Origin of the sequence: Rhodopseudomonas sp., assembly GCF_036404135.1 — a bacterium.
Lineage (GTDB): Bacteria > Pseudomonadota > Alphaproteobacteria > Rhizobiales > Xanthobacteraceae > Rhodopseudomonas_A.
On record NZ_DASWPE010000093.1, the window covers coordinates 1 to 45,635 of the forward strand.

The window sequence follows — 45,635 nt, forward strand, 5'->3', positions numbered from 1 at the left end:
GATCAGGCCGATCTGGTGGCCGCGGTCGGCCTGGCCGTTGGCAAGGTCGAGGATGTGCCGGATGATGCCGCCGACCGGCGCACGCACGGCGTGCAGGATGCGAAGCGGTTGATCGGGAAGGGGCGGCATCGCGCTTAGAACCCGCCTTCGCGGCGAGCGGCGAGCACGCCGAAACCTTGCACGTCGCGGCCCGGCGCCGGCGTACAGGGCAAGCAGATGATCGGTGCGCGTCGGCGTTGCATCGAAGGTCCTGAACGATTTGCAGACCGATTAACCGCGTCGATGGTTAACAAAACATGATCGCTGCGGGTGAATCGCATATGCGGGCAGGGCTGGGCAAATTAACCGGGTAGCAACCTTAATGGAGTGTAATCGCGGGTGGTTGGGGCGGTGATCGCGTTAAGCGGGAGTGAGCAATGCGGTTTGTTTTCTGGCGCAAGACCGGCAAAGAGACTGCCAGGATCGCCCCCCGGGTCTCGTCGACTCCCAGGCGACCTGCGGCGGCCGTCGTCAGTGCGCCGCCGGTCGCGGCGCCGCTCGGTGACATCGACGGTCGCGCCATGCTGCGCGCGCTGGGACGCAGGAAACACCTGATCATCGCGCCGACGCTGCTGGCGTTGGTGGTGTCGCTGGCGATCGTCAACATGATCACGCCGCGCTACAAATCGGAAGCCCGCATCCTGATCGACGGCCGCGAGAACGTATTCCTGCGGCCGAGCGGCGAGCGCAACGAGGAGCGCAGCGCGCTCGATCCCGAAGCCGTCACCAGTCAGGTGCAGCTGTTGCTGTCGCGCGATCTGGCGCGCGAGATCATCAAGAAGAACAAGCTCGCCGAGCGGCCGGAATTCGATCCGGTGCTGCAGGGCCTGTCGCCGTTGAAGTCGCTGCTGGCGCTGATCGGAATCGGCCGCGATCCGTTCTCGATGACGCCGGAAGAGCGCGTGCTGGATTCCTATTTCGACCGGCTGACCGCTTACGCCGTCGACAAGTCGCGGGTGGTGGTGATCGAATTTCAGTCGCGCGATCCGGAACTCGCGGCCCGCGTCGCCAATTCGATCGCCGACGGCTATCTGGTGCTACAGCAGGGCGCGCGGCAGGAGCAGGCGAAGTCGGCCGGGCAGTGGCTGTCCGGCGAAATCGACAATCTGCGCAAGAAGGTCGCCGAGGCGGAATCCAAGGTCGAGGATTTCCGCTCGAAGTCCAGCCTGTTCATCGGCACCAACAACACCTCGCTGTCGAATCAGCAGATGGGCGAACTCAACACCCAGCTCAACAACGCCCGCGCGCTGAAGTCGGATGCGGAGTCGAAGGCGCGGCTGATCCGCGAGATGCTGCAGAGCGGCAAGCCGATCGAAGCCTCCGAGGTGTTGAACTCCGAATTGACGCGGCGATTATCCGAGCAACGCGTCACCTTGCGCGCGCAGCTCGCCGAGCAGTCCTCGACGCTGCTCGACGGCCATCCGCGGATCAAGGAATTGAAGGCGCAGCTCGGCGATCTCGATCGGCAGTTGCGCGAGGAGGCCAGCAAGATCTCGCGCTCGCTCGACAATGACGCCCGGATCGCCGGCGGCCGCGTCGACGGCCTGATCGCCAGTCTCGAGCAACTCAAGAAGCAGGCGTCGTCGTCGAACGGCCAGGACGTGCAGCTCCGCGCGCTGGAGCGTGAGGCCAAGGCGCAGCGCGACCTCTTGGAATCCTATCTGGCCAAATTCCGCGAAGCCACCACGCGCGAGAGCATCGACGCCGGGCCGGCCGACGGCCGGATCATTTCCCGCGCCATCGTTTCCAACACCCCGGCCTATCCGAAGAAACTGCCGATCGTGCTGATCGCCACGCTGGCGACGCTGCTGTTGACCGCCGGCGGCATCGTCACCGGCGAATTGCTGCGGGTTAGCGCGCCGCGGCCGGAATTCGCTGCGGTGGCACGACAACAGCCGCCGCTAGCTCCCTCGGAGCCGGCGCCGGCGGTGCGTATCGAGCCCGTGGCACCAATGCCGCCGCCGCCGCTGGCGTCGTCGCTGCCCGACACCCATCCCGAACTGTCGAGCCCGGTCGGCGAACTGGAAAAGGTCGCCGAGGAGCTGCGCGCCGCGGGTGACGCCGCGCGCAAGATCACCGTGCTGGGCTCCGGGCAGACCGCCAGCGTGACGCTGACCGCGCTGACCCTGGCGCGGTTGCTGGCGCGCAATGCCAAGGTGGTGCTGGTGGATCTGTCGGCGTCGTCGCCGGCGCTGGCAGCGGTGTCGGATCCCGACGCGCCGGGGCTTGCCGAGCTGATGCTCGGCGAGGCATCGTTCGGCGAGATCATCAGCAAGGACCGGCTGTCGCGGCTGCATCTGGTCAGCGCCGGCAAGCCGGGCTTCGATCGCGCGCTGTTGGCGTCGCCACGGCTCAATCTGGCGCTCGACGCGCTGCTGCGGGTCTATGACCACGTGCTGCTCGACGCCGGCACCGCCACCGATCTGCCGGCCGAATTGCTCACCGGGCAGGCCCGCGCCGTGCTGGTGCCGGAGCCGTCGATGAGCGCCGAGGCGCGGCTGGAGATGTGCCAGCAACTGGAGAGCGTCGGCTTTGCCAAGGTCACGCTGCTGCAGCGGGCCTCGCGGCAGGACGATCAGGACGAACCGTCGGGGACCGTGGCGGCGTGATTTTCCGCGCAATGCACTCCCGACGTCATCCTGAGGTGCCCCGTCGATGACGCACAGCGGCGTCGACGCGGCCTCGAAGGATGGGCCGCAAGCGCGCTCAACCGTCATCCTTCGAGACACCCTGCTTCGTCCTTCGCCGCGTTGCTCAGGATGACGAACTCTCGTCGACTGAACGATTGGAAAGCCGCCTACCTTCGCAGCGCGCCGCGCGCCAGTTGCAACGCGCGCATCAGGCCGGGGCTGTGCTTGACGACGTGCTTGGCGCGCGCCGCCGCCGACATCGCCATCGCGCCGAGCCGGCCGCGCGCGGTCAGCGCGACGAAACTGTCGAAAATCGGCTCGTCGGATTTGCAGAACAATCGCTTGTAGTCGTCCGAGCCGATGCCGAGATCGAGCGCGCTGTAGCCCAGTGCGGCGTAGTGATCGACGATGTTGCGCATCAGGATCAGGCCGGGGCTGTAGCGCGCGCTGTCCGACAGCGTGTAGGTGTTGAACATCATCGAGAAGCGCTGGCCGTCGGCGACGCCGGCGAAGATCGCGATCACCTCGTCGTCGCAGCGCAGCGCGTGGATGTCGATGGCGCGGCCGCCGCCGTCGCGCCGGGCGTGACAGGCCTCGCGGATGAAGCCGGCAACGCCGGGCTCCGCGAACACGTCGGGCAGGTTCTGCGCCGCCATCCGCAGCGGCTTGACGGCAAAGAACCAATCCAGCACCGCGTCGATCTCGGCGTCGCTCGAAGCGATGCCGTAGCGATAGCCCGCAAGCGGCTGCAGCTTCTTCTCTTTGCTCATCAGCCGGCGGCGGAACGAATTGCTGATCAGGCTGAGCGGTGCTGCGCCGGGCGCCATGGTCAGCACCGGACAGTCGTTGACCGAGGGCTGCTGCGGCAGCAGCGACAGCGGATTGACCACGCCGTTCCAGCTCAGCGGCTGCTGCTGCAGCGCCAGCACGTCGGCCTTGTCGGCGTGGCCGCGCAAGCCGGCGAGCAGGGCGGCGAGATCGGCGGCGCCGGCGCGCTGCGCGAATTCCTGCTGCCACAGCGCCATGTTGAACGTGGTGTGTTTGCCGCCGAGAAAGCGCGCGATGCGCAGGCCGAAGCCGCGCTCCAGCCCGAGCGGCAACAGCAGCAGCGGCTGGCGCTCGGCGTCGGAGGCGACCACGATGAACGGCGACACCTGCGCGGCGGCCCCGACATGGCGCTGCCAGGCCGCCAGCAGCTCGAAGCGCTGATACGGCGTCGACAGATGCGGCGGCTGTTGCAGCGCCCGCCAGATCGGTTCGGCGGCGTGCAGATCCTGCAGCACCTCGACATGGGCGATCCGGCTGATCGCGCCGGACGGCTGAGCCGGCGCGGCCGCGTCCTCGATCACCGCCGTCATCATCGCCATCGCAGCCCCCAAGACCGTTGGTACTCGATCGTTGATACTGAATCGTCGGCTTTTGCGGCGCGCAGCTTGGCAAACAAACGTCAACAAACCATGAGGACAAACGCCCGCGCCCGGCTGTCGCCGGCGCTTGGGAACCGGGGCTGCGGCGCCGCGTTCAGGCCAGATCGGGCCGCGACATCCAGCTCACGATCGGCATCGCCGGCAGCACCCAGCCCATGCCGACCACGACATAGAAGGCGCCTTGCAGCCATTTGGAGTTCTCGATCACCGGCAATTGCGCCAGCGCCATGCCGAACAGCGACCACACAATCGCCAGCACCAGCAGGCAGATGGTTCCAAGGAATTTTCGGGTGCGGATTTTCATGGCGATGCGGGTCCGGAACACAGTACCGCGCGGCTTGTGCGCGCAAGCCGCGCGACTATAAAGTTTGGCGCAATTCATTCAAGGTGCCGGATCCATGCAAGCTGTCCCCGCCGATCGCCCGCTGCGCGCCGTCCGGATCTGGCTGACGCTGATCGCCGGCCTGATCGTGCTGATGGTGCTGGTCGGCGGCGCCACCAGGCTCACCGAATCCGGACTGTCGATCGTGGAGTGGAAGCCGATCACCGGCACGCTGCCGCCACTCAGCCTGGAGCAGTGGACCCAGGCGTTCGAGGCCTACAAGACGATTCCGCAATATCGCGCGCTCAATGCCGGGATGAATCTATCCGAATTCAAGACCATCTTCTGGTGGGAATGGAGCCACCGGCTGCTCGGCCGGCTGATCGGCTTGGCGTTCCTGCTGCCGTTTCTCTGGTTCCTGGCGCGCGGCGCTCTGCGCGGCGCGTTGCAACGCCGGCTGTGGCTCATCTTCGGGCTCGGCGCGCTGCAGGGCGCGGTCGGCTGGTGGATGGTGGCCTCGGGGTTGTCGCAGCGCGTCGAGGTCTCGCAACTGCGGCTCGCCACGCATCTGGTGCTGGCGCTGTTGATCTATGCCGCGATCGTCTGGACGCTGCGCCAGCTCGTGCCGCGGCCGGCCATCGTGGCGCCGTTACGGCTGAAGCTCACCGCGATGGCGCTGCTCGGGCTGACCTTCGTGCAACTCTTTGCCGGCGCGCTGGTCGCCGGATTACGCGCCGGGCGGATCTACAACACCTGGCCGGAGATCGACGGCGCGCTGATTCCGTCCGCCGAGCGGCTGTGGTTCGAACAGCCATGGTGGACGAACCTGTTCGACAACCAGCTCACCGCGCAGTTCGACCATCGCATGCTGGCCTATGCGCTGTGGGCGCTGGCGATCGTGCACGCCATCGACGCCTGGCGGACGCGGGCGGCGGCCGGTGGCGCACTGGTGCTGGCTTTGGCGATCACCTTGCAGGCCGGGCTCGGCATCGCCACATTGCTCACCGCGGTGCCGATCGGGCTTGGCCTGACGCATCAGGCGATGGCGATCCTGGTGCTGACGCTGGCGGTGCGGCAGCTCGCCCGGTTCAGCCCCGGCGTCGTGCAGGCTGCGCAACACGCCGCAGCGCCGGCGGGGCTCGGTGCGCCGGCGCCGAGCTGAGCTTCGCGCTCAGGCTGGCCCCGACGCCGCCCGGCCGTATTGCAACACCTGCATCTTCTCCAGCGTCACCAGCCCGCTGGCAGCCGTCATCATGTCGTTGAGCAGCGGCAGGAAGCCGTTGATGGCGTCCTCGCTGTCGACGATCTCGATCACCAGCGGCAGGTCTTCCGACAGCCGCAGGATCTTCGAGGTGTGCAGCCGGCTGGAAGCGCCGAAGCCGACCGCGCCGCGCAGCACCGTGGCGCCGGCCAGATGCAGCTCGCGCGCCTTGCGCACGATCGCTTCGTGCAAGGGGCCGTGTTCGAAGCGTTCGTCCTCGCCGATGAAAATCCGCAGCAGCACCGCTTGTCTGGGAATCTGCATGATCACGTTCCTTTCAGACGATTGAGCCTTGTGGCCATGACATGGCCAAGCCACACCGCAACCAACCAGGACAGCGGCGAGACGCCGAGATTGATCAGCGCCGCCAGCGCGTGGCCGGTGCGCAGCAGTTGAAAGGTCTCGAAGCTGAAGCCGGAGAACGTCGTGTAGCCGCCGCAGATCCCGGTCATCACGAATTGTCGCTGCCGGCTGGAAGCGAACAGCCGGCCGTCGGGGCCGGCGATCGCGGCATAGAAGCCGATCACGAACGAGCCGGTGACGTTGACGAACAGCGTCGCCCAGGGAAAATTTACCCCGAGCCACGCCAGTTGCGCGACGTTCACCAGATAGCGCGCGCAGCCGCCGATCACGCTGCCGGCCGCGATCAGTGCATACAGCACCGCGCGGTTGCGCAGCTCGTCGGCCGACATCATGTCATCACCCGCGTCGCGGCAAAGCCCAGCGCCACCGCGATCAGGCAGAACACCAGCGAGAACATCACATTGCTGATCGCGCGAAAACCCTCGCCGTCGCGCGCCAGCGCCAGGGTCTGCAGCGCGAATGACGACACTGTGGTATAGCAGCCGAGAAAGCCGGTGACCGCGAACAGCCACGGCCCCGGCGTGGCGAACACGCCGTGGCCGGCGGCGGCCAGCGCGCCGAACACCCCGATCGCGAAGGCGCCCGAGACGTTGACGATCAGCGTGCCCCAGGGAAAGCTCTCGCCGATCCGCCGCGCCACCATGCCGGACAGCCAGAACCGCGCCATGCCGCCGAACACGCTGCCCAGCGCCACGAACCACAGCCCCTCGATGATCTCGCGCATCGCCACGGCGGGGCGCTGCGCGCTAGCCGAGCGCCTGCGCCAGATCGGCGATCAGATCGTCCTTGTCCTCGATGCCAATCGACAGCCGCACCACGTCGGGGCCGGCGCCCGCCGCGGTCTTCTGCGCGTCGTCGAGCTGGCTGTGGGTGGTGGAGGCCGGATGGATCACCAGCGAACGGGTGTCGCCGACATTGGCCAGATGCGAGAACAATTTCAGATTGCTGACCAGGCTGACGCCGGCGTCGTAGCCGCCCTTCAGGCTGAAGGTGAACACCGCGCCGGCGCCCTTCGGCGCGTATTTGCGGGCGAATTTGTGGTAGGGATCGGTCGGCAGCCCGGCGTAGTTCACCGTCGCCACCGCCGGATGGGTCGAGAGATAGTCGGCCACCGCCTTGGCGTTCTCGCAATGCTTCTGCATTCTGAGCGGCAACGTCTCGATGCCGGTGAGAATCATGAAGGCGTTGAACGGCGACAGCGCCGGACCGAGGTCGCGCAGGCCGAGCACCCGGCAGGCGATCGCGAAGGCGAAGTTGCCGAACGTCTCCTGGATCTTGATGCCGTGATATTCCGGACGCGGCTCGCTCAGCATCGGATATTTGCCGTCGCGCGACCAGTCGAAGGTGCCGGCGTCGACGATGATGCCGCCCAGCGAATTGCCGTGGCCGCCGAGAAATTTGGTCAGCGAATGCACCACGATGTCGGCGCCATGGTCGATCGGCCGGATCAGATAGGGCGTCGCCAGCGTATTGTCGACGATCAGCGGCACCCCGGCCTTGCGCGCCACCGCAGAGATCGCCTCGATGTCGGTGACGCTGCCCGACGGATTGGCGATCGATTCGATGAAGATCGCCTTGGTCTTCGCCGTCACCGCGCGCTCAAAACTGCCGACGTCGTCGGGATCGGCCCACACCACGTTCCAGCCGAAGCTTTGGAAGGCGTGCTTGAACTGGTTGATCGAGCCGCCATAGAGTTTGCGCGCCGCGATGAATTCGTCGCCGGGCTGCATCAATTGCTGCATCACCACGAGCTGCGCGGCGTGACCGGAGGCGGTCGCCAGTGCCGCGGTGCCGCCTTCGAGCGCGGCGACGCGCTCCTCGAGCACCGCCGTGGTCGGGTTGGTGATGCGGGTGTAGATGTTGCCGAACGCCTGCAGCCCGAACAGCGAGGCGGCGTGGTCGGCGTCGTTGAACACGAACGAGGTGGTCTGATAGATCGGGGTGGCGCGGGCGCCGGTGGTGGGATCGGGATGGGCGCCGGCATGGACGGCGAGCGTGGCGAACCCTGGCGTGCGATCGGTCATCGTGAATCCCTGAGATGCTTGTGAGACAGGCGTGGCGGGTATCTGAGCGCATCGGGCAGGGGCGTCAAGCCGCGCCGCGGTCGCTCACAGCGGATCGGTTTTGCGGCGCGATGCCGCGCCGAGCGACAGCTGCATGCCCTTGATCGGCGGCGCGGCGCGCTTCGAGTTCAGCACTCCCGAATTGACGCCGAGCCAGGAAATCTCCGCCGACAGCCGGCCGTATTCGATCTTCGGGCAGCGGTTCATCACCACCTTCAGCCCGGCGGCTTCGGCCAAGGCTGCGGCTTTGTCGTTGCGCACGCCGAGCTGCATCCAGATCACCTGCGGCCGCGGCGAGAGCGCCAGCGCTTCCTCGACCAGCGGCAGCACGTGTTCGGGGCTGCGGAAGATGTCGACCATGTCGATCGGCCGGCCGATCTCGGCGAGCGACGCCGCGAAGGGGATACCGAGCAGGCTCTTGCCGCGATGCGCCGGGTTCACCGGGATCATGTCGTAGCCGCGGCCGGCGAGATATTTGAACGCGAAGTAGCTCGGCCGCACATTGACCGGCGAGGCGCCTACCATGGCGATGGTCTTCACGCGGTTGAGAATCTCGCGGATGTCATCGTCGGCATAGGCGTCGTGGTTCATGGCTGCGGCGCGCTCTCACATCGATCGGTTTCGGCGAAATCCGCGCTCGACGCGTCATTGCGAGGAGCTCTTGCGACGAAGCAATCCAGGGCCGCACGTGATGCCCCTGGATTGCTTCGCTTCTCAGCCGGCGCTGCGCGCCGGCCTCGGCTCGCAATGACGACATGGCGGGTGATATCTCTCACCGATCTTTCCAGACCGGGTCGCGCTTGTCGATGAAGGCGCGGATGCCCTCGTCGGCGTCTTCCGACATCAGGTTCTCAGTCATCACTTCGGCGGCGAAGCGATAGGCCTCGGCGAGATCCATCTCGGCCTGGCGGTAGAACGCCGCCTTGCCGATCCTGACGGTGTGCGCCGATTTGCGGGCGATGCCGCGGCCGAGCGCGATCGCGGCGTCGCGCGCTTGCCCCGCCGCCACCACGCGGTTGATCAGACCGATGGCGCGCGCGGCTTCGGCGCCGACCGGCTCGCCGGTCAGCAGCATGTCCATGGCGTGCTTGGGCGCCACGTTGCGCAACAGCGCCACCATCGGCGTCGAACAGAACAGCCCGATGTCGACGCCGGGCGTCGCGAAGCTGGCGTCGTCGGAGGCCACCGCAAGGTCGCAACTGGCGACCAGTTGGCAGCCGGCGGCGGTGGCGACACCCTGCACCGCGGCGATCACCGGCTTCGGCAGCGCCACGATCGATTGCATCATCGCGCTGCAGGCGGTCATCAGCCGCGCGAAACAGGCGCGGCCCTGGTCGGGATCGTTGCGGTGCGCGGTGATTTCCTTGAGGTCGTGGCCGGCACAGAACGCCGGACCGTTGGCGGCGACCACCACCACGCGCACGCCGTCGTCATGCGCGATGGAGTCGAGCGCAGCCTGCAATTCGCCGATCAGGTCCTTCGAGAGGCTGTTGCGCTGGGCGGGCCGGTTCAGCGTCAGAACCGCCAATCCGCCGTCGATGGTTTCGCGCAGCAGAATCGGCGGATGCGGCGTCGCGACGTAAGCGGGCTGTGCTGTCATCGAAAATCCGGGGCTGGGAACGGGCGTCACGTTAATGTAACAGACCAGGAGAAGCGGGAGCAGGGCGGCAACGACATGGCTAAGGCGAAGATGAGCGTAACGGAACTCGAGAGTTTCTTGCACCTCGAATTTCCGCAAGCCTTCAACAATGACGACATCAGCATCGAAAGCGCCGACGGCGCAACCAGCCTCCTGCGGCAGCGCTACAGCGAGCGGATGCTGCGGCCCGGCGGAACCGTGTCGGGGCCGACCTTGATGGCGCTGGCGGATTTCGCGATGTACGTCGTGCTGCTGTCGGCGATCGGCCCGGTCGGGCTCGCCGTCACCACCAATCTCAACATCAATTTTCTGCGCAAGGGGCTGCCCGGCCAGGATGTGCTGGCGCAGGCGCGGCTGTTGAAGCTCGGCAAGCGGCTGGCGGTCGGCGAAGTGGTGCTGCTGTCGGGCACCTCGCCCGACCCGATCGCCCACGTGACATCCACCTATTCCATTCCGATTGTTGGCTGATTTAGAAGGTAATATCGCACCATAATTATAACGCCTTGTTTCCAAAGCACAATATGGCCCGCGCGGGGATTGACGGCGACGGGGCGGTTATCTAAAACCGCGGCCAGTCCGGTGCGCTGTCGCCGAATGTCCCCTTTTCACGGAATTTTTCACATGAAGACGTTTTCGGCAAAGCCCGCCGAGCTCACCAAGAAGTGGATCGTGATCGATGCCACCGGCTTGGTGGTTGGCCGGCTCGCGACGCTGGTGGCCAACCGGCTGCGCGGCAAGCACCTCCCGACCTACACTCCGCATGTCGATTGCGGCGACCATGTCATCATCGTCAACGCCGCCAAGGTGGTGCTGACCGGCCGCAAGCGCGAGAACAAGGTGTATTATCACCACACCGGCTTCATCGGCGGCATCAAGGAGCGCACCGCGAAGTCGATCCTCGAGGGTCGTTTCCCGGAGCGCGTCGTCGAGAAGGCGGTCGAACGCATGATCCCGCGCGGCCCGCTCGGCCGCATGCAGATGGGCAATCTGCGCGTCTATGGCGGCCCCGACCATCCGCACGAAGCCCAGCAACCCGAACCGCTCAACGTCGCCGTGATGAACCGCAAGAATATGAGGGCCGCATAAGATGTCCGATACCATGCAGTCTCTCGAAGAATTGGGTTCGCTGAAGGTCGCCGCACCCGACGCCCCGAAATACGAAAAGAAGGTCGACAAGTTCGGTCGCGCCTACGCCACCGGCAAGCGCAAGGACGCGGTCGCCCGGGTCTGGATCAAGCCCGGCGCCGGCAAGATCACCGTCAACGCCCGCGAGGTCGAAATCTATTTCGCCCGCCCGGTGCTGCGCATGATGATCCAGCAGCCGCTGTTGGCCGCGGCGCGTGCCGGCCAGTACGACGTGGTCTGCACCGTCGCCGGCGGCGGCCTGTCCGGCCAGGCCGGCGCGGTCCGTCACGGCATCTCCAAGGCGCTGACCTATTTCGAGCCGGATCTGCGCGGCGTGCTGAAGAAGGGCGGCTTCCTGACCCGCGACTCGCGCGTCGTCGAGCGCAAGAAGTACGGCCGGGCCAAGGCGCGTCGTTCGTTCCAGTTCTCGAAGCGCTGATCGCCTTCGACCTTATTCGCTCCGCGAACCATCGCTCTCAAAAGCCGCCTTCGGGCGGCTTTTTTGTTGGCGGAGTCCGCTTGCGAATGGTTGGCGCGCGTTGCCGACAAAACGTCGCCGAACTGCGGCGAATTTTCGTGAAACTTTGCACCGGCATCCAAACCCGATTTCAACGTCGGGTTTTTAACGTCGCCTGATCGTAATTCCGGTGCCCGCTATGTCTCCCGATATTTCAACGCTTTATCTGGTCGCAACGCTGCTCGCCGCGTTGCTCGGCGGGATGATGATGTACTTCGGCAAGCAGGAGCGCATCGCGGCGTTGGACTGGTGGGGCTACGCCTATCTGCTCGGCGCCACCGACGTGGCGTTGTGGGCGCTGGCCAGCCCGACGCTGCCGGAGCCGCTGGGGCAGGCGATCCACGCGCTCGGCTTCATCGCCTGCGGCATGGTTTGGAACGCGGCGCGCGTGTTCCACGGCCGCAAACCGAACTGGCCGGGCCTGGTGATCGGCGCGCTGGCCTGGGTGGCGGCGGTGGTCAGCATTGCGCCGGACGCGGTGGCGCTACGCATGACGCTGGGCGCCGGCATCGTCGCCGGCTACGCCGTACTGACCGCGGCGCAGCTCGGCGCCGAACGCCGCAAGTCGGTGCAGCGACGCTGGGTGGCGATCGTCGTGCCGCTGCTGCATGGCGGCGTGCTGATGCTGCCGATCCTGCTGGCCGATCTGTTGACGCCGTCGGACCGCACCGTCGCCGGCAACGTCTGGGTGACGATGTTCGCCGTCGAACTGGTGCTCTACGCGGTCGGTACGGTGTTCGTGATTTTCATGCTGGTGTCGGAGCGCACGGTGCGCGCGCACAAGACCGCCGCCGCGATCGATCCGTTGACCGGGATGTTCAACCGCCGCGGCTTTGCCGAGGCCACCGCGCGGATGATCGCGCGCGAAGCTGACGCCGGCCGGCCGGTAACGGTGATGATTTTCGACATCGACTTTTTCAAGTCGATCAACGACCGCTTCGGCCATCCCGCCGGCGACGAATTGCTGAAGCTGTTCGCCACCCTGGTCACCAACACGCTGCGGATCACCGACCTGTCGGGGCGGATCGGCGGCGAGGAATTCGCCGCGCTGTTGCCGTGCGCGATGGACGAAGCGCTGGTCGCCGCCGAGCGGGTGCGCGAGGCGTTTGCGAGCTGCGGCATCGTAGTCGACGACGCCCCGGTGGAGACCACGGTGAGCATCGGCGTCGCCGGCGGCCCGGCGCGCACCGAGCTCGACGTGCTGCTGGCCGCGGCCGATACCGCGCTGTATCAGGCCAAACGCAGCGGCCGTAACCGCGTCGAGGCGGCGATGGAAGAGCCGCTGTCGGTGGGCGCGGAGCGGCGCAAGGCGGCGTTAGCGATCGGCCAGGCGGCGCTGCCGCAACAGGTCGGGCTGGCCGGCGTCGCGTGAGGCTCCGCGCTGCGCTGTCGGCAGCATAGCCCGCGGCGGACTTCAACATGGCGCAAGGTTGCGATACAGAGAGGCAACCTCACCGTAGCGTTGGAGCCAAGATGATCACCGAAATCGCCCAGATCGAGATCAAGCCGGGTTCGGAAGCCGATTTCGAACAAGCCGTGGCCAAGGCGCGCGCCGCATTCGGCCGCTCCAAGGGCTTTCACGGTTTCGAGCTGCATCGCTCGATCGAGCATCCGCAGCGCTACCGGCTGATGGTGAAGTGGCAGACGCTGGAGAGCCACACCGTGGATTTCCGCGGCTCGGAGAACTTTTCCGAATGGCGCGGCCTGGTCGGGCCGTTCTTCGCTGCGCCGCCGCAAGTCGAACACACCGAGACGGTGCTGACCTCGGCCGCCTGATCAGCGAATCGCCAAGGGCTCGGCGGTCTCTTCGACCGGGAAGTGATCCATCACCACCTTGGCGATCGCCATCAGCGGCAGCGCCAGCGCCAGTCCCCACAGCCCGAACACGATGCCGAGCAGGATCTGCGTGGCGAACAGAGTGCCGGGCGGAATGTCGATCGCCTGCTGCTGGATCAACGGCGTCAGCACGTAGCTCTCCATGGCGTGGACCGCGAGGAACAGCGCGAACGCGCTGGCCACCGCGACCCAGCCGGAGCCCAGCGACGCCAGCACGATGATCAACCCGCCGAGCAGCGCGCCGATGGTCGGGATGAACGCCAACAGCCCGGCCTGAATGCCGAGGATGAAAGCGCCGGGGATGCCGATCAGGGTCAGCCCGATCGAGGTCACGGCAAACACCGCCGCCATGGTGATCATCTGCGCCAACAGCCAGCGCTTCAGCATCTCGCCGATGGCGTTGACGATCGCGGTCGCCTGCGGCCGATAGCGCGCCGGCACGCTGCGCAATAGACCCTTCCGATAGATCGCCGGCTGCGCGCCGAAACACAGCCCGAGGAAGATCACGATGAAGAAGTTGCCGACCGCGCCGATGGTGCCGAGAATGAGCTTCAGGGTCTGACTGACGATCGCGCCGCCGCCCGAGGCAAGGGCGCCGGCGCTCGGCAGGTTGCGCGGCTGCGCCGGGGTGCCGGCGGGCTCCGGGGTGCCGAGGTCGAGGAAGCCGGTGTCGACGCCGTGGTCGTCGAGGAAGCTCTTTACGTTGACGATCTGCGATTTGATGGTGTTGCTGAGCGAGGTGGCCTGCTCGGCGATGGTAGTGCCGCCCAGCACCAGCACGCCGGTGAACAGGCCGGCCAGCACCACGCAGACCAGCGCCAGCCGCAAGCCATGTCCGCCGCCGATCAGCCGGCCGAGCAATTCGGTGACCGCGTTGAGAAACACCCCGAACAGAATGCCGGCGAAGATCAGGAACAGGGTGGCGGCAAAATACCACGCCGCGAACAACAGGCCGGCGAACGCCACCGTGGCAGCGCCGCCGACAGCGATCGCCCAAGCCAGGTCATTGCGGGTCTGAACACGATCCTCAGTGGAAGTTGTCACGGGCCATCCTTGTTGAAACGCCGCGCGTCGCGGCGAAGCTTGCGATACTCTTTCGGCAATTTCGCGCCAGGGCAAGCCGCGCGGCGTCACCGCGCCGGCGCGGCGACTGGTGGCCGTCATAGGCCTTCGCCGCAGGCTGCGACCGGGACGCGGCGAGGGCGCCGCGACATCAGCTGTTAACCATTCGGTCACCACCCCGGGCTTCACCCCATTTTCGCCGTGATCGCGCTGCGGTATGCTCTCCGCGTGGTGCGATGTGGGTCGCATCATATTCGTGGCCGGAGGGGCGCCAGTGGGCGACCGGCCGCAGGAATGGTATTTGGGGACTATGGGGAATCGCGAGTCAGATTCGATCGGCCGCGCGGCGCGCGCCGTTGCCACCGTGAGCGCGTGCCTTCTGCTCGCCAATTGTGCGTCGTCGGGCAAATTCGCCAGCCGGGTCGATCCGCGATACGGCGTCTCGGCGAGCCCGCGCGTGGTCGAGCCCGGCGAGCCGGTGCCCAAAGGCGGCGGCACCTACCGCGTCGGCAAGCCCTATGTGGTCGGCGGCCGGATGTATGTCCCGGAAGAGAACGTCAGCTATCGCGAGGAGGGGCTGGCGTCCTGGTACGGCGACGATTTCCACGGCCGGCTCACCGCCAATGGCGAAGTGTTCGACATGGCGTCGCTGTCGGCGGCGCATCCGACGCTGCCGATGCCGTGCTATGCCCGCGTCACCAATCTCAAGAACGGCAAATCGCTGATCGTCCGCGTCAACGACCGCGGACCGTATCACAGCGACCGCTTGATGGACGTCTCCAACCGCGCCGCCGAACTGCTTGAATTCAAGAATCACGGCACCGCGCGGGTCCGCGTCGAATATGTCGGCCGCGCTCCGCTGGAAGGCTCCGACGACCGGCAATTGATGGCGACGCTGCGGACCGGCGAGCCGGCGCCGTCGCCGGCCACCGTCCGGGTGGCTTCGGCGCGCGGCTTCGTGCCGGAAATGGCCGCGCCCAACCGCGCCTTGCGCGGCGACGTGCCGCTGCCGGAGGGCCGGCCCTATACGCTCGGCAATACCTCGGTGGACATGGCCTCGATCTCGGCGACCTCGGAGATGTCGGCGTCGCGCAGCCTGCGATCGGGCCGCGTGGTCGACAATCGCCGGGCGGTGGCCTACGAGCCCGACAGCCTTGACGCGCAGGCGGCCGCCGCGCCCGCAGCCTACGCGCCGTCGGGTCGCGACGAGATCGGCAACATGATCTCAGGACGCGGGCTTTATTAAGCAACGCCAAAGACTAAGCCTGGTTCGCTAAGGTTTTTTGCGAGGCCGGCCAGGGGACTCCGGGCGGTTCATCCGGGGCGGCACAAAGTTGCGCGCCGCGGCGCGATGGCAGGCCGCGTTCGCGCCCACTTGTGTTGTTCGTGCCATTTGCAACTGTTAGAGCATGATCCCGAACAGTGGATCCCGGTTTTTCGGAAAACACCCCGCTCAATCAAAATGCTAGGGCTGGATGACGAGTCGACGAAACGTCATCCTGCTGCCAAACGGCGCATTCAGGACCTCCGCATGGCCGTCTCCCCCGCATCATCTGGCAGCGTCCGGCGACCGTGGCGCCGGCTGATCGCCGCGGCGCTGGCGCTCGCGATCGGCCTTGGCGGCGCGGCTCTGGCCGCCAACAACAGCGTGCAGGGCGCCAAGAAGGACGACGGCGGCTATGACGCCGACGCGCCGACCGCGATCCTGATCGAGGCCTCCAGCGGCAGCGTGCTGTACGAGAAGAACGCCGACGAATTGCGCCCGCCCTCCAGCATGATGAAGCTGATGACCGTGGAGGTCGTGTTCCACGCGCTGCAGCAGGGCGACATCAAGCTCACCGACCAGTATCAGGTCAGCGAGAACGCCTGGCGCAAGGGCGGCGCGCCGGCCGGCAATTCCACGATGTTCGCCGAGATCCACAGCCGGATTGCGGTCGAGGACCTGCTGCGCGGCGCCATCATCCAGAGCGGCAACGACGCCTGCATGGTGCTGGCGGAAGCGCTCGGCGGCGGCGAACGCGGCTTCGCCGAGATTCTGACCAAGCGCGCCCGCGAACTCGGCCTCACCAGATCGAGCTTCGCCAATTCCAACGGGCTGCCCGACCCCGGCAACAAGATGAGCGTGCGCGAGCTGGCGCGGCTTGCCCGTCACATCATGCAGACCTATCCGGAGTTCTACAAAATCTTCGGCGAGCGCGAATTCACCTGGAACAAGATCCGCCAGACCAACCGCAATCCGCTCTTGACCATGCTGGACGGCGCCGATGGCCTGAAGACCGGCTACACCAAGGACGGTGGCTATGGCATGGTCGGCTCCGCGGTGCAGAACGGCATGCGGCTGATCGTGGCGATCAACGGCGTCGAGGACATCGACGACCGCGCCACCGAAGCCAAGAAGCTTTTGGAATGGGGCTTCCGGAACTTCGAATCGCGCACGCTGTTCAATCCGCAGGACGCGGTCGGCTACGCCAAGGTGTTCGGCGGCGACAGCCGGTCGGTCAAGCTCACCAGCACCGAGCCGGTGCGGGTGATGGTGCAGAAGAACGGCAGCGACAAGCTGATCGCGCGGCTGGTCTATAACGGCCCGGTGCAGGCGCCGATCGCGCCCGGCCAGCAGATCGGCGTGGTCAAGGTGTGGCGCGGCGCCAATCTAGCGGTGGAGGTGCCGTTGCAGGCGGCGGAGCCGGTCGCCGCCGGCACCACCCTGCAGCGCGCGGTCGACGGCGCCAGCGAATTGGTGATCGGACTGATCCGCGCCGGCGCAGAGAAGCTTTGACCATGGCAAAGGGCACCTCGAACCGCACCGTGACCCGCGGCCGGTTCATCACTTTCGAAGGCGGCGAGGGCGCCGGCAAGTCGACCCAGATCAAGCTGTTGGCCGAACGGCTCAACGCCGCGCGGATCCGAACCCTGCTGACCCGCGAGCCCGGCGGCTCGCCCGGCGCCGAGATCATGCGGCATATGATCCTCTCCGGGATCGGCGCGCTGATCGGCGGGCCGGAGGCCGAGACGCTGTTGTTCGCCGCCGCCCGCGACGATCACGTCCACACCGTGATCGAGCCGGCGCTGGCGCAGGGCTTCTGGGTGCTGTGCGACCGCTTTTCGGACTCCACCCGCGCCTATCAAGGCCAGATGGGCGAGGTGGCGCCGGCGCTGCTCAATGCGATGCAACGGGTCACGATCGGCGATCTGAAGCCGGACCTCACCCTCATTCTCGACGTCCCGGTGGAGATCGGCGTCAAGCGCGCCGCGACCCGCCGCGGCACCGCGGCGCCCGACCGTTTCGAGGCCGAGAGCCTGGAGTTTCACCGCCGGCTGCGCGAGGCCTATCGGCAGATCGCCGTCGACGAGCCGCAACGCTGCGTGCTGATCGACGCCAATGCCAAGCTCAAGCCGGTCGCGGCCAAGGTGTGGGCCGCGGTGCAGCAGCGGCTGTTGTCGTCGAAGCTCAACGAAGTGCAGCACGCATGAGCACCCGCCGCGGCGAACCCCAGATCGCGGTGCGCCGGCCGCGCGAGACCACCGCGCTGTTCGGCCATCACGACGCCGAGCAGGCGCTGCTCGGCGCCTATCGCAGCGGCCGGATCCCGCACGCCTGGCTGATCGGCGGCCCGCAGGGCATCGGCAAGGCGACGCTGGCCTACCGGATGGCGCGCTTTGTGCTGGCGCATCCCGATCCGACCGCAGCCGCGGTGCGCGACGCCACGACGCTCGAGGTCGGGCCCGACGATCCGGTGGCGCGGCATATCGCGGCCGGCGCCCATGGCGGGCTGCTGACGCTGGAGCGCACGCTGAACGACAAGGGCGTGCTGCGTACCATGATCCGCGTCGACGAGGCGCGCGAGACCATCGGCTTCTTCGGCTCGACCGCGGCGATCGACGGCTGGCGGGTCTGCGTCGTCGATACCGTCGACGAACTCAACGCCAATGCCGCCAACGCTTTGCTGAAGGTGGTCGAGGAGCCGCCGCGCCGCTCGCTGTTCCTCTTGATCAGCCACGCCCCGGCGCGCGTCTTGCCGACCATCCAGTCGCGCTGCCGCAAGCTCGCCCTGCGCCCGCTCGAGGTCGCCTCGGTGATCGCCGCCGCGGCGCTCGCCACCGAGACCGACGCCGGCGATCCCCTGTTGGCGGAGGCCGCCGCGGCGTCGGAGGGCAGCGTCGCCCGCACCCTGACGCTGCTCGGCGGCGACGCGCTCAACCTACATCAGCGCACCACCGCGCTGCTCGACACGCTGCCCAATGTCGATCCGCGCGCGCTGCATGCGCTCGGCGACGCGCTCGGCGGCGTCGACCGCGTGGCGCTGGCGAGCTTCATGGACGGCGTCGATCGCTGGGTGGCGCAGCGGCTGCGGGTCGATGATCCCAACGCCAATCTGCCGCGTCTTGCGCGGCTGGCGGAGGTATGGGAAAAGATCAACCGCGCCGCGCGCGACACCGAAGCCTTCAACCTGGAGCGCAAACCGCTGGTGTTTTCGGTGTTCGGGCTGCTCGCGGAGGCGATCCGCTGATCGATGCGACGTTGCTGTCCGGCCATCCTCGATCCCGCCGCAACCGTTTGAGTCAAGGTTTTCAAAGTACCCCCATGGCGTCCGCATCCGCTTCAGCCCGTCCGGCCTATTTCCTCACCACGCCGATCTTCTATCCGAACGGCGTGCCGCATATCGGCCACGCCTATACCGCGATGGTCACCGACGCGATCGCGCGGTTTCAGCGGCTGGACGGCTACGACGTGCGCTTTCTCACCGGCACCGACGAGCACGGACTGAAGATGCAGCAGACCGCGATCGCCGAAGGGCTGACCCCGCTGCAACTCGCCGACCGCAATTCGGCGCGGTTTCGCGACATGATGGCGGCGCTGAACATCTCCTACGACGACTACATCCGCACCACCGAGCCTCGGCACGAACGCTCCTGCCAGGCGCTGTGGACCGCGATCGAGAACAACGGCGACATCTATCTCGACAAGTACGCCGGCTGGTACTCGGTGCGCCAGGAGGCCTATTTCGACGAGGCCGAGACCACGGTCGGCGAGGACGGCGTGCGCCGCGAGCCGCTCGGCTCGCCGGTGGAATGGACCGAGGAGGAGACCTACTTCTTCCGGCTGTCGGCCTATCAGGACAAATTGCTCGAGCTCTACGCCAAGGTGCCGGATTTCGTACTGCCGCGCGAACGGCTCAACGAGGTCGCAAGCTTCGTCAAGGGCGGGTTGCAGGATCTGTCGCTGTCGCGCACCACCTTCGACTGGGGCATCAAGGTGCCGGGCGCGCCCGGCCATGTGATGTATGTGTGGATCGACGCGCTGACCAACTACATCACCGCCGCCGGCTATCCGGACGTCGACGGTGACAGCTTCCAGCGCTACTGGCCGGCCAATCTGCACGTCATCGGCAAGGACATCGTGCGGTTTCACGCGGTGTACTGGCCGGCGTTCCTGATGTCGGCGGGCATCGAGGTGCCGCAGCGGGTGTTCAGCCACGGCTTTCTTTTGAACCGCGGTGAGAAGATGTCGAAGTCGGTCGGCAACGTGGTCGATCCGTTCGAGATGGCCAAGCAATACGGCGTCGACCAGATGCGCTACTTCTTCATGCGCGAGGTGTCGTTCGGCCAGGACGGCAGCTACAATCACGAGGCGATCGTCAACCGCACCAACGCCGATCTCGCCAACGACCTCGGCAATCTGGCGCAGCGCTCCTTGACCATGATCGGCAAGCAGCTGGGCGGCGTGTTGCCGGCGCCCGGCGATTTCAGCGCCAACGACACGGCGATTCTGGCCCAAGCCGACGCGATGGTGGAGCAGGCGCGTAGCGCGATGGCGACGCAGCAGATCCACCACATGCTGAACGCGGTGTGGGCGGTGGTCGCCGAGGCCAACCGTTACTTCGCTGGCGAAGCGCCGTGGGCGCTCGCCAAGACCGATCCGAAGCGGCAGCGCACCGTTCTGTATGTCACCGCCGAAGTGATCCGCCAGGTCGCGATCCTGGCGCAGCCCATCATGCCGGCCTCGGCGGCGAAGCTACTCGACAGCCTCGGCATTCCCGAGGCCGAGCGCGACTTCACCCGGCTCGGCGGTCAGGAGCGGATTAAGCCCGGCACGCAACTACCGGCGCCGGCGCCGATCTTTCCGCGCTATGTCGAGCCGACGCCGCAGTGAGCGCGCCGCAGCCGATGCTGATCGACAGCCATTGCCATCTGGATTTTCCGGATTTCGCCGACGACCTCGACGGCATCGTGGCGCGCGCCGAAGCCGCCGGCATCGCCCGGATGGTGACGATCTCGACCCGGGTGCGGCGGTTGCCGGAGCTGATCAAGATCGCCGAGCGCTTTCCCAACGTGTATTGCTCGGTCGGCACCCATCCGCATCACGTCGACGAGGAAGACGGCATCTCAGCCGAGGAGCTGATCGCGGCCACCGCGCATCCGAAGCTGGTGGCGCTCGGCGAAGCGGGGCTCGACTACTTCTATGAGCGCGGCTCGCGCGAGGCGCAGCATCGCGGATTTCGTGTCCATATTGCGGCGGCGCGTGCCACGGGTTTGCCACTGGTGATTCACACCCGCGAGGCCGACCAGGATTGCGCCGAAATTCTTCGCGAGGAGATGGCCAAGGGACCTTTCAAGGCGGTGCTGCATTGCTACACCGGCGGGCGGGAGTTGGCGATGACGGCGATCGAATTGGGACTGTTCATCGGCTTCACCGGCATTCTCACTTTCAAGAAGACCCAGGCGCTTCGCGACCTCGCCGCCGAACTGCCGGCGGATCGCATTCTGGTGGAAACCGACTCGCCGTATCTGGCGCCCGGCAAATTCCGCGGCAAGCGCAACGAGCCGGCTTTCATCGTCGAGACCGCCAAGCTTTTAGCGGAGCTTCGCGGCGTTTCGCCCGATGCCATCGCGCGGCAGACCACCGCGAATTTCTTCGCGCTGTTCAACAAAGTGCCGCGCCCTGCGGGTGTCGCATGACGCTGACGCTGACGATCCTCGGCTGCGGATCCTCCGCCGGCGTGCCGCGCCCGGCGCTGGGCTGGGGCGCGGCTGATCCGACCAACCCGAAGAATCGGCGCCGCCGCTGTTCGCTGCTGGCCGAGCTGTCGTCGGGCGAGGGCATCACCCGCGTGGTGATCGACACCTCGCCGGATCTGCGCGAGCAACTGATCGATGCCGAGGTCGATCACATCGACGCGGTGTTCCTCACGCACGAACATGCCGACCAGACCCACGGCATCGACGACCTGCGCTCGGTGGTGATGGCGCAACGCAGCCGGATTCCGGTGTATCTCAACAAGGCCACCGCGGCGCATATCCTGCTGCGGTTCTCCTATTGCTTCGAACAGGCGCCGGGCAGCGATTATCCGGCGATCCTTGAGGCGCGCGACATCGAAGCCGGCGAAAGCCGCACGGTGCAAGGCAAGGGCGGGGCGCTGACGCTGACGGCGTTCCTGGTGCAGCACGGCAGCATTCCGGCGCTGGGCTATCGGATCGGCAACGCCGCCTACACGCCCGACGTCCACGACATTCCGGTGCAGAGCTGGCCGCAGCTCGAGGGGCTCGATCTGTGGATCATCGATGGGCTGCGCTACAAGCACCATGGCAGCCACTTCAATATCGAAGCGGCGCTCGGCTGGATCGACCGCTTCAAGCCGAAGCGCGCGGTGATCAACAACATGCACGCCGACCTCGATTACGAGGTGCTGCGCGGACAGCTGCCGCCGCAGGTCATTCCGGCCTATGACGGCATGCGGCTACCCCTGGATGACGCGACGGCTATAGCGTTTTCGAGCGAAGTGGATTCCGGTTCGCGTGACGAAAACGCGTCAAAATGAGAATCTAGAACTCCGGTTCTGATTCTATCAGAACTGGAATAGCTCTAGGATCGCGATCCATTACCAGGAGTAACGCACCCGGCCGCTGCCGCCATATCTGGTGGCGTGCTCGGCGAATTCGCCATCCAACTGCGCACCGACCGAGAAGCCGTTGCGGAAGCGCAATTCCGCGCCCGCCGTGGCCAGCAGCAGATCGTCCGGCGTCGCAGCACCATAGACCGTGAAGTTGGAGCCCGGCAGCGCCAGGAATGAGGCGTTCATGATTGGATTGGAGACCCGGTCATGCGCCCAGGCGGCGCGACCGCGCAGGATCAGAACGTCGCCGTCGCCGATCGGATGGGACTGATCGAACCAGGCGCCGAGTTCGGTCCGAACCGCGGTTTCGGTGCGGGCGTCATAGCCGCGCGCGAAGTCCGAATTAAACGTCTCGGCGTAAGCCGGCGTCCAGAATGCCTGGGCCTGCAGCGCGGCGTAGGGCGTGATGCCGAATTCCGGGACCATCCACACGCTTGGCACCGCGAAGCGATAGCCGCCTTCGAGCCGCGCGCCGAGATTGTTGGCGTTGAAATGCGCGGTGAGGTGGTCGGCGGTGGCCACCGACAAGAACTGATCGGTGGTGACGTCATGCCAGGCGTAAGCCACCGCCGCCGACACATAGGCGGCGTGGAAGCGGGTGGTGCTGTAGATCGCCGATTGAAACATGTCGCTGTGTCCGCTGCCCAATCCGTTGGCCAGGGCGTAATTGGTGCCGCCGCCGCCGAGCGCGAAGCCGACGATGGTGTCGGGCAAGATCCGATAGTCCAACCCGGTGGCGAAGCCGAAGCCGCGGCTGGAGCGATCACTGGTGTCCCACGCGGCATTGCCGCGGGTCTGACTCTGGCCGCCATAGGCCGCGCCCCAGACGCTCCAGCGCGGATCCAGATTGGTGGACAGGCCACGGTCGATCGCCGCGGCGGCCGGCGCCTTGGTGGCGATGCGGCCCTCCGGCGCGTAACCGAGCGTGCGGACCACCGGCGCCGGGCCGAAGCCGCGGCCGTCGGCGGTCATGCCGCTGGCGTAGGGATTGAGCACCAGCGACAAGAACGAGTTCATCGCCAGGATGCCGGTCTGCGCCATCCCGGTGCTGGATTCCCCCGACAATTGCCGCAGCACCACCGCCAGCGCCTCGGGAGACAGCGCCGACAGATTGAGGAAGCCCTGCGGGAAGCTGCCGGCCACGGTATTGTCGCTCCCGATCGCATTGACGAAGGCATTGTTGATGATGCTGGTCACCACCGTCGCCGGCGGCGTCACCACCGGGGTGGTCACCACCGGGTTCGTCACCACTGGGGTCGTAACCACCGGGGTAGTCGGCAGCAACGTCACCGGGGCGCAGCTCGACAATGCCCTGGCCGCGATGTTGTTGGTATCAAGCGTCACCGCACCGTTGCGCGCGAGCGCGCTGCCGCAGCTGATGTTGGCGCCGGTGTTGAGCGTGATGCTGCTCAGCGCCAGAATGTCGCCGACAAACGCCGTCGTGGTTCCAAGCGTCGCCGAACTCCCGACGCGCCAATAGACATTGCTGCCGAGGCCGCCGCCGATCACCGTGACGCTGGCGGCGCTGCCGGTGGTCAACGTGCTGCCGATGTTGAAGATGAAGATCGCATTGGGATTGCCGAGCGCATTCAGCGTCAGCGCGCCGGTCAACTGCGCCGACGAAGCGAAATTATAGACGCCGGGCGTCAGCGTCAGGCCGCCGAGATTCTGTCCGGTCAGATCGCCGGTGGTCGGCCGGCTGGCGATGGCGTTGTAGCCGCTGGCGAGATCGATCTGGGCCTGGATGGCGATGGCGTCGCCGATGTAAATGCCGCCCGGCGCGGTCACAATGCCCGGGGGAAATCCGCTCACCGAGCTGCCCGGACTGAGGCCAAGGCTGCCGATCAGCACGGTCGGGCCGGTGTTACTCACCGCGGAGCCCGCCAGCACCGCAAAATTGGCGGCCGAGCCGAGGTTGGGCGTCTGTGCCCACGCGGCCGACGGCGCCACCAGCAGGGTCAACCAGGCGAGCCGCAGACCGAGCTTGCGCGCGCGCTTTTCCAAACGACGCAGCGATCGTCGAGGACAAGGGGACGAGCGGATAGGCGAGCAATCAGCCCCGGACTCAAGCATGGTGATTCCTTGTGCAACAAAGGAAACTCCTCACGCTTAAGCGAATGCGCTCATCGCATTATGAGATTTGAGTCAAAGTTTACGCTGAGAGTTGATGGTTAACAAATCCCTAATTTGATAGCTGGTAGCACTACCAGTGGCTGCTACTCCGAAATCGCTTTCGCTGATTTCACCTGGTCGCGCAGCATGAACTTCTGGATCTTGCCGGTCGAGGTCTTCGGAATCGTCGCAAACCTCACGACCTTCGGGGTTTTGAAGCCCGGCATGTGTTCGCGGCAGAAGGCGATGATCTCGGCCTCGGTGGCTTGCGCGCCGTCCTTCAATTCGACGAAGGCGCAGGGCACTTCGCCCCATTTCGGATCCGGCTTGGCGACCACCGCAGCGAACAGGATCGCCGGGTGCTTGTAGAGAATGTCCTCGACCTCGACCGAGGAGACGTTCTCGCCGCCGGAGATGATGATGTCTTTGGAGCGATCCTTAATGATGACATAGCCCTGCTCATCAAGCACGCCGAGATCGCCGGTGTGAAACCAGCCGCCGGTGAAGACTTCCTGGGTGGCCTTCTCGTTTTTCAGGTAGCCCTTCATCACGATATTGCCGCGGAACATCACCTCGCCGATGGTCTCGCCGTCGCGCGGCACCTCGGCCATGGTGTCGGGATCGCGCACCGTGACGGCTTCCTGCAGCGGGTAGGGGACGCCCTGCCGGCGCTTCAACTGGGCGCGCTCGGGCGCCGGCAACGCATCCCAGCCGGGTTGCTCGGCGCACACCGAGGCGGGGCCGTAGACTTCGGTCAGGCCGTAGACGTGGGTCAGCTTGATGCCGATGGTTTCCGCGCCGGCCAGCACCGCGACCGGCGGGGCCGCGCCGGCGATCAGTCCGACCACCGGCTTGTTGCGCGGCGCCTTCGGCGCGCCGGGGGCGTTGATCAGCGTGTTGTAGACGATCGGCGCGCCAGCCATGTGGGTGACGCCGTGTTGCTCGATCAGCGCGAAGATCTTCGGGGGATCGACCTTGCGCAGGCAGACATTGACGCCGGCGGCCGCGGCGATGGTCCAGGGAAAGCACCAGCCGTTGCAATGAAACATCGGCAGCGTCCACAGATACACCGGATGCGGCCCGAGATTGCCGGCCAGGATGTTGCTGACCGCGTTGAGATAAGCGCCGCGGTGATGGGTCACCACGCCCTTCGGATTGCCGGTGGTGCCGGAGGTGTAGCCGAGCGCGATGGCGTCCCATTCGTCGTCGGGGCGCTGTGCGATGAAATCCGGATCGCCGGCGGCCACCGCCGCCTCGTATTCGATCTCGCCGATCCGCTGGCCGCCGCTAAAGCTCGCATCGTCGACGTCGATCACCAGCGGACGCGGACCGGCCATCAGCGCCAGCGCGTCGGAAATCACCGCGGAGAATTCCGGATCGACCAGGATCACCTTGGCGCCGCCATGGTCGAGCTGGAACGCGATCGATAACGGCTCCAGCCGGATGTTGAGCGCGTTCAGCACCGCGCCGAGCATCGGCACCGCAAAATGCGCCTCGTTCATCGCCGGCACGTTGGGCAGCATCGCCGCCACGGTATCACCGCGTCCGACGCCGCATCCGGCCAGATACGACGCAAAGCGATGGCAGCGTTCGCGGGTCTGCCCCCAGGTGAAATGCCGGCCCTCATAGACCGTGCTGGTGAGCTGCGGATAGACGTTGGCGCTGCGCTCGAGGAAGCTCAGCGGCGACAGCGGCACGTAATTGGCCGGCGTCTGCTGCAACCCGATGCGGTATTGATTCGACTCGGATGTCATGGACGAAACCTCATTGTATCAAAACGTTGGGCGCGTTTCTTTGACCGATGCGACAGCAGGGTGCCGGCTCTTTGGGCGGTCCCCGAATCCGATCGAAGACCAGGGAACACGGCCACAATAATCCAACCCGGCATCCGCGCCAGCGGATCACGCCGCGCCGGTGCGGGCAGGGCAACGCTCGGGCTACAGATGCTTAGGCGAGCTTGCCGACGGATTTTTCCAATAGCGACCAAGCCTGCTCGCCATATTTGGCTTTCCATTCGGCGTAGAAGCCGGCCTTGCGCAGTTTTTCGCGGAACGGCGCAGCGGCGGTCTGGTTGAAGGTCAGGCCCTTGGCGATCAGCTCGCCGTGCACGGTCTCGTTCAGCATGGCGGTGTCGGCGCGCTCGTTGGTCGCTGCGGCGTTGATGTTTTTGGCGACGATGCCGCGCAGATCCTCCGGCAGCTTTTCCCAGGCCCGGCGGTTGGCCAGAAACCAGAAACCATCCCACATATGGTTGGTCAGCGAGCAATATTTCTGCACCTCGTAGAGCTTCGCGGCGGAGATCAGCACCAGCGGATTTTCCTGGCCCTCGACCACCTTGGTCTGCAGCGCGGAATACACTTCGCTGAAATTGATCGCGGCCGGCGCGGCGTCGAAGGCCTTGAACATCGAGGTCCATAACGGAGACACCGGCACCCGGATCTTGAAGCCCTTGAAATCGTCGGGGCCGGTGATCGGCCGGGTCGAGGAGGTGGTCTGGCGAAAGCCGTTGTCCCAGATCTTGTCCATGACCACGAGGTTGGCCTTGCTGATCTCGCCGCGCACGTAAGCGCCGAGTTCGCCGTCCATCGCCTTCCACACCGTGTCGTAGTCCGGGAATGCAAAGCCGATGCCGTTGATCGAGGCGGCCGGCACCAGCGTCGCCAGGATCAGCCCCGACAACGTAAAGAACTCGACGCCGCCGGAACGGATCTGGCTCAGCATGTCGGTATCGGAACCGAGCTGATTGCTGGGGAAGATCTGGATGTCGACCCGGCCGCCGGTCTCCGCCTTGATCGCCGCCGCCATCTCGCGAGCGCGCACGTTCAAGGGATGGGTGCTGGGCAGGTTGTTGGCGTATTTGTAGATGAATTCGGCCTGTTGCGCGCGTGCCGCCCATGGCGCCGCGCCGCCGCCCAGCACGGTCACGGCCGCCGATGCCTTCAACATTGTCCGCCGCGAAACCCTCATCGGTTTTCCCCCGCCAATCCTTGTTGTCGCCAAGCCCGCAAATGCGCGTTGGTCATCTGGTCATCATTCAAACTCGATCCGGTCAAGTGTTTCCAGCGCGTTCGAGCAACCAGCCGACGCCGTCCACGGCGCGACGCGGGTTCGCCAGAGCCTGCTGCGTTGCACGGCGCGCCGCGGTGTGCCACGCCGCCGCGGCCGGCAGCTTACCCGCCGAGGCTTGCGCGGCGCTCCGCTGCAGCGGACGGGGCTTCGCGGCAGACCGCTTGGCAGAGCTGACCGACAGGAGGTTCTGCGGCGACCATGGTCGCCGCGCGGCGCAACTCTTTGAGCTGATTTCAATATTCGCTGTGAATTTATATTCCATAATATACCTTATGCGAATTATACCACCCAGGCGCCAGCGCTCCCCCGGCGCCGACGGCGCAGATATTGCGCACCCTCAAAGATCGACATGGCTCCAAAGGCCGTCGCGATCCCTGATAAGATCGACAGGTTTTCACAGACGCGGCGAGACCTGCAGGAGCAGCGATGTACACACGACGCCACTTCACCGAACGCGGTCTGGCGACTGTGCTGGGAGCCTGTCTGGCGCCGGGATCTGCCGTCGCGGCAGATGGCGATTGCTTCGCATCGCTGCCGGCGGCGTTTGCCGGGATCGAAGCAACCAGCGGCGGCCGACTTGGCGTTGCGGTTCTCGATGTGAAATCTGCCGCTATCGTCGGTCACCGTCTGGATGAACGTTTTCCGATGTGCAGCACGTTCAAGCTCATCGCTGTGGGAGCCATCTTGGCCCGGGTCGATGCCGGAATTGAACAGCTCGAGCGACACGTGCGCATCGAACCGCAGGACCTCCTTTCCTATGCGCCGATCTCCGAACAGCGGGTCGGCCAAGACAAGACATGTCGGTCGCCGAACTCTGCGAAGCGGCGCTCGTGCTCAGCGACAATACCGCGGCCAACCTGCTGCTGACCCGGCTCGGTGGCCCGGCCGCGTTGACCGGGTATGCCCGCTTCCTCGGTGACGACGCGACACGGCTCGATCGCACGGAGCCGGATCTCAACGAAGCCACACCGGGCGATCCTCGCGACACGACCACGCCGGCAGCGATGGCCCGCACCGTCCGGACGCTCGTGTTCGGGACGGCCCTCGCCCCGACCTCGCGGGATCGTCTGATCAAATGGCTGGTCGACTGCAAGACCGGCAGCGCCAGGTTGCGGGCCGGACTGCCGCCGTCGTGGCGCGTCGGCGACAAGACCGGAAGCGGCAGCGATGGTTCGAGCAACGACGTCGTGGTGATTTGGCCGCAGCATCGGCCGCCTCTCATTATCGCGGCCTATCTCACCGAAACGTCGGGCTCCGACGACGAGCGCAACGCGACCCATGCCGCGGTGGCTCGCTCCGTCGCGGCGAGCCTGGCCCGATGAGCAGCCGGATCCGACGGTGTTCGGATCCGGGACACCGCCTTGGAAAACCTCCGGCCTCGGGCCGTGCGAGCGACGCCGGGCCGATCCGCTCGTTGGACCGGGCCGGTACGGCGAAATTTGCAAGATTCCCGGCGATATTGGCTACCGTCCCCGCCGGTATTGGGTTAAATCGCCGGTTTCACCGGGTTTGAGCGCCCCGCGGCTGCGGGCGCAACCGCATCTGACGGATCTGAATCATCATGGACGCAACCAATTTCGGGCCGGCGGGCGCCGCCGCCGTGCGCCGCAAGCCGTTGAATTCCCCCGCGCAGGTGCTGCTGGCGAGCCTGATCGGCACCACGGTCGAGTTCTTCGATTTCTACGTCTATGCCACCGCGGCCGTGCTGGTGTTTCCGACGCTGTTCTTTCCCAATAACGATCCGATGACGGCGCTGTTGGCCTCGTTCGCCACCTTCTCGATCGCATTCTTCGCCCGGCCGTTCGGCGCCATCATCTTCGGGCATTTCGGCGACCGGGTCGGGCGCAAGACCACCCTGGTCGCGGCCTTGCTGACGATGGGAATTTCCACCGTGGTGATCGGTCTGATTCCGAGCTATCAGCAGATCGGCGTGATCGCGCCGTTGCTGCTGGCGCTGTGCCGGTTCGGCCAGGGATTCGGGCTCGGCGGCGAATGGGGCGGCGCGGTGCTGCTGGCCACCGAGAACGCGCCCGATGGCCAGCGTAGCTGGTACGGCATGTTTCCGCAGCTCGGCGCGCCGGTCGGGCTGTTTCTGGCCTCCGGCGTATTCTGGATCCTGCTGCACTTCATGTCGCAGGACGCGCTGCTGGCCTGGGGCTGGCGGATTCCCTTCATCGCATCGATCGTGCTGATCGCCATCGGCCTGTGGGTTCGGCTGTCGATCACCGAGACCCCGGAATTCCAGCGCGCCATCGACAAGGCCGAGCGGGTCGCGGTGCCGGTCCTCGACGTGTTCCGCTATCACAAGCGCAGCCTGCTGATCGGCACCTTCATGGCGCTGGTGACCTTCGTCGCATTCTACATCTGCACGGCCTATCTGTTGTCCTACAACGTCAAGGTCGCCGGGGTGTCGTTTCGCGACGCGCTGCTGGTGCAGGTCTACGGCTCGACGCTGTTCGGCCTCAGCACCATCGCCGCCGGCAAGCTCGGCGACCGCTTCGGACGCCGCACCTTGCTGCTCGCCAGCACGATCATCTTCGGGCTGTTCTCGTTCGCGCTGGCGCCGCTGCTAGCTGCCGGCCTGCTCGGCATCTACGTCTTCACCACCGTCGGCATGCTGCTGTTCGGGATGAATTACGGCGTGATCGGCGCGGCCCTCGCGGCGCCCTTCCCGACCCGGGTGCGCTACACAGGCTCCTCGATCACCTTCAACCTGGCCGGCATTTTTGGCGCGTCGCTGGCGCCCTATATCGCGACCTGGCTGCAGGCCAATTACGGCATGAGCTATGTCGGCTACTATCAGCTCGCCGCCGCAGCAGTGTCGCTGCTGTGCATCCTGGCCGCGCGTAAGGCCGAGATCTGATTTTTCGGGCGCCGTCGCGGCCCTGCAGGCTGCGACGACGCTGATGTCCGCTCAGGCGGCGCGCACCGTGCTGAGGAATTTGCCGACTTCCAGCTTCAGCCGGTTGCTGTCGCGTGACAGCGACTGCGCCGCCGACAGCACCTGCGAGGAGGCCGAGCCGGTCTCGCTGGCGCCGTGCTGCACGTTGCTGATATTGGCGGAGACCTCGTGGGTGCCCGCCGCGGCCTGCTGCACGTTGCGGGAGATTTCCTGGGTGGCGGCGCCCTGCTGTTCGACCGCCGCGGCGATGGTGGAGGAGATTTCCGACATCTTGCCGATGATCGTGCCGATCTCCTTGATGGCGCCGACCGACTGTTGCGTCGCCGACTGAATGCCGGTGATCTGCTGGCCGATCTCGCCGGTGGCCTTGGCGGTCTGGCTGGCCAGGGCCTTGACCTCGGAGGCCACCACGGCGAAGCCGCGGCCGGCTTCCCCGGCGCGAGCCGCTTCGATGGTGGCGTTCAACGCCAAGAGATTGGTCTGTCCGGCGATCGAATTGATCAGTTCGACGACGTCGCCGATGCGCGCCGCGGCGCTCGCCAGTTCGCCGACCCGGTCGTTGGTGGTGCGCGCCTGGTCGACCGCCTCGCCCGCGATCCGGGCGGAGTCCTGCACCTGGCGGCTGATCTCGGTGATCGAGGAGCTCATTTCCTCGGTTGCCGACGCCACCGACTGCACATTGGTCGAGGCTTCCTCGGAGGCTGCCGCGACCACGGTGGCGAGGCTCTGCGCCCGCTCCGCGGTGGCCGCCAACGTGGTGGCTGAGGCTTCCAGCTCGGTGGAGGCCGACGACACGGTTTCGATGATCTCACCGACCGCGCCTTCGAAATCGTCCGCCATGCGGTGCATCTCGCTCCGGCGCTGCTCGGCGGCCTGACGATCGCGCTGCGCCTTGGCCTCGGCCTGCTCGCGCGCGGCGTTTTCGGAGTTCTGCCGGATCGTCACCACGTTCTTGGCCATGTCGCCGATTTCGTCCGCGCGCTGCGCGCCGGGAATCTCGATGTCGAGCTGCCCGCCGGCCATCTTGGCCAGCGCGCCGTTCAAGCCGGTGAGCCCGGCGGCGACCCGGACAATCACGAACAGCACCGCGGCGATGCCGATCAGCACCGCCAGCGAGCCAACCACGATCGTGGTCGACCAGGCGGAATTGTAGGAGTCGCGCGCCGCGGCAGTGGCCGCGGCGGCGCCCTTGTCGTTGAGATCGACGTCGGCGTCGAGCACCTGAAGCACCTCGTCGAACATCGGCCGGGCACCCGCATCATCGGCCTTCAACAGGTCGCCGCCCTTGCCCGAGTTGGCCAATTCCGACATCTGCAACTGCAGCTTCAGATAGGCCGACCATTTGTCCTTGACCTCGTCCCACAGCTTGCGTTCCTGCGGGCTGCTGATCAGCGGCTCGTAGCGCTTGGCCAGTTCTTCGACCGCCCCTGCCCGCATCGCCTGATTGGCCACCAGCTTCTGGCGGTAGTCGGCGTCGCTGGCGAGCAGCACCCGCAGGCTCGCCACCCGGTAGCGCACCGCGGCGTATTTGATCTCGCCAAGCTGCTTGACCGAGGGCAGCCAGTTCGAGGCGATGTCCTCGCTCTTCAGATTGACCGCTCCGATCTTCGACAGCGACATCCACGCCTGCCCGATCAGCACCACGAGCAGCAACGAGACGATCCCGATCAGCGACGTCTTCAGCGAAATGCGCACCGGACTTCCTTTAGATTATGCCAGTCCCCGCCAAGCTGCGCGATCGGTTCCCCTCGCAACCTTTGGGCTGCGGCGGGCCCGCGACGACAGGACGGCGCCAAGGGCCTGGCGCAAGATTCGATCGTGCAACCTTGCCGACGATTAATTGCGGAAAAGTTGAGGAAGTCATTCGTGGAACTACCAGTTGAGCCGGCGGCCGCGATTGGCGCCGAGATCTGCGCGCGATGCCGATTGCGAACAAAGCAGGAATCTGGGAGCGTCGGGTTTTCCGAAGGACGATTCGTGCCGCAGGCCTATCTCGACGGACTCAATCCGGAGCAACGCTGCGCCGTCGAGCATGGCATCGGCGCGGGGTATGGCGCGCCGCCTGCCCCGGCGCTGCTGGTGATCGCCGGCGCCGGTTCCGGCAAGACCAACACCCTGGCGCACCGGGTGGCGCATCTCTTGGTCAACGGCGCCGACCCGCGGCGGCTGCTGTTAATGACGTTTTCACGCCGCGCCGCCGCCGAGATGAGCCGTCGGGTGGAGCGCATCGTCCGCAAGGCGATGGGGACCCAGGCCGGCGTGGTCAGCGACGCGCTGACCTGGGCCGGCACCTTCCACGGCATCGGCGCGCGGCTACTCCGCGAGCACGCCGAACAGCTCGGGCTCGATCCGGCCTTCACCATCCACGACCGCGAGGATTCCGCCGACCTGATCAATCTGGTGCGGCACGAGCTGGGATTTTCGAAAACCCAGAGTCGGTTTCCCACCAAAGGCACTTGTCTTTCGATCTATTCGCGCTGCGTCAACGCCGAGGCGGCGCTCGATCAGGTGCTCGGCGCGTCGTTTCCGTGGTGCGCCGGCTGGGCCGCCGAGCTGAAGCAACTATTCGCGGGCTATGTCGAAGCCAAGCAGCGCCATCGCGTGCTCGATTACGACGACCTGTTGCTGTACTGGGCGCAGGCGATGGCCGATGCCGGCTTCGCCGCCGACGTCGCCAGCCGCTTCGATCACGTGCTGGTCGACGAATATCAAGACACCAATCGGCTGCAGGCCTCGATCCTGCGGGCGCTGAAACCCAGCGGTGCCGGCCTCACCGTGGTCGGCGACGACGCGCAGTCGATCTATTCGTTTCGTGCCGCGACGGTGCGCAACATTCTGGATTTCCCCGGCCAGTTCAGCCCGCGCGCCACCGTGGTGACGCTGGACCGCAATTATCGTTCAACGCAGGCCATTCTGTCGGCGGCCAATGGCGTGATCGATCTGGCCAAGGAGCGCTTCACCAAGAACCTGTGGACCGATCGCGCCGCAGGCTCAGCGCCGCAACTGGTCGGCGTGCGCGACGAGGCCGATCAGGCGCGCTACATCGTCGAGCGCGTGCTCGACAATCGCGAGTCGGGCGCGCTGTTGAAGCAACAGGCGGTGCTGTTCCGCACCTCGTCGCATTCCGGCCCGCTGGAGATCGAGCTGACCCGGCGCAACATTCCGTTCGTCAAATTCGGTGGGCTGAAGTTCCTCGATGCCGCGCATATCAAGGACCTGTTGGCGCTGCTGCGCTTCGTGCAGAATCCGCGCGACCGCGTCGCCGGCTTCCGGCTGCTGCAGCTCATCCCGGGCATCGGTCCGAGTTCGGCGCAACGCGTGCTCGATCACATCGCCGCCGCGGCCGATCCGATGACAGCGCTCGGCGAGGCCCCGGCGCCGCCGCGCGCCGCCGCCGACTGGCGCGAGCTCATCGCCACGCTCATCGATCTGCACCGCGGCGCCGGCTGGCCGGCCGAATTGGAGCGTGCGCGGCTGTGGTACGAGCCGCATCTCGACCGCATCCACGAGGACGCCCTCACCCGCCGCGCCGACCTGATCCAGCTCGAACAGATCGCCGGCGGCTATCCGTCGCGCGAACGCTTTCTCACCGAGCTGACGCTGGATCCGCCCGACGCCACCAGCGACCAGGCCGGCGTGCCGATGCGCGACGAGGACTATCTGATCCTGTCGACGATCCATTCCGCCAAGGGCCAGGAATGGAAGTCGGTGTTCGTGCTCAACGTGGTCGACGGCTGCATGCCGTCCGACCTCGGCACCGGCACCTCGGCCGAGATCGAGGAAGAACGCCGGCTGCTCTACGTGGCGATGACAAGGGCCAAGGACGACCTGCATCTGGTGGTGCCGCAGCGTTTCTTCACCCATGGCCAGAACGCGCAGGGCGACCGCCACGTCTACGCCTCGCGCAGCCGTTTCATTCCGGATCGGCTGCTCGGACTGTTCGAACGCGTCAGCTGGCCGCGGGTGACGGCGGCCACCGCCGCCGCGCAGCGACAAGGTCCGCGGCTCGACATCGGCGCGCGGATGCGCGGCATGTGGCGATAGTCAGACCTCGCCGAACGATCCGCGCATCCTGCGAGATCGATCGGCGCGACGCGCGCTCCGCCGGTGTCGGCTGTGCGCAGAAGCGACATCGCATTTGCCGATGCGACGCCGCAGCTGCGACGCGGCGTCAGGCGCTGACGCCTCGGGTGCTGAAGTCGTATTTGTGCGCCGCTTCGAACGCCGAGAAGATCACGATCACCGGCACCGTGACGATCTGGCTGCCGTTGAGGATCGAGACGTCGGAGTAATGCCCCTTATACGGGCTCTTCTCGTAATGCGCGCCCGCTGTTCCGGGGATCTGGATCTGCCGCTGATGCGGCGGCGTGACGATCAGATTGAGCAACAGGATCGCCGGATTGAAGCCTTGTGGACTGGCTTCCTCCAGCTTGGCCTTGAAGCCCGGCGTCGGCGTCGCCACCAGGCAGCTGACGCTGAGTTCGGCCGGACCGACCACTCCGGAATGCACGATCGCCGACACGCTGTCCGGAAAGATCGGAAAGTCCGGCACCGGCTTGCTGCTCAGATCGGGCAGCGCCTCGATCTTCGGGAACGTCACGGCGGCGTGGCCGGCCTCCTTGCCGTCGACGATGCTGAACACCACCACGAAGGAGTCCTTGCCCGGCCGCGGATGCAGGCCGGCCAGCGAATCCGAGACATAATGCACGAACTGCGCGCAAAGGCCGTGGCGATGCGCGATTTCAAAATTGAAGAACTCGGCCCCGGCAATGGGGCTCGGCCGCTTGGTAATCGCGCCGGCGGTGTAGCACGAGTTGGGAACCAATGCCTTGACCAACAGCGTGAAGCTGCCATCGGGTTGAGGAATGAGGGAGAGTTCGGGCTCGAACATAGTAGCCTCCAACGACATGAAATGAATTCGCGAGAGCCAACTTTGTGCAAGGTAGAGTTGCACATTCCGGACCCGAAGTTAAATCACGGCTAATTGTAGTGGGTCGGGATCGTTGCCGCGGCGCAACGAATGGCTTCACAATCGCGCGGGATGTTACCGCGCCGGCGCCGCCGCGGTGCTGATCGGTGGCTCGATCTGATTGTCGACGATCACCGGACTTTCAAACCAGCTGATCACCGGCGCAACGCCGTAGAGTTGCGTCACCCGCGCCGTCCATTCGCCATCATAGACCTTCTCCGCAGCGGCGCGGGATTCCCACAGATAGACCCCGCCGGCGGTGCGGCCGTCTTCCGAGCGGATGTAGTACTTGCGGATCAGGCCCGGCAGCTTGTGATATTTCGGCGCGCTGCTGGCGAAGCGCCGCGTCGCCTCCTGCAGCGTGATCGGCGCCGGCAGATGAAATTGCACCACGGTCGTGATCATCTCGATGCCTCCTACGGTCGGGGCCGGTGTCCCCGCTCCGGCCTGCGATGCTAAGCAGGTAGTGCGACGATCGCATGGCGCAAGCCGTCGCCCGATGCCGCCGTGCACCGCGCTGCAACATGGCAGCGCCGGGCAAAGCGCCTCGACAGCGCGACGATTTCCCGCCTATCCTGCATCGCATGAGCATCAGCGAGCACCCGCATTCCCATGAGCATTCGGAGTTGTCCGAGACCGAATTGCGGGTCCGGGCGCTGGAAACCATTCTGGTCGAGAAGGGCTATGTCGATCCCAAGGCGCTCGATCTGTTGATCGAAACCTACGAGACCAAGGTCGGGCCGCGCAATGGCGCCCGCGTCGTCGCCAAGGCCTGGAGCGATCCGGCCTATCACGCCCGCCTGATGGAGAACGGCAGCGCGGCGATCGCCGAACTCGGTTACCAGGGCCGCCAGGGCGAGCACATGGTGGTGGTCGAGAACACGCCCTCGTTGCACAACATGGTGGTCTGCACGCTGTGCTCCTGCTACCCGTGGCCGGTGCTGGGGCTGCCTCCGGTGTGGTACAAATCCGCCGCCTATCGCTCCCGCGCGGTGAAGGAGCCGCGCGCGGTGCTGCGCGAATTCGGCGTCACGCTGCCGCTGCACACCGAGATCCGGGTGTGGGATTCCACCGCTGAAATCCGCTATCTGGTGCTGCCGCTGCGGCCCGCCGGCACCGAGGGCTGGAGCGAGCAGCAACTGGCGGAGCTGGTGACCCGCGATAGCATGATCGGCACCGGGCTTGCCAAACATCCCGCGGAGCCGCGCTGATGGATGGCGCGCACGACATGGGCGGCGTCGCCGGCTTCGGCCCGATCCTGCCGGAGCCGAACGAGCCGGTGTTTCATGCGGAATGGGAGCGCCGCGCCTTCGCGCTGACGCTGGCGATGGCCAAGCCCGGTGGCTGGACCATCGACATGGCGCGCTTTGCCCGCGAGAACCGCACCCCGCAGGATTATCTCGGCAAGAGTTACTACCAGATCTGGCTGGCGGGGCTCGAACGATTGATGGCCGAGCGCGGCCTGGTGACGCCCGAGGAGATCGAAGCCGGGCGGTCGCTGCATCCGGCAAAACCGCTGCCGGTGCTGCGCGCCGACGAGGTCGCGGCAATGCTGCAACGCGGCGCGCCGACCTTGCGCAAGCCGGCGCGCCCGGCGCGGTTTGCGATCGGCGCGAGGGTGCGCGCACGGTCGCTGCAAACGCCGGGGCACACCCGGCTGCCGCGTTACGTTCGCGGCCATCTCGGGGTGATCTGGTGCGTGCACGGCTGCCACGTATTCGCCGACGCCAATGCCTGCGGCAATGAGGATCCGCAATGGCTCTACACCGTCAGCTTCGACGGCTCGGAATTGTGGGGCGACGCCGCCGAGCCGGACACCCGGATTTCGGTCGAGGCCTGGGAATCCTATCTGGAGCCGGCGCCATGACGCAGCGCGCCGACCCGACGATCGACGGCGCGGTCGAACTGCCCGGCCTGCCGCGCGACGACGATGGCCCGGTGTTTGCCGAGCCGTGGCAGGCGCAGGCCTTTGCGATGGCGCTGGCGCTGCATCAGCGCGGGCTGTTCAGCTGGAGCGAATGGGCGGCGACGCTGGCCGAGGAGATTGCGCGCGCGCAGGCCGCCGGCGATCCCGACCGCGGCGACAGCTACTACCAGCATTGGCTGGCGACGCTGGAACGGCTGATCGCCGAGAAAGGCGTCGCCAGCGTGGAAACTCTGCATCGCACCCGCGACGCCTGGGACCGCGCCGCGGACCGCACCCCGCATGGCGCGCCGATCCTGCTGCAGCCGCAGGATTTTGCGACGTAGCGCTGGGCGCGAAGTTATGTGCGAGCGATGTCGCGGCGGCGTCATCCTGAGGTGCGAAGCCGCGTCAGCGGCGAGCCTCGAAGGATGACGCGCCGAATGTGCTGCCCATCCTTCGAGGCCTGATCTGCGCGCACTCGCGCGCAGATCAGGCGCCTCAGGATGACGCCGTGCCGGCAGACAACGACGCTTGGCCGGCCTGATACTCCCGCCAACCCTTGGCGCGGAGCTGGCAGGCCGGGCATTCGCCGCAGCCATAGCCCCAATCGTGCCGTCCGCCGCGTTCGCCGAGATAGCAGGTGTGAGAATGTTCGCGGATCAGGTCGACCAGCGCCGCGCCGCCGAGCTCATGCGCCAGCGTCCAGGTCGCGGCCTTGTCGCGCCACATCAGCGGGGTGTGCAGCTGAAAATCCGTCGCCATGCCAAGATTGAGCGCCACATTGAGCGCCTTCAGCGTGGCGTCGCGGCAGTCCGGATAGCCGGAGTAATCGGTCTCGCACATCCCGCCGACCAGCGCGCCGATGCCGCGCCGATACGCCAAGGCGGCTGCGAAGCTCACGAACAAAAGATTGCGTCCCGGCACGAAGGTGTTGGGCAAGCCGTCGGCGCCCATCGCGATTTCGACGTCGCGGGTCAAAGCGGTGTCGGAGATCGTCGCCAGCGTCGGGATCGAAAGCGTGTGGCTGTCGCCGAGTTTTTTCGCCCAGTCCGGATGGATGTCTTTGAGGCCTTCGATCAGCCGCTCGCGGCAATCCAGTTCAACGGCGTGGCGCTGGCCGTAGGCGAAGCCCAGCGTCTCCACCCGGGCAAAGCGCGACAGCGCCCAGGCAAGACAGGTGGCGGAATCCTGGCCGCCGGAAAACAGCACCAGGGCGGCGTCGTGTTGCAAGATCTGGCTCATCGGCTGCCCTTAGCATTGCCGGGCGGCCAGGCCAAACCGCTGGCGGTTTTTTGCTGGGCGGCCGGCCGCGGCTGCGGCATAGAGGGCGCATGCGTCTTAAGCCCCGGTGTGCCATGACCCCTTCCCGCGATATCGCCCGTCTCCTCGAAATCATGGCGGCGCTGCGCACCCCGGGGGCCGGCTGCCCCTGGGATCTCGAACAAGACTTCGCCAGCATCGCGCCGTTCACCATCGAGGAAGCCTTCGAGGTCGCGGAAGCGATCGCGCGCAACGACCTCGACGACCTGCGCGACGAGCTCGGCGACCTGTTGCTGCAGGTCGTGTTCCACGCCCGGATGGCCGAGGAACAGGGCGCGTTCGACTTCGGCGGGGTGGTCGAGGCGATCACCCGCAAGATGATCCGCCGGCACCCGCACGTGTTCGCCGACAGCACCGGCCGGCTGACGCCGTCGGACGTCGAAGGCGCCTGGGAGCGCATCAAGGCGGAGGAGAAGGCCGAGCGCGCGGCGCGGCGCCCCGCGCAGCCCGAGCAGACGCCGTCGCTGCTGTCCGGCGTCAAACCGGGGCAGCCGGCGCTGACAAGGGCGATGGAACTGCAGCGCAAGGCCTCCACGGTGGGATTCGACTGGAACGATCCGCGTGCGGTGCTGGCCAAGATCCGCGAGGAAGCCTGCGAGATCGAAGCCGCGCTCGACGCCGGCAACAGCGCCGAGATCGCATCGGAGACCGGCGATCTGATGTTCGCGCTGGTCAATCTGGCGCGTCACGTCGGCGCCGACCCGGAGATGGCGCTGCGCGGCACCAACGCCAAATTCGAGCGCCGCTTCGGCTACATCGAACGCGCGCTGGCGGTGCAGGGCCGCGGCTGCACGGAGGCCTCGCTCGCCGAAATGGACGCGCTGTGGAACGAGGCCAAGGCCGCCGAGTCGCGGGACTGAGCCGGCCACGGGCCCCGCTTGCCGCTGATGTCATGGATGAATGATCCCTCGTAATAATCTGCGGACCAAGGATTTTGTCTGCCTCCACGCCCGCCTGGCGCGGCGGACGCTGGGGAAACCGCGCCGCAGCGCTTATGTTGGGGGTCAACCCCTCCACCGACAGGATCGAACCCCTTCCCCATGCTGGCTACTGAACTTGCAATCGTCGTCGTGCTGATCGTCGTCAATGGTCTGTTATCGATGTCCGAACTGGCGATCGTATCGTCGCGGCCGGCGCGGCTCGCGCTGCTGGCGCAGAAGAAGATCAGAGGCGCCGATCAGGCGCTAACGCTGGCGTCGGATCCCGGCAAATTTCTCTCCACCGTGCAGATCGGCATCACCCTGGTCGGCGTGCTGTCCGGCGCGTTTTCGGGCGCCACGCTCGGTCAGCGGCTGAGCGCCTGGCTGCTCGAGGTCGGCGTCGGCCCCGGCGCCGCGGAGATTCTGGGCTTTGGCCTGGTGGTGACGCTGATCACCTACGCCACGCTGATCGTCGGCGAATTGGTGCCGAAGCAGGTGGCGCTGCGCGATCCCGAGGCGGTCGCGGTCAAAGTGGCGCCGGCAATGGCGGTGCTGGCCACGGTGTCGCTGCCGCTGGTGTTCGTGCTCGACCTCTCCGGCAAGGCGATCCTGGCGCTGCTCGGCCAGAGCGGCGCCGCCGAGGACAAGGTGTCCGAAGACGAGATTCACAGCCTGGTGTTGGAAGCCGAAACCGCCGGCGTGCTGGAGCCCGGCGAAAAGGAAATGATCGCCGGCGTGATGCGGCTCGGCGACCGCCCGGTCGGCGCGGTGATGACGCCGCGCCCGGAGGTCGACGTGATCGACCTCAACGACCACCCCGACGCGATCCGCGAGATCTTCGCCCAAAGCCCGCATTCGCGGCTGCCGGTGTCGGACGGCGACCGCGACAACCCGATCGGGATCATCCAGGCCAAGGACGTCCTGGTGGTCTATATGCGCGGCGAAAAACCCGATGTGCGGGCGCTGGTGCGCGACGCGCCGGTGATTCCCTCCACCGCCGACGCCCGCGACGTGCTCGCGGTGCTGCAGCGCTCCGCAGTGCATATGGGGCTGGTGTACGACGAATACGGCGCGTTCGAAGGCGTGGTGACCACCGCCGACATTCTGGAATCGATCGTCGGCGCGTTCAGTTCGGAGACCGGACCGGCGGAGCCCGCCTATGTGCGCCGCGACGACGGCTCGCTGTTGGTGTCGGGCTGGATGCCGGTCGACGAATTCGGCGATCTGTTGGCGATTCCGGTTCCGGACCATCGCGACTATCACACCGTCGCCGGGCTGGTGCTGCAGCATTTCGGCGCGCTGCCGCAGGTCGGCGACAAGTTCGACGACCACGGCTGGCGGTTCGAGATCGTCGACCTCGACGGCCGCCGCATCGACAAGATTCTCGCCAGCAAGCTCGACGAGGCCGAGCCGGCGGCCTGACGCCGCGCGCTGGCCGCGATCGCGGCGCGCTCCGCGCCCGATCGCTCGGCGCAGTTCGATATCCCCCGCCGGCCTGGCCCGCGCGCTGCAGCAAGCCGGCCTTCGGAACGTTGTTTGCTGCCGGCCGGCCGTTGCCGCTGTCGCAGTCGATCCGGCCGGCTGCGAGCTCGCCTTAGAACGGGATATCGTCGTCCATGTCGCTGGAGCGGCCGCCGCCGCCGCTGCTGGCGGCCGCCGGCGCGCGCCGCGGCGGTGCGCTGGACGGCCCGCTGGAGCCGAAATCGCCGCCCGAGGAATCATCCGCGCCGTATCCGCCGCCGCCGCCACCGCTGCGGCCGTCGAGCATGGTCAGCGTCGAATTGAAGTTCTGCAGCACCACTTCGGTGGAGTACTTCTCGACGCCGCTCTGGTCGGTCCATTTGCGGGTCTGCAACTGCCCTTCGATGTAAACCTTGGCGCCCTTCTTCAGGTACTGCTCGGCAACCCGGCACAATCCTTCATTGAAGATCACCACGCGGTGCCACTCGGTCTTTTCCTTGCGCTCGCCGGAATTCTTGTCGCGCCAGGTTTCCGAGGTCGCGATCCGCAGATTGGCGATCGGCCGCCCATCCTGAGTTCGCTTAATTTCCGGATCGGCGCCCAGATTGCCGATCAGAATCACCTTGTTCACGCTTCCCGCCATCGCCGCTCTCCACTCGCTAGAACTCTGCACACGGCCGCGCCCAGAGATCGGGACGGCCATCGCAAACTGACGCCACCAGCCGCCACCTCGGTGACAGGCTATACCCTCTCAATCGACCCGCGCGGGGCCGCTCAAAGCGTTATCCACATCGCGATCACGGCATTATGTTCGAGTTTTGTTCTTGTGGCCAGGGCGAAATCGAAAACGGTTGTGGGTTCATCGGGTTCCCGCGGCGGCCGCGGTCCGGCCGCGGCCCGGACGGCCAGCGTGGCGGAATACCGCAGGGAAATCACCGGCTTCGAGGGTCGTCACTTGATCGCCGAGTGTTGCTTTTCGGTGACGGCTTTTCGCGCGAAACAGCGTATAACTACTCGCGGAATAAGGGTGCTCGCGCTTCGAACTGCCGTTGCCGGACACGAAGCGATTATGATTGGAGAGGCTGCAATGAAGAGATTTTTGCTCGGTACGGTTGGTCTCGTCGCTTTGGGTATGGCCGCTCCCGCGGTCGCTGCTGATCTTCCCGCTCGCACCTATACCAAGGCGCCGGCCTATGTCGCGGCGGTGTATGACTGGTCCGGCTTCTACATCGGTGCCAACGCCGGCGGCGGCTGGGCCAAGGACCGCTGGACCGGCGGGATCGACGGGCTGGACTATGGATCGCACACCGCAGACGGCGCGGTGGCCGGCGGCCAGATCGGCTATCGCTGGCAGAGCGGCACCTGGGTGTTCGGCCTGGAAGCGCAGGGCGACTGGGCTGACATCAAGGGCAACCACACCGACTTCGCCGGATTTGTCGACAATTCCAAGCTGAAGGCGTTCGGCTTGTTCACCGGCCAGGTCGGTTATGCCTGGAACAACGCGCTGCTCTACGTCAAGGGCGGTGCAGCGGTCACCAGTTCCAGCTACAACTATTTCTTCCCGGGCGTCGCTGGGTTTGATGGCTCGACGAGTGACCGGACCCGTTGGGGCGGCACCGCCGGCGTCGGCCTGGAATACGGCTTCGCGCCGAACTGGTCGGTCGGCGTGGAATACGATCATCTCTTCATTGATCGTAAGACCGAGAACTTCACCGGCAACCTTTTGGGCACCTTCCGCACCGGCGGCGACACCGATCTGGTCACCGCCCGGCTCAACTATCGCTGGGGCGGCCCGATCGTCGGCCGCTACTGAGCTTCGGCCGTCCTGCACGGTTGGACCCGCCTGCACGGTTGAACTTGTCTGACGAATGGCCGGCGCTCCAGCGCCGGCCATTTTGTTTGCACAGCGCCAACGCCTGGTCAGGCGCGGCCGAATCGGCGCCTCACCGCTCGCGCTGCGGGCCGCCGGCAACAAACCGTTGATGGCCGCCTCGCGGCACTGGAAATCCCGCCTCGTTCTTCCTATGTTCCAAGGCTAGGTTCAAGCCAACCAACTGGCGTCAGATCCGGTCATTCCGGGGCTGCGCGCCCTTTAACGTGGCGCGGCGGCGTCCAGGACAACCTGATGGATGAAGTGATCAAGGCCAAGCGGCAGGCGGGCTCCCAGCAGCGCGCCATTACCATTCGCGGTGCGCGCGAACACAATCTCAAAAACGTCGACCTCGAGATCCCGCGCGACCAACTGGTGGTGTTCACCGGGCTGTCCGGCTCCGGCAAGTCCTCGCTGGCATTCGACACCATCTATGCCGAGGGCCAGCGCCGCTACGTCGAATCGCTGTCGGCCTATGCCAGGCAATTCCTGGAGATGATGCAAAAGCCCGACGTCGACCAGATCGACGGGCTGTCGCCGGCGATTTCGATCGAGCAGAAGACCACCTCGAAAAACCCGCGCTCCACGGTCGGCACCGTGACCGAGATCTACGACTACATGCGGCTGTTGTGGGCGCGGGTCGGCGTGCCCTATTCGCCGGCCACCGGGCTTCCGATCGAAAGCCAGATCGTGTCGCAGATGGTCGACAAGGTTCTGGCGCTGCCGGAGGGCACCCGCCTCTATCTGCTGGCGCCGGTGGTGCGCGGCCGCAAGGGCGAATACCGCAAGGAGCTCGCCGACTATCTCAAAAAGGGCTTTCAGCGCGTCAAGATCGACGGCGCGTTCCATGAACTCGCCGAAGCGCCGGTGCTCGACAAGAAATTCCCGCACGACATCGACGTCGTGGTCGACCGCATCGTGGTTCGCCCGGACCTCGGCCAGCGGCTGGCCGAGAGTTTCGAGACCGCGCTGAAACTCGCCGACGGCCTCGCGGTGATCGAATATGCCGACGCGCCGGCGCTTCCTTCACCTCCCCCTGGAGGGGGGAGGTCGACCGCGAAGCGGTCGGGAGGGGGTGAAGCCGCAAGCTCTGCGCACCCCACCCCTCCCCCTCAAGGGGAGGGTGAAAAAAAGAAAGTCGCCAAGATCCACGACAAGACCGGCGCCGAACGCATCCTGTTCTCGGAGAAATTCGCCTGCCCGGTGTCCGGCTTCACGATTCCCGAGATCGAGCCGCGGCTGTTTTCCTTCAACAACCCCTACGGCGCCTGCCCGGAATGCGGCGGGCTCGGCATCGAGCAGCACATCGACGCCGACCTGGTGATCCCCGACAAGGAGCTGACGCTGCGCAAGGGCGCAATCGCACCCTGGGCGAAATCGTCGTCGCCCTATTACATCCAGACCCTGACCGCGCTCGGCAAGTACTACAAGTTCACGCTCGACACCAAGTGGAAGGACCTGCCGAAGAAGGTGCAGAACGCGCTGCTGCACGGCTCCGGCGACGACGAGATCAAATTCTCCTACGAAGACGGCGTGCGCTCTTACGACACCAAGAAGCCGTTCGAGGGCGTGGTCACCAATATCGAGCGCCGCTTCCGCGAAACCGAAAGCGAATGGGCGCGCGAGGAGCTCGGCAAGTATTTCTCCGACGTGCCGTGCGCCGGCTGCCACGGCTTCCGGCTGAAGCCGGAGGCTTTGTGCGTCAAGATCGGCGGCAAGCACATCGGCGAGGTCTCGGAACTGTCGGTGCGCCGCGCCGGCGAATGGTTCGAGACCGTGCCGTCCTTGCTGAACAAGCAGCAGAACGAGATCGCGGTGCGGATCCTGAAAGAGATCCGCGAGCGGCTGTCCTTCCTGCTCGACGTCGGGCTGAACTACCTGACGTTGGCGCGCGCCTCCGGCACATTGTCGGGCGGCGAGAGCCAGCGCATCCGCCTCGCCTCGCAGATCGGCTCGGGCCTCACCGGCGTGCTCTATGTGCTGGACGAGCCGTCGATCGGGCTGCACCAGCGCGACAATGCGCGGCTGTTGGATACGCTGCGGCGGCTTCGCGACCTCGGCAACACCGTGATCGTGGTCGAGCACGACGAGGACGCGGTGCTGGCGGCGGACTACGTGGTCGACGTCGGCCCCGGCGCCGGCACCCATGGCGGCCATATCGTGGCGCAAGGCACCCCCGCCGAGGTGATGAAGAATCCGAAATCTCTGACCGGCAAATATCTCACCGGCGAATTGTTCGTGCCGGTGCCGGAGCGGCGGCCGCCGAACCATCGCCGCACCCTGAAGGTGATCAACGCCCGCGGCAACAATCTGAAAAACGTCTCGGCGGAAATCCCGCTCGGGCTGTTCACCTGCGTCACCGGCGTCTCCGGCGGCGGCAAGTCGACGCTGTTGATCGACACGCTTTACAAAGCGCTGGCGCGGAAGCTCAACAACGCCAGCGAAGGCGCAGCACCGCACGACCGCATCGAGGGGCTGGAGCATATCGACAAGATCATCGACATCGACCAGTCGCCGATCGGCCGCACCCCGCGCAGCAACCCCGCGACCTACACTGGCGCCTTCACGCCGATCCGCGAATGGTTCGCCGGGCTGCCGGAATCCAAGGCGCGCGGCTATGAGCCCGGCCGTTTCTCGTTCAACGTCAAGGGCGGCCGCTGCGAGGCCTGCCAGGGCGACGGCGTGATCAAGATCGAGATGCACTTTCTGCCCGACGTCTACGTCACCTGCGACCTCTGCAAAGGCAAGCGCTACAACCGCGAAACGCTCGAAGTGCTGTTCAAGGGCAAGTCGATCGCCGACGTGCTCGACATGACCGTGGAAGAAGCCGCCGAGTTCTTCAAGGCGGTGCCCCGCGTCCGCGAAACCTTCAAGACCCTGCACCGCGTCGGGCTCGACTACATCCATGTCGGCCAGCAGGCCACCACGCT

At 66.2% G+C, this 45,635-nt stretch carries 40 protein-coding genes and 2 pseudogenes; 24 read left to right on the forward strand and 18 right to left on the reverse strand.

Annotated features, from left to right (window positions below):
• Nucleotides 1–129 (reverse strand): annotated as a pseudogene (locus tag VGC77_RS10455) (glycosyltransferase family 1 protein); the annotation flags it as partial.
• 287 nt (nt 130–416) lie between these two features.
• Between VGC77_RS10455 and VGC77_RS10460 the strand changes: the two are divergent.
• Entirely contained in the window at nt 417–2,648 is a 2,232-nt protein-coding gene (locus VGC77_RS10460; protein WP_331171503.1) for an exopolysaccharide transport family protein, read from the forward strand.
• 188 nt (nt 2,649–2,836) lie between these two features.
• Here VGC77_RS10460 and VGC77_RS10465 read toward each other — a convergent pair whose 3' ends face one another.
• Nucleotides 2,837–4,036, reverse strand: coding sequence for a GNAT family N-acetyltransferase (locus VGC77_RS10465; RefSeq protein WP_331171504.1), 1,200 nt, complete (start codon nt 4,034–4,036; stop codon nt 2,837–2,839).
• A gap of 154 nt (nt 4,037–4,190) precedes the next feature.
• Nucleotides 4,191–4,400, reverse strand: coding sequence for a DUF2842 domain-containing protein (locus tag VGC77_RS10470; RefSeq protein ID WP_331171505.1), 210 nt, complete (start codon nt 4,398–4,400; stop codon nt 4,191–4,193).
• A gap of 94 nt (nt 4,401–4,494) precedes the next feature.
• Between VGC77_RS10470 and VGC77_RS10475 the strand changes: the two genes are divergently transcribed.
• Nucleotides 4,495–5,580 carry a COX15/CtaA family protein gene (locus VGC77_RS10475; RefSeq protein WP_331171506.1) on the forward strand — a complete coding sequence of 362 codons (1,086 nt, stop codon included), beginning with the start codon at nt 4,495–4,497 and terminating at the stop codon, nt 5,578–5,580.
• 9 nt (nt 5,581–5,589) lie between these two features.
• On the opposite strand, the gene VGC77_RS10480 is transcribed toward VGC77_RS10475, so the two are convergent.
• The 6 genes from VGC77_RS10480 to VGC77_RS10505 all read right to left on the reverse strand — a co-directional run bounded on the left by VGC77_RS10480 (nt 5,590) and on the right by VGC77_RS10505 (nt 9,705).
• Nucleotides 5,590–5,943 carry a DUF190 domain-containing protein gene (locus tag VGC77_RS10480; RefSeq protein ID WP_331171507.1) on the reverse strand — a complete coding sequence of 118 codons (354 nt, stop codon included), beginning with the start codon at nt 5,941–5,943 and terminating at the stop codon, nt 5,590–5,592.
• A 2-nt stretch (nt 5,944–5,945) separates the two neighbouring features.
• Nucleotides 5,946–6,374, reverse strand: a complete 429-nt coding sequence (gene crcB / locus VGC77_RS10485; RefSeq protein ID WP_331171508.1) for a fluoride efflux transporter CrcB — start codon at nt 6,372–6,374, stop codon at nt 5,946–5,948.
• On the reverse strand, nt 6,371–6,766 hold the full coding sequence (gene crcB / locus VGC77_RS10490; RefSeq protein ID WP_331171509.1) for a fluoride efflux transporter CrcB: 396 nt from the start codon (nt 6,764–6,766) through the stop codon (nt 6,371–6,373). Before crcB (VGC77_RS10490) ends, crcB (VGC77_RS10485) begins: the two co-directional genes overlap by 4 nt.
• 22 nt (nt 6,767–6,788) lie before the next feature.
• A complete protein-coding gene (locus tag VGC77_RS10495; protein WP_331171510.1) occupies nt 6,789–8,066 on the reverse strand; it encodes an O-acetylhomoserine aminocarboxypropyltransferase in 1,278 nt (425 codons plus the stop codon).
• Between the two features lie 84 nt (nt 8,067–8,150).
• On the reverse strand, nt 8,151–8,696 hold the full coding sequence (locus tag VGC77_RS10500) for a CoA-binding protein (RefSeq protein ID WP_331171511.1): 546 nt from the start codon (nt 8,694–8,696) through the stop codon (nt 8,151–8,153).
• A 181-nt stretch (nt 8,697–8,877) separates the two neighbouring features.
• Nucleotides 8,878–9,705 carry an enoyl-CoA hydratase gene (locus VGC77_RS10505; RefSeq protein WP_331171512.1) on the reverse strand — a complete coding sequence of 276 codons (828 nt, stop codon included), beginning with the start codon at nt 9,703–9,705 and terminating at the stop codon, nt 8,878–8,880.
• A 75-nt stretch (nt 9,706–9,780) separates the two neighbouring features.
• Between VGC77_RS10505 and VGC77_RS10510 the strand changes: the two genes are divergently transcribed.
• The 5 genes from VGC77_RS10510 (at nt 9,781) to VGC77_RS10530 (ending at nt 13,162) form a co-directional block, all read left to right on the forward strand.
• Nucleotides 9,781–10,212 carry a PaaI family thioesterase gene (locus VGC77_RS10510; protein WP_184253883.1) on the forward strand — a complete coding sequence of 144 codons (432 nt, stop codon included), beginning with the start codon at nt 9,781–9,783 and terminating at the stop codon, nt 10,210–10,212.
• A 153-nt stretch (nt 10,213–10,365) separates the two neighbouring features.
• Complete coding sequence (gene rplM / locus VGC77_RS10515) at nt 10,366–10,830, forward strand: 50S ribosomal protein L13 (RefSeq protein ID WP_331171513.1); 465 nt, start codon at nt 10,366–10,368, stop codon at nt 10,828–10,830.
• Nucleotide 10,831: 1 nt separating this feature from the next.
• Nucleotides 10,832–11,308: a 30S ribosomal protein S9 gene (gene rpsI / locus VGC77_RS10520; protein ID WP_331171514.1), complete on the forward strand. Its 477-nt coding sequence runs from the start codon at nt 10,832–10,834 to the stop codon at nt 11,306–11,308.
• A gap of 217 nt (nt 11,309–11,525) precedes the next feature.
• Nucleotides 11,526–12,758: a GGDEF domain-containing protein gene (locus VGC77_RS10525; protein ID WP_331171515.1), complete on the forward strand. Its 1,233-nt coding sequence runs from the start codon at nt 11,526–11,528 to the stop codon at nt 12,756–12,758.
• A gap of 101 nt (nt 12,759–12,859) precedes the next feature.
• The gene (locus tag VGC77_RS10530) at nt 12,860–13,162 is read left to right on the forward strand and encodes an antibiotic biosynthesis monooxygenase family protein (protein ID WP_331171516.1); all 303 of its coding nucleotides are present in this window, start codon (nt 12,860–12,862) and stop codon (nt 13,160–13,162) included.
• Here the strand turns inward: VGC77_RS10530 and VGC77_RS10535 are convergent, their stop codons facing one another.
• On the reverse strand, nt 13,163–14,266 hold the full coding sequence (locus tag VGC77_RS10535; protein WP_331171517.1) for an AI-2E family transporter: 1,104 nt from the start codon (nt 14,264–14,266) through the stop codon (nt 13,163–13,165).
• 328 nt (nt 14,267–14,594) lie between these two features.
• On the opposite strand from VGC77_RS10535, the gene VGC77_RS10540 reads away from it, so the two are divergent.
• The 7 genes from VGC77_RS10540 to VGC77_RS10570 all read left to right on the forward strand — a co-directional run bounded on the left by VGC77_RS10540 (nt 14,595) and on the right by VGC77_RS10570 (nt 22,101).
• Nucleotides 14,595–15,530 (forward strand): septal ring lytic transglycosylase RlpA family protein, encoded by a 936-nt coding sequence (locus tag VGC77_RS10540; RefSeq protein ID WP_331171518.1) that lies wholly within the window; start codon nt 14,595–14,597, stop codon nt 15,528–15,530.
• Nucleotides 15,531–15,815: 285 nt separating this feature from the next.
• Nucleotides 15,816–17,060, forward strand: a complete 1,245-nt coding sequence (locus VGC77_RS10545) for a D-alanyl-D-alanine carboxypeptidase family protein (RefSeq protein WP_331171519.1) — start codon at nt 15,816–15,818, stop codon at nt 17,058–17,060.
• A 2-nt stretch (nt 17,061–17,062) separates the two neighbouring features.
• Nucleotides 17,063–17,755, forward strand: a complete 693-nt coding sequence (gene tmk / locus VGC77_RS10550; RefSeq protein WP_331171520.1) for a dTMP kinase — start codon at nt 17,063–17,065, stop codon at nt 17,753–17,755.
• A complete protein-coding gene (locus tag VGC77_RS10555; RefSeq protein WP_331171521.1) occupies nt 17,752–18,792 on the forward strand; it encodes a DNA polymerase III subunit delta' in 1,041 nt (346 codons plus the stop codon). The genes tmk and VGC77_RS10555 overlap by 4 nt, the downstream gene beginning before the upstream one ends.
• Nucleotides 18,793–18,866: 74 nt before the next feature.
• Nucleotides 18,867–20,435 carry a methionine--tRNA ligase gene (metG, locus tag VGC77_RS10560; RefSeq protein ID WP_331171522.1) on the forward strand — a complete coding sequence of 523 codons (1,569 nt, stop codon included), beginning with the start codon at nt 18,867–18,869 and terminating at the stop codon, nt 20,433–20,435.
• A 14-nt stretch (nt 20,436–20,449) separates the two neighbouring features.
• The gene (locus VGC77_RS10565) at nt 20,450–21,241 is read left to right on the forward strand and encodes a TatD family hydrolase (RefSeq protein ID WP_331171540.1); all 792 of its coding nucleotides are present in this window, start codon (nt 20,450–20,452) and stop codon (nt 21,239–21,241) included.
• The gene (locus VGC77_RS10570; protein ID WP_331171523.1) at nt 21,238–22,101 is read left to right on the forward strand and encodes an MBL fold metallo-hydrolase; all 864 of its coding nucleotides are present in this window, start codon (nt 21,238–21,240) and stop codon (nt 22,099–22,101) included. The genes VGC77_RS10565 and VGC77_RS10570 overlap by 4 nt, the downstream gene beginning before the upstream one ends.
• Before the next feature lie 60 nt (nt 22,102–22,161).
• On the opposite strand, the gene VGC77_RS10575 is transcribed toward VGC77_RS10570, so the two are convergent.
• The 3 genes from VGC77_RS10575 to VGC77_RS10585 all read right to left on the reverse strand — a co-directional run bounded on the left by VGC77_RS10575 (nt 22,162) and on the right by VGC77_RS10585 (nt 27,255).
• Nucleotides 22,162–24,180, reverse strand: coding sequence for an ice-binding family protein (locus VGC77_RS10575; protein ID WP_331171524.1), 2,019 nt, complete (start codon nt 24,178–24,180; stop codon nt 22,162–22,164).
• A gap of 212 nt (nt 24,181–24,392) precedes the next feature.
• Nucleotides 24,393–26,042, reverse strand: a complete 1,650-nt coding sequence (locus VGC77_RS10580; protein WP_331171525.1) for an acyl-CoA synthetase — start codon at nt 26,040–26,042, stop codon at nt 24,393–24,395.
• Between the two features lie 193 nt (nt 26,043–26,235).
• Nucleotides 26,236–27,255, reverse strand: coding sequence for a TRAP transporter substrate-binding protein (locus tag VGC77_RS10585; RefSeq protein WP_331171526.1), 1,020 nt, complete (start codon nt 27,253–27,255; stop codon nt 26,236–26,238).
• A gap of 528 nt (nt 27,256–27,783) precedes the next feature.
• Between VGC77_RS10585 and bla the strand changes: the two are divergent.
• A pseudogene (gene bla / locus VGC77_RS10590) lies at nt 27,784–28,679 on the forward strand (class A beta-lactamase).
• Between the two features lie 239 nt (nt 28,680–28,918).
• Nucleotides 28,919–30,220 carry an MFS transporter gene (locus tag VGC77_RS10595; RefSeq protein WP_331171527.1) on the forward strand — a complete coding sequence of 434 codons (1,302 nt, stop codon included), beginning with the start codon at nt 28,919–28,921 and terminating at the stop codon, nt 30,218–30,220.
• Between the two features lie 51 nt (nt 30,221–30,271).
• On the opposite strand, the gene VGC77_RS10600 is transcribed toward VGC77_RS10595, so the two are convergent.
• Nucleotides 30,272–31,954 (reverse strand): methyl-accepting chemotaxis protein, encoded by a 1,683-nt coding sequence (locus VGC77_RS10600; RefSeq protein WP_331171528.1) that lies wholly within the window; start codon nt 31,952–31,954, stop codon nt 30,272–30,274.
• Between the two features lie 282 nt (nt 31,955–32,236).
• On the opposite strand from VGC77_RS10600, the gene VGC77_RS10605 reads away from it, so the two are divergent.
• Entirely contained in the window at nt 32,237–34,303 is a 2,067-nt protein-coding gene (locus VGC77_RS10605; RefSeq protein ID WP_331171529.1) for an ATP-dependent helicase, read from the forward strand.
• A 127-nt stretch (nt 34,304–34,430) separates the two neighbouring features.
• Here VGC77_RS10605 and VGC77_RS10610 read toward each other — a convergent pair whose 3' ends face one another.
• Nucleotides 34,431–35,150, reverse strand: a complete 720-nt coding sequence (locus VGC77_RS10610) for a hypothetical protein (RefSeq protein WP_331171530.1) — start codon at nt 35,148–35,150, stop codon at nt 34,431–34,433.
• Nucleotides 35,151–35,303: 153 nt separating this feature from the next.
• Nucleotides 35,304–35,633, reverse strand: coding sequence for a YdhR family protein (locus VGC77_RS10615; protein ID WP_331171531.1), 330 nt, complete (start codon nt 35,631–35,633; stop codon nt 35,304–35,306).
• A 179-nt stretch (nt 35,634–35,812) separates the two neighbouring features.
• On the opposite strand from VGC77_RS10615, the gene nthA reads away from it, so the two are divergent.
• The 3 genes from nthA to VGC77_RS10630 are packed head-to-tail and all read left to right on the forward strand — an operon-like array spanning nt 35,813 to nt 37,478.
• On the forward strand, nt 35,813–36,439 hold the full coding sequence (gene nthA / locus VGC77_RS10620) for a nitrile hydratase subunit alpha (protein WP_331171532.1): 627 nt from the start codon (nt 35,813–35,815) through the stop codon (nt 36,437–36,439).
• On the forward strand, nt 36,439–37,095 hold the full coding sequence (nthB, locus tag VGC77_RS10625) for a nitrile hydratase subunit beta (protein WP_331171533.1): 657 nt from the start codon (nt 36,439–36,441) through the stop codon (nt 37,093–37,095). Before nthA ends, nthB begins: the two co-directional genes overlap by 1 nt.
• A complete protein-coding gene (locus tag VGC77_RS10630) occupies nt 37,092–37,478 on the forward strand; it encodes a nitrile hydratase accessory protein (RefSeq protein ID WP_331171534.1) in 387 nt (128 codons plus the stop codon). Before nthB ends, VGC77_RS10630 begins: the two co-directional genes overlap by 4 nt.
• Nucleotides 37,479–37,632: 154 nt before the next feature.
• Here VGC77_RS10630 and queC read toward each other — a convergent pair whose 3' ends face one another.
• Nucleotides 37,633–38,376, reverse strand: coding sequence for a 7-cyano-7-deazaguanine synthase QueC (gene queC, locus VGC77_RS10635; RefSeq protein WP_331171535.1), 744 nt, complete (start codon nt 38,374–38,376; stop codon nt 37,633–37,635).
• Nucleotides 38,377–38,489: 113 nt separating this feature from the next.
• Here queC and mazG point away from each other — a divergent pair, with 113 nt between their 5' ends.
• Entirely contained in the window at nt 38,490–39,314 is an 825-nt protein-coding gene (gene mazG / locus VGC77_RS10640) for a nucleoside triphosphate pyrophosphohydrolase (RefSeq protein ID WP_331171536.1), read from the forward strand.
• A gap of 180 nt (nt 39,315–39,494) precedes the next feature.
• On the forward strand, nt 39,495–40,796 hold the full coding sequence (locus VGC77_RS10645; RefSeq protein ID WP_331171537.1) for a hemolysin family protein: 1,302 nt from the start codon (nt 39,495–39,497) through the stop codon (nt 40,794–40,796).
• Between the two features lie 172 nt (nt 40,797–40,968).
• On the opposite strand, the gene VGC77_RS10650 is transcribed toward VGC77_RS10645, so the two are convergent.
• Complete coding sequence (locus tag VGC77_RS10650) at nt 40,969–41,478, reverse strand: single-stranded DNA-binding protein (RefSeq protein ID WP_331171538.1); 510 nt, start codon at nt 41,476–41,478, stop codon at nt 40,969–40,971.
• Between the two features lie 444 nt (nt 41,479–41,922).
• Between VGC77_RS10650 and VGC77_RS10655 the strand changes: the two genes are divergently transcribed.
• Together VGC77_RS10655 and uvrA are read left to right on the forward strand one after the other, a co-directional pair.
• Nucleotides 41,923–42,648 (forward strand): outer membrane protein, encoded by a 726-nt coding sequence (locus tag VGC77_RS10655; protein ID WP_331171541.1) that lies wholly within the window; start codon nt 41,923–41,925, stop codon nt 42,646–42,648.
• 312 nt (nt 42,649–42,960) lie between these two features.
• Nucleotides 42,961–45,635: excinuclease ABC subunit UvrA (uvrA, locus tag VGC77_RS10660; protein WP_331171539.1), on the forward strand; the 2,675-nt coding region annotated here is incomplete at its 3' end.

Excerpts from the sequence above, each read along its gene's own strand:
- VGC77_RS10460 (WP_331171503.1), top strand. The coding sequence starts at position 417 with ATGCGGTTTGTTTTCTGGCGCAAGACCGGCAAAGAGACTGCCAGGATC.
- VGC77_RS10465 (WP_331171504.1), bottom strand. The coding sequence starts at position 4,036 with ATGGCGATGATGACGGCGGTGATCGAGGACGCGGCCGCGCCGGCTCAG.
- VGC77_RS10470 (WP_331171505.1), bottom strand. The coding sequence starts at position 4,400 with ATGAAAATCCGCACCCGAAAATTCCTTGGAACCATCTGCCTGCTGGTG.
- VGC77_RS10475 (WP_331171506.1), top strand. The coding sequence starts at position 4,495 with ATGCAAGCTGTCCCCGCCGATCGCCCGCTGCGCGCCGTCCGGATCTGG.
- VGC77_RS10480 (WP_331171507.1), bottom strand. The coding sequence starts at position 5,943 with ATGCAGATTCCCAGACAAGCGGTGCTGCTGCGGATTTTCATCGGCGAG.
- crcB (WP_331171508.1), bottom strand. The coding sequence starts at position 6,374 with ATGATGTCGGCCGACGAGCTGCGCAACCGCGCGGTGCTGTATGCACTG.
- crcB (WP_331171509.1), bottom strand. The coding sequence starts at position 6,766 with ATGCGCGAGATCATCGAGGGGCTGTGGTTCGTGGCGCTGGGCAGCGTG.
- VGC77_RS10495 (WP_331171510.1), bottom strand. The coding sequence starts at position 8,066 with ATGACCGATCGCACGCCAGGGTTCGCCACGCTCGCCGTCCATGCCGGC.
- VGC77_RS10500 (WP_331171511.1), bottom strand. The coding sequence starts at position 8,696 with ATGAACCACGACGCCTATGCCGACGATGACATCCGCGAGATTCTCAAC.
- VGC77_RS10505 (WP_331171512.1), bottom strand. The coding sequence starts at position 9,705 with ATGACAGCACAGCCCGCTTACGTCGCGACGCCGCATCCGCCGATTCTG.
- VGC77_RS10510 (WP_184253883.1), top strand. The coding sequence starts at position 9,781 with ATGGCTAAGGCGAAGATGAGCGTAACGGAACTCGAGAGTTTCTTGCAC.
- rplM (WP_331171513.1), top strand. The coding sequence starts at position 10,366 with ATGAAGACGTTTTCGGCAAAGCCCGCCGAGCTCACCAAGAAGTGGATC.
- rpsI (WP_331171514.1), top strand. The coding sequence starts at position 10,832 with ATGTCCGATACCATGCAGTCTCTCGAAGAATTGGGTTCGCTGAAGGTC.
- VGC77_RS10525 (WP_331171515.1), top strand. The coding sequence starts at position 11,526 with ATGTCTCCCGATATTTCAACGCTTTATCTGGTCGCAACGCTGCTCGCC.
- VGC77_RS10530 (WP_331171516.1), top strand. The coding sequence starts at position 12,860 with ATGATCACCGAAATCGCCCAGATCGAGATCAAGCCGGGTTCGGAAGCC.
- VGC77_RS10540 (WP_331171518.1), top strand. The coding sequence starts at position 14,595 with ATGGGGAATCGCGAGTCAGATTCGATCGGCCGCGCGGCGCGCGCCGTT.
- VGC77_RS10545 (WP_331171519.1), top strand. The coding sequence starts at position 15,816 with ATGGCCGTCTCCCCCGCATCATCTGGCAGCGTCCGGCGACCGTGGCGC.
- tmk (WP_331171520.1), top strand. The coding sequence starts at position 17,063 with ATGGCAAAGGGCACCTCGAACCGCACCGTGACCCGCGGCCGGTTCATC.
- VGC77_RS10555 (WP_331171521.1), top strand. The coding sequence starts at position 17,752 with ATGAGCACCCGCCGCGGCGAACCCCAGATCGCGGTGCGCCGGCCGCGC.
- metG (WP_331171522.1), top strand. The coding sequence starts at position 18,867 with ATGGCGTCCGCATCCGCTTCAGCCCGTCCGGCCTATTTCCTCACCACG.
- VGC77_RS10565 (WP_331171540.1), top strand. The coding sequence starts at position 20,450 with ATGCTGATCGACAGCCATTGCCATCTGGATTTTCCGGATTTCGCCGAC.
- VGC77_RS10570 (WP_331171523.1), top strand. The coding sequence starts at position 21,238 with ATGACGCTGACGCTGACGATCCTCGGCTGCGGATCCTCCGCCGGCGTG.
- VGC77_RS10580 (WP_331171525.1), bottom strand. The coding sequence starts at position 26,042 with ATGACATCCGAGTCGAATCAATACCGCATCGGGTTGCAGCAGACGCCG.
- VGC77_RS10585 (WP_331171526.1), bottom strand. The coding sequence starts at position 27,255 with ATGAGGGTTTCGCGGCGGACAATGTTGAAGGCATCGGCGGCCGTGACC.
- VGC77_RS10595 (WP_331171527.1), top strand. The coding sequence starts at position 28,919 with ATGGACGCAACCAATTTCGGGCCGGCGGGCGCCGCCGCCGTGCGCCGC.
- VGC77_RS10610 (WP_331171530.1), bottom strand. The coding sequence starts at position 35,150 with ATGTTCGAGCCCGAACTCTCCCTCATTCCTCAACCCGATGGCAGCTTC.
- VGC77_RS10615 (WP_331171531.1), bottom strand. The coding sequence starts at position 35,633 with ATGATCACGACCGTGGTGCAATTTCATCTGCCGGCGCCGATCACGCTG.
- nthA (WP_331171532.1), top strand. The coding sequence starts at position 35,813 with ATGAGCATCAGCGAGCACCCGCATTCCCATGAGCATTCGGAGTTGTCC.
- nthB (WP_331171533.1), top strand. The coding sequence starts at position 36,439 with ATGGATGGCGCGCACGACATGGGCGGCGTCGCCGGCTTCGGCCCGATC.
- VGC77_RS10630 (WP_331171534.1), top strand. The coding sequence starts at position 37,092 with ATGACGCAGCGCGCCGACCCGACGATCGACGGCGCGGTCGAACTGCCC.
- queC (WP_331171535.1), bottom strand. The coding sequence starts at position 38,376 with ATGAGCCAGATCTTGCAACACGACGCCGCCCTGGTGCTGTTTTCCGGC.
- mazG (WP_331171536.1), top strand. The coding sequence starts at position 38,490 with ATGACCCCTTCCCGCGATATCGCCCGTCTCCTCGAAATCATGGCGGCG.
- VGC77_RS10645 (WP_331171537.1), top strand. The coding sequence starts at position 39,495 with ATGCTGGCTACTGAACTTGCAATCGTCGTCGTGCTGATCGTCGTCAAT.
- VGC77_RS10650 (WP_331171538.1), bottom strand. The coding sequence starts at position 41,478 with ATGGCGGGAAGCGTGAACAAGGTGATTCTGATCGGCAATCTGGGCGCC.
- VGC77_RS10655 (WP_331171541.1), top strand. The coding sequence starts at position 41,923 with ATGAAGAGATTTTTGCTCGGTACGGTTGGTCTCGTCGCTTTGGGTATG.